This is a genomic window from Luteibacter sp. TLI7-4A (assembly GCF_056754745.1).
Genome location: NZ_JBPGWO010000001.1, coordinates 1,310,704 through 1,367,760, shown reverse-complemented (window position 1 = coordinate 1,367,760; position 57,057 = coordinate 1,310,704). Strand labels below are relative to the sequence as shown.

The following is a 57,057-nucleotide window of genomic DNA, read 5'->3' as shown; positions in this document are numbered from 1 at the left end:
CTTGTCCACCGCCGAGGTATCCACGATGCGCACGTTGCCGACGGTGCCGGCGCGCGCGATGTCGAGTTGCTGCGCCTGGTTGAGCAGGCTGGTGTAGGTGTTGCTGCTGACCTGCACGTCGCGATTGAGCTTGAGCAACTGCTGCTGCGTGTCGGGCAGGTCGCCGACCTGCTTCTGCATCTGTTCCTTCTGCGCCTGGAGCTGGCCCATCTGTTGCTGCAAGGCCTTGTACGCCGGATGGTCGTGGGTGAAACGGCGGTCGATGTCGGCTTCCTGCAGGTGCAGCTGCTGGATGTTGTTCTCCACCGCGACGATCTGGTCGAGCAGGCCCTTGGTCTGCATGCTGAGGTCGACGGAGTGCGACTGGGTCTGGAAGGCGTTCATCGCCGCCTGCGCCCGGTCGAGTTCCTGGCGCACCTTGGGCAACTGGTCCCTGACGAATTGCAGCTGGCTCGCGGCCTCGGCGGAATTGCGCTCCACGTTCTGGCGAACATAGGCGGTGGTGATGTGGTCGAGCACCTTCTGCGCGAGATCGGGATCGGCGTTGTTGTAGGTCAGGCCGATGATCCCGGAGTCCGTGCCTTGTTCCAACGCCACGACATCCGTCTGCAAGCGGCCGATGGTGGTCAGGGTCGGCTGCGTGACCACGTCGAAACGCGTCCCGGGATTGGCCGTGAGCCGCCTGATCTGCATCGTGATGCCGTTGGCGCGGACCAGCTGGCCGACGACGCCTTCGAGAAGGCGCTTGCCATCGTCGTTGTAGAGACCGAAACGGTGGTCGTCACCGGCACGCAGCTCGAGTTTCTGGCCGACCATGTTGTCAGGCAGGTCGAGCTTGAAGATGTCCACCACCTCGCCACCCCAGCCATAGCGGCTGAGGCCGAAGCGCACCGGGCCGAGCTGGCCTGGCTTGTAGCCCCGCGACAGGTAGTCGCCCAGCACGGGCATGCGCTGGGGTTGCGTCTGGATATCCAGGCGCAGGTCGTTCACCGCCTGGCCGATGACCAGGCGCGAGGTGATCAAGGCGATCTCGGTGGTGGCCTGCGATGCGGTGGTGCCCAGCGATTGGGTGAGATCGCTGAGGCCGGGAAGGCTGGGCGTCTTCTGCTCGACCTGCACGATCGCCGTGGCCTGGTAGATAGGCGTGGCGAGCAGCGAGTAGAGGACTCCCGCCACGAAAAACGTCCCGGTGATGGCGACGATCAACCATTTGTGATCAAGCAACGTGCCGAGCAACGCATTGAGATCGATGGTGTCGTCGTCGTGGGCTTGATCAATCTTCGTCGTCATGCGGCAGCGTTTTTCCTGAAAATGAATGGACGGCTAAACGTTTATAACGCACCTAGTATGAATGGGCCGAAACGCATGCCGAAGCCACTTTTGCCTTGTTTTCCGGTGTTTCGCGCAGCCGAAACCGTGCGTCTTTCGAGCACGCAAGCGCATCGCGCATCACGTGGATGCGCCACTCGGGTCATGAGGCGAGCGTCTATTCGATGGCGGGCGATGACGATGCCGCGCCGACGCCACTCGTGCCTCTGCACGATGTCCTTCGCCGGCACCGATTCCGCCCGCGCCCACTCGGGGACGGAGATCGATGGAAGGTTTGAGCATAGACGCGGCGGCCGGTGCCTCAAAGTGAAAGGCGCCAGTTTTGCGACCTGCGTCAAGTAACCGACGCGTGTATGGCGCTAAAGGGGCAGAAACGTAAGTTAATCGTTATGTGCATGGGTTGGTTCGTGCACGAATGCCTAATGAATGGTTCATCTTTCAGTTATGTTTTGCTGCGTCGCACGATATCGCCGTGGTGGGAATCGTGATGCCCGCGCCCCTCGGGTGAGCCGGGCGACGCCTCCAAGCCATGTCACAAAATCGCCATGAATCAGCGGATTCCCGATGATCGCTGCCTGACGACACATGGCGGGAACCGGCCAGCGGTCGCGGTCGCGGGTCGTGCCCATCGTGCGCCGCAACACCCGGCGACGTGGCGCCCGGCGGGCTATCATGGGCACCTCCTCGCACGGGTACCCACCATGTCGATCCAAGCCACCGCTGCCTCGCGCACGCATAGCCACGCGTTCGACGAAGGCAACCCGATGGCCGAGCGGAACACCCGGCGCGCCGTGCTGCTCACGGCCGTGATGATGGTGGTCGAGATCGCCGGTGGCTGGTACTACAACTCCATGGCCTTGCTGGCCGACGGGTGGCACATGAGTTCACACGCGCTGGCCCTGGGCCTGTCCGCGTTCGCCTATGTATGTGCGAGGCGTTATGCGCACGATCGCCGTTTTGCCTTCGGTACGTGGAAGATCGAGGTCCTGGGAGGCTATTCCAGCGCGATCCTGTTGCTGGGCGTGGCGGGGCTGATGGCCTTCCAGTCGGCCGAGCGCCTGTTCACGCCGCTGCCGATCCACTACGAGCAAGCCATCGCGATCGCCATCGTCGGCCTTCTGGTGAACCTGGTCTGCGCCTGGCTGCTGCGCGACGACCACCACCACCATGACCACGATCATCATCATCACGGTCACGCGCATGACGCGCATGCCCATCACGACCTGAACCTGCGTTCGGCGTACATGCACGTGTTGGCGGACGCGGCCACGTCCGTCCTCGCCATCGTCGCCCTGATCGCCGGCATGATCTGGGGCGCGCGCTGGATGGACCCCGTGATGGGCCTGCTGGGCGCGGTCCTGGTCACCGTGTGGGCGTGGGGTCTCCTGCGCGATAGCGGCCGGGTCCTGCTGGACGCGGAGATGGATGCGCCGGTCGTCGATGAAATCCGCGAGGTGATCGCGGAGGATCGGCACGAGGCCGTCATCGACGATATCCATGTATGGCGTGTCGGCAAGGGCAAGTTCGCCGTGGTTCTCGAGATCACCACGACCGCCGATGTCGACGGTGACTACTACCGGCGCGCGCTGGCCATCCACGACGAACTGGTCCACGTGACCGTCGAGGTGCACCGCGTTGGACCCGGCTCCAGAGTTGAGGGCGTCGCCTCGGGGGCATAAGCTGTCGGTATGAATGCCTTCTTCCATCGCTATCGCCGCCGGCGCGCCCTCTGGGTGTTCGCCTGGCTGGCCTGGGCGATGGTGAGCGCCGCGCCAGCCTGGTCGACCGATGCGCATGCCGTTCCGGGACCGGGCATGCATCGTACGCATGTTCATCATGTGTCGGCGCGAATGGCATCGGCGGACGAGGGCGGCTGCAACGACCACGATGGCAACTGCTGTCACCGCCCCGGCCAGGCCTGCCATTGCACGCCGGCCTGCACCAGCGTCGCCCTTCCGGCCAGCGCGCTCGCGCTCGGCGACACGCCGCCGACGGCCGGCACGATTTTCCCTGCCGGCGTTCGCGCCGCGCCCCAGGCCGGGTACGGGCCACCGCTGCGTCCACCCGCCGCCTGATCCTCCGCTGACGCTTTCTCCCGCGTCGGGCAGCCCGTCATCCCCTTGCGATGCCGAGAGCGCCGACCTTGCCACGTGGCCGCCGGCCGCGCACCCTGTTCGTGGAGTTCTTGCTATGAATCCCCCCGGTTCTTCCGGACCTGTCCACGCCTCGCGACGACGTTTCGTTGCCGGCCTCGCGGTCGGTGGCGTCGCCGCCGGCATCGGCTTGTTGCGTCCATCGCCGGTCTGGGCCTTGACCAACCCCGGTCATCCGACGGTGCTGAGCGGCACCGATTTTTCCCTCGACATCGCCGAGGCTCCGGTGAATATCACCGGTGCGCCGCGCACGGCCGTCACCGTGAACGGCGGCATTCCGGGTCCGATCCTTCGCTGGAAGGAAGGCACCACGGTGACGTTGCGCGTGGCCAACCGGCTACGCACGCCGACCTCGATCCATTGGCACGGCATCGTGCTGCCGTTCGACCAGGACGGAGTGCCGGGCATCAGCTTCGATGGCATCGGCCCTGGCGAGACCTTCGTCTACCGGTTCGACGTGCGCCAGGCCGGTACCTACTGGTATCACTCGCACAGCCGCTTCCAGGAGCAGACGGGCTTGTACGGTCCGCTGGTGATCGAGCCGGCAAGGCCGGACCGTTACCGCAGCGACCGGGACTACGTGGTCATGCTCAGCGACTGGACCGACATGGATCCGGAACGGATCTTCCTGCGCCTGAAGCAGCAGAGTGACTACTTCAACTATGCGCAGCCCACGGCATCGCGGTTCTTCCGCGACGTGCGCGAGAAGGGACTGGGGCAGGCGCTGGAGATGCGCAAGATGTGGAACATCATGCGCATGAACCCCTCCGACCTGAGCGATGTGTCGGGCACGGCGTATACCTATCTCATGAATGGCATGCCGGCCGCGGGCAACTGGACCGGCCAGTTCAAGCCAGGCGAAAAGATCCGCCTGCGTTTCATCAACGGCTCGTCGTCGACGATCTTCGACGTGCGCATTCCGGGCTTGAAGATGACGGTGATCTCGGCCGACGGCCAGGACGTGTTACCCGTGCCGATCGACGAGTTCCGCATTTCCACCGCGGAGACGTACGACGTGTTGGTGGAACCCGAGGAAGATATCGCGTACACGATCTTCGCCCAGTCGATCGACCGCAGCGGTTACACGCGGGGCACGCTTTCGCCGCGGCCGGGGCTGGAGGCGGCGGTACCGCCGGTCGACCCGCGCCAGTGGCTGGGCATGGGTGACATGATGGGTGCCATGGGTGCGATGGGTGGCACCGCGAAGCCGATGAAAGGCATGGACCATGCCGGCATGCCGGGCATGAACCATGGCTCCATGGCTGGGATGGATCACGACGCGATGGCCGGCATGGACCACGCCGCCATGGAAGGCATGGATCACATGAAGGAGAACGCGCCGAAAGTACGCCATGCGCGCACGGAGTACGGCCCCGGCGTAGACATGCACGTGGACATGCCACGCACCAACCTCGACGATCCGGGCATCGGCTTGCGCGATAACGGCCGCCGCGTGCTCACCTACGCGGACCTGCACACGATCGGCGGCAATCCCGATCCTCGCGAGCCCGGCCGGGAAATCGAGCTGCACCTCACCGGCAACATGGAACGTTTCATGTGGTCGTTCGATGGCGTGAAATTCTCGGACGCCGCGCCTGTGCACTTGAACAAAGGCGAGCGCGTGCGGATCGTCCTGGTCAACGACACCATGATGAACCACCCGATCCACCTGCATGGCATGTTCAGCGACCTGGAAAGCCCCGAAGGCGAATTCCAGGTGCGCAAGCACACGATCAACGTGCAGCCCGCGCAACGGATCACGTATGCCGTGACCGCGGACAATCCCGGACGCTGGGCATACCACTGCCATCTGCTCTACCACATGGAGGCGGGCATGTTCCGCGAGGTGGTGGTGTCATGAGGGCCCATGCGATGTTGTTCGCCGCGCTCGGCCTCGCCATGTCCACGGCCGCGATGGCGCAGGAGATGAAGATGGGACCGATGCAAGGCGGCGATGCACCCGCCGATGCGCGCAGTCCCGACTATTCCGATGGCGTCGGCCACGGGTCGATGAAGGGCATGGACATGAACGACAACGGCCCCTACCGCATGATCCTGATCGACCAGCTCGAGGCGTTTCATGGAAGGGATGCCAGTGGACAGTCGTGGGAGGCGCAAGGCTGGTACGGCAATGACGACGACAAGCTGTGGTTCCGCACGGAAGGCGACCGCAGCGGCGGCAAACTGGAAGAAGCGGATGTCGAGGCGCTCTGGAACCATGCGATAGCACCGTACTGGAGCACTCAACTCGGCGGCCGCCAGGATGTCGGCCCGGGACCGAACCGCACCTGGGCGGCGTTCGGCGTGCAGGGCCTGGCACCGTACTGGTTCGAAGTGGAAGCGACCGCGTATGCGAGCGCCCACGGGCGCACCGCGGCGCGCGTGCGTACCGAATACGATCTCTTCCTGACCCAGCGGCTCATCCTGCAGCCGGAACTGGAACTCAATGCCTATGGCAAGGACGACCCGCTGGCCCGCGTCGGCAGGGGCGTCTCCGATGCCTCGTTCGGCCTGCGCCTGCGTTACGAGTTCCGTCGTGAATTCGCGCCCTATATCGGCATCCGTTTCGTCGATCGCTTCGGTCGCACCGCCGACTATGTTCGCGCGGATCGTCAACCCGTCTTCGACCGCCAGGTCGTCGCCGGCCTCCGGCTATGGTTCTAGGACATCCTCGTGAAGCCAATCACCCTCGTTCTTTCCACCGTGCTGGGCGTGGCGGTCGTGGCCGCCTGCGGTGCCGGAGCCTTCATCTACTCGGGTGCCTATGACATAGGTGCCGACGCACCGCATTCCCGGCCGGTCTACGCGACACTGGAGACCTTGCGACAGCGTTCGGTCCAGGCGCGGGCCTCGGATATCACGGTGCCCGACTTGTCCGATCCGCAGTTGATCCTCAAGGGTGCCGGACAGTACGCGGCCATGTGCACCGCATGCCACCTGACACCAGGCCAGGAGGATTCCGAAATCCGCCCGGGGCTCTATCCGCGACCACCGAACCTGACGCAGGCCAGGATCGATCCGGCGCAGGCCTTCTGGACGATCAAGCACGGTATCAAGATGAGTGCGATGCCCGCGTGGGGTGGCAGCCACGACGACATGACCATCTGGAGCATGGTCGCTTTTCTGCAGAAACTGCCCGGCTTGTCGCCGGAGGCATACAAGGCCATGGTGGCCGCGGCGCCGCCCGACGACGATATGGACATGGATCACCCCAAATAACGCATTCCGACAAGCCAGGGCGCCCGAAAAGCGGTTGGATGGGGAGCGTCCATCCGGGGCGCCCTGACGGGAGAATGGACATGGGTCATCGTAACCGTGTGCGACTCGCGAGCTGCGCCGTGTTGGGAACGTCGTTCGCCGTGCTTTCGGTATCTGCCTGGGCAGCGGACCGGGTCAGCCCGGTCATCAAGATCAACGAGGCGGCGGCGACGGCCCCGATCGAAACGGTGTCCCTGCGCGACGGCGTCAGCGTGCTTCTGGGTTCGGGGGGAACATCGGCGTCGTCACGGGACGCGACGGCAAGTTCATGATCGACGCAGGCATCGCTGTTTCCCGGCCGCGTGTCGAGGCGGCGTTGAATGCGTTGGGGCCGCAACCGGTCCGCTACCTGGTGAACACGCATTACCACTGGGATCACACGGACGGGAATACATGGCTCGCGGGCAAGGGCGTTCAAGTGGCCGCGACCTCGGGAACCATCAAGCGGGTGTCCCAGAGCACGCGCGTGGACGATTGGAACTTCACCTTCAAGCCGCTGCCGACATCCGCCGTGCCGAGCACGGTGGTCGAGACGAGCAAGCACTGGACCGTCGATGGCCAGACCATCACCGCGATCAAGGTCGTCCCCTCGCATACCGACACCGACCTTTATGTGACGATCCAGCCCGCCGACATCGTCTTTCTCGGCGACCTTTTCTGGAACGGTGTCTATCCTTTCATCGACAACGAAAATGGCGGGGGCATCGACGGCATGGTGCGCGTCCTCGACCGCATCCTCCCCACGATAAGCGACAAGGCCGTCGTCGTGCCGGGGCATGGCCCCGTCGGCAACAAGGCCGATGTGAAGGACTTCCGTGACATGCTCGCGGGCATTCGCGATAACGTGGCGGCACTGAAAAAGCAGGGGAAGTCACGGGACGAAGTCATCGCGGCCAAGCCGACGACGGCCTGGGATGCGAAGTACGGGCACTTCGTCATCGATCCCGACTTCTTCGCCCGTATCGCTTATGACGGGATGCGCTGATCCGTCACAGATCCAGTTCGAGGTCCGTCAACGGCGTGGCGCAACAGATCAGTACCGCGCCGTCGGCGGGAGGCTGGAGGGGGTCCGGGGAGTAGCGTGTACGCCCGCCGATCAGGCCGCTTTCGCAGCTGTGGCAGACACCGGAACGGCACGACCAGCGCACGGGCACGTCGCTTGCCTCGGCGAGCTCCAGCAAACTCTGGAAGCGGTCGTCCCAGCGCACCGAAAGGCCACTGCGTACGAACGTTACCGATGGGCCGGTGCCGGCCTGGCCGGCCGGTGCGTGTGGCGGAACGACGACCGTGTTCACGACGCCGGGAGCCATCGATTCGTTCGACCCGAAGAATTCGGAGCGTATCGAATCGGCCGGATAGCCCAACGCGCGCAGGCCTTCACGCGCTTCCTGCATGAAGGAGGGCGGACCGCAAAGCAGGAAGCGGGCATCGGCTGGAATGCCGAGTGATGCGAGGTCCGCGGCACGCAGGCGGCCGGTCACGTCGAAGTCCGTGCCAAGGCGATCCCCTGGGCGTGGATGACTGAAGGCGACCAGCGAGGTCACGCCGTCGAGTCGACCGAGCAACTCACGTGCTTCCTGCGCGAACAGGTGTTCGCTGCCATCGCGCGTTCCGTATATCCAATAGGTTTTGCGCGGGCAGCGGCCGCGCTGGGCGACGATGTCGTGGAGCATCGCGAGCAACGGTGTCACGCCGATGCCGACACCCCACAAGACCAGCGGGCGTTCGTCGTCGGGCAGGACGAACGTGCCGCGTGGCGCGCTGATCGAAACGATGGAGCCGGCTTCGACGTGGTCGTGCAGGTACGCGCTGCCCATGCCCTCCGCACGCTTCACGCTGATGCGGTAGCTGCCCGGATGCGAGGCGTCGGAGATGGAGTAGCTGCGGAGCAGGGCCGCGCCATCGTCGTGACGGTCGATCTTCAGCACGAGGAACTGTCCGGCACGCGGGGCGGGCAGGGGAGCGCCGTCCACCGGACCGAACACGAACGATCGCACGTGGGGACTTTCCTCGTGCACGGACAGGACGCGCACGTCGCGGAACCCCACCCAGGCCGGCGGTGCTTCGGGCACGTTGGCCAGCCCCGCGTTTCCATTGCGCTCGGGTCCGGCCTTCAACAAGGCTTCGAAGGAACCGCGCCAGCCTTCGCTCAGGCCTCGCAAGCCCGCCGCATGGCGCAGTTTTTCCTCGGGGCGTTCCGGCAGGTAGAGCAGGGCGTCGACCTCGGCCACGCTCATGCCGTCGCCACGCGTTTCCAGGACGATGGTGTCGCCCTCGTTTACCACGCCCTCCTCGATCACCCTGCAATAGAATCCGGGCCGCCGATGCGCCACGAGCAATGACGGCATGCGCGGTTCGGAGAGACGGATTCCCACGCGGTAACAGGTGACCCTGGGCTGGGTCACCTCGAAAAGCGCACCGCCGATCCGGTATCGATCGCCTATCCAGACCTCATCATCGGCAAGGCCGTCGACGGTGAGGTTCTCGCCGAACTGGCCATGGCCGCTCAACGTGCGTCCGAGGGCCGCCTCCCAGTATCGGTACGATTGCACCTGGTAGACCATGACCGCGCGGTGTTCGCCACCGTGGCCCGCGAGGTCTCCCTGGCCATCGCCGTCCAGGTTCAGGCGTCGCGCCATCACCGGGCCCTTGACCGGTTGCTTGAAGACAGCCGTTCGCACGGTTCGCCCTTGCCACTCGATGTCCTGTGGCAGTCCCACGTTGACGGATACCAGCACAGGCATGGCTCATCTCCTGGATGCGCGCGGTCCTCGAAGCATAGTCCTGTTCCACGCCGATCAGCCGCGGTAGCGCAGCGCATCCACGAGCAGCGTGAGCGCGGGCGATCCCTGGCGCCGGTTCGGGTAGTAGAGGTGATAACCCGGAAAGGCGTCGCACCAGCTTTCCAGCACGCGAATGAGTCGACCCTCGCCGATGTCGTCCAGAACGACATCTTCCGGTAGCCATGCGAGTCCCATTCCGGCCAGTGCCGCACGCCGGATCTGGCTGAGGGTGTTGAGGACGATCTGTCCTTCCACGCGCACTTTCACCTCGCGCCCGTTCTTCTCGAACTCCCATGGGTAGAGCCCGCCGTACGTGGGCAGCCGCAGGTTGATGCAGTTGTGTCCCGTGAGGTCCTGGGGTGTCTTGGGGCGCTTGCGGTTCGCGAAATAGGACGGCGTGCCGACCACGGCCATGCGCATCTCCGGGCCGATCCGCACGGCGATCATGTCCTTGGCCAGGTGTTCGCCCAGGCGGATGCCGATGTCGTAACGCTCCGCCACGATATCCACCAGGCCGTAGTCGACGGTGATCTCGACGTTGATGTCCGGGTACTTCGGCAGGAAGGTTTCCAGCACCGGCCAGATGATGGTGTCGGCGGCATGTTCGGCCGTGGTGATGCGGATGGTTCCCGCCGGCCGTTCACGCAGTTCGCCCAACGCCTCGATCTCCGCTTCGATTTCCTCGAAACGGGGGCCCACCGTATTGATGAGTCGCTCGCCGGCTTCGGTGGGCGAGACGCTGCGCGTGGTCCGCGTGAGCAGGCGAACGCCCAGGCGCGCCTCGAGTGCGCGCATGGTGTGGCTGAGCGCCGATTGCGAGGTGCCCAGCTTCGCCGCGGCCCGCGTGAAACTCTTTTCCCGGGCCACCGCGAGGAAGGCCATCATGTCGTAGATGTCTTTGCGCATAAGTCATGAACGCCCCGCATGAGTCCCTGTCGATCGTACCAGCGGGGCGCCCGCCTCAGCGGCCGATGGTGGCCATGAGATGGGGTGGATAGCGCTCGCCCTGGATGGCGATGGCCGTGGCCGCGTTTTCGATCCGCTCCAGGTCGGCGGAAGTGAGTTCGAGGTCCGCCGCCGCCAGGTTCTCCTCCAGGCGATGCAACTTGGTGGTACCGGGAATGGGGACGATCCACGGCTTCTTCGCCAGCAGCCAGGCAAGGGCGATCTGTGCAGGCGTGGCGTTCCTGTCGTCGGCCAGCGCCTTGAGCAGATCCACCAGGGCCTCGTTGGCGGCCATCGCTTCCGGGGAGAACCGGGGGAGGTTCTTGCGGAAGTCGTCGTCGCCGAACCGCGTGTCCTTGCTCATGGCGCCGGTGAGAAATCCCCTGCCCAGCGGGCTGTATGCCACCAGCCCGATGCCGAGTTCCTCGCAGGCATCGAGGATGCCATTCGTCTCCAGGCTACGGGTCCACAGCGAATACTCATTCTGCACGACCGCCACCGCCTGCACGGCATGTGCCCGGCGGACAGTCTGCACGCCCGCTTCGGACAGGCCGAAATGGCGGACCTTTCCTTCCTGGATGAGATCCTTCACGGCACCCGCGACGTCCTCGATGGGGACGTTCGGGTCGACGCGGTGCTGGTAGAGCAGGTCGATCGTTTCGATGCCCAGGCGCTTGAGCGAGGCCTCGGCGACCTCGCGAATGTGTCCGGGCCGGCTGTCCAGCCCGATCGGCTTGCGGCTCTCGCGATCGATGGCGAAGCCGAACTTCGTGGCGATCACCACCCGGTCGCGTACCGGTGCGAGCGCCTTGCCCACGATCTCCTCGTTCGTGAAGGGACCGTACACTTCGGCCGTGTCGAAGAAGGTGACGCCGCGATCGACGGCATCGCGGACCAGCCGGATCGATTCCTCGTCGCCGAGGGCGTGGCCGTAGCTGGAGTTGAGGCCCATGCAGCCGAAGCCGATGGCCGATACGTCGAGACCGCTTTTACCGAGGCTGCGCTTTTTCATCGAGGGGTCCTGCGGGGGGCTGAGTCGATCATGCTACGGCCTCGCCGTCGTCCGATGAACCCCAATAAAGTGCTTGCACTTGTCCTTTCCATTCATGAATGGGCTTGCTTGCCCGGCCCGTTGTCCATGTCATATGTTCATGCCTTCCGGAACCAGCGGGCGCGCATGCCGATCTTCGAGATGATTCTTGGGTTGCTTCTCGGCGCGTCGCTCCTGTCGATGCTCGCGGAGCGGATCAACGTGCCTTATCCGACCCTGCTTGCCGTGGGTGGAGCATTGGTCGCCTTCTTGCCGGGGATGCCGCGCCTGGATCTCCCGCCCGAACTGATCCTCGCGCTCTTCGTCGCCCCCGTGTTGCTCGATGCGGCCCACGACGCGTCGCTGCGCGACCTGCGCGAGAACTGGGCGTCGATCCTCTCGTTGGTGATGGTCGCGGTCGGCTTGACGACCCTTGCCGTCGCCTTCGCGGCACGCTTCTTCATTCCCGAGATGCCCTGGGCCGCCGCGATCGCGCTGGGCGCGCTGTTGGCGCCTCCCGACGCGGTGGCGGCCCTGGCCGTGCTGCGCCAGGTGGAACCGCCCCACCGCATCCACAACATCCTCGAAGGCGAGAGCCTGCTCAACGACGCGTCGTCGCTGCTGATCTACAAGCTTGCGGTGGGTGCCGTGGCGGCGGGTGGTTTCAGCGTGGGGAAGGCGATTCCCGCCTTCGGCCTGGTCGTGGTCGGTAGCGTCGTCGCCGGATGGGTGCTGGCGAAACTGACGGGCGTCCTCACCGTCCGGATGACGGATGCTCCCGCCTCGATCATCGTGCAGTTCGTCACGACCTTCGGCGTATGGCTGCTTGCCGAACACCTTGGCCTGTCCGGCGTGGCGACGATCGTCGTGTTCGCCATCACGGCCGCGCGCCGCTCCACGGAAGCCATGCCTCCCTCCATTCGCATCCCGTCGTTCGCCACATGGGAGTCGATCACCTTCGTGCTCAACGTGATGGCCTTCACGCTGATCGGACTTCATGTGTTGCCGATCATCGAGGGACTCCGTGGTCATGACCAGCAGGGCCAGTTCGTCGCCGCGCTCGCGATCCTGGCGGTGGTCGTGGTCGTGCGCCTGGCATGGGTATTGCTCTACGGATTCGCGCGACGGCAGACCCAACGTGCGGGCCAGGGTGACGATCCCGTCGAAAGCCGTGCGCAGACGTTCAAGAGCGGTCTCATGGTGGGTTGGTCGGGCATGCGCGGCATCGTTACCCTGGCCGCGGCGCTGGCGATTCCCAAGGACTTTCCACAGCGCGATTTCATCCTGTTGACTGCGTTCACCGTGGTGCTGGGAACGCTCCTGGTGCAGGGCCTGACCTTACGGCCGTTGCTCCTGCTGTTGCGCTTGCCCAAGGATGGCAAGGTGGCTCGCGAGATCGCCCTCGCACGCGTCGCGACACTCAAGGCGGCCATCGCGTATCTCGACAACGATCCCAGCGATGCCGCGCGGCGGCTGGGCCACGAATACCGGGCGGCGCTGGAAGCGGTGGAGAAGGGCAAGGATCCGCGCCACTCCCGGGAGAATGTCCTGCGCCAGGAACTGATGCCATGTACGAGGAAAGCACTCGATGAACTGCGCGATGGCGGACGCATCGGCGACGAGGCTTATCGTGCCGTCGAACAGGAACTCGACTGGTTGGAACTGAGTTCGCGTCCGGTCTAGCCGCCGGGTACACTTCGTGTATTCGTCTCTCCGGACTCCCCCTCCATGGCTTCCCGTTTCTTCAAGGCGGCGCTCGTCCTTGGCCTTTTGTCGGCCATCGGGCCGTTCGCCATCGATATGTACCTTCCGGCGCTACCGTCGATCGGCAAGAGCCTGAATGCCGACATCGGCACCGTGCAGCTCAGCCTGATGGTCTTCTTCATGTCCATGGGCGTGGGCCAACTCGTCTACGGACCGCTGTCTGACATGTTCGGCCGCAAGCGGCCGATCTACGTCGGCCTGTCCATCTTCGCGCTCGGCAGCATCGGCTGCGCGCTCGCACCGGATATCCATACGCTGATCGTGTGCCGCTTCATCCAGGGCCTCGGCGCCTGCGCCGGCATGGTGATCCCGCGGGCCATCGTGCGCGACATGCATACCGGCAACGACGCCGCGCGGCTGATGTCGTTGCTGATGCTCATCTTCAGCGTCTCGCCGATCCTGGCGCCGCTGACCGGCAGCCTGGTGATCGAACTGGCCAGCTGGCGTGGCGTGTTCTGGGTCGTCACCGGCGCGGCCGTGCTCGGCCTGATCATGGTCGCCACGGTGCTCAAGGAGACGCGGCCGGCCCACCTGCGCCTGGAAAGCACGGTCGGTTCCGCATTGAGGGGATACGCCACGCTGCTGCGTGATCGTCATTTCCTCGGCGTCGTCCTCATCGGCTCGTTCGGCGTGTCGAGTTTCTTCGCGTATCTCGCCAACTCGTCCTTCGTGTTGATCAACCACTACGGCCTGACCCCGACCCAGTACAGCCTGGCGTTCTCCGTGAACGCCGTATCGTTCATCGGTGCCTCGCAGTTCACGGGCCGCCTGGGCAGTCGCTATGGGCTGAAGCGGGTGGTGAAGACCGCGGTGGTCGGTTACGCCGCGACGATGGTCCTGCTGGCCGCGATCACCGCGGCAGGGGTGGACAACCTCGCCGTGCTGATGACGATGCTGGTCGTCGGCTATGGCTTTCTCGGCCTGGTCATTCCCAGCTCGGCGGTCATCGCACTGGAAGAACATGGCGCCATCGCCGGTACCGCATCGGCGTTGATGGGCACCTTGCAGTTCGGCACGGGCTCATTGGTGATCGCCCTGCTGGGACGCTTCATCGACGGCACGGCACTGCCGATGGTCGTCGGCATCGCCGCCTGCGCGGTGATCTCGTTCACGTTCGCGCGGGTGACGCTGCGACACAGGGTGGCCGCGCCGGCGGCATGCCCGGCGGAATGAACAGGGGCTGGCCGCTAGCTAGCGACATACCGTACGGCTAATCTGTAGCCATGCGCGCCAAGCCCAACGCCCAGCCCAACCAGAGCCTGATCGACGGCATACTCACATTGCAGGCGCTCGCTTCGGCGCCCGAGCCGGTGGGTTGCCGTGAACTCGCCCGGCAACTCGGCGCCGATACCACCCGGGTGAACCGGCTGCTGAAGACGCTCGCTTATATGGGCATCGTGCGGCAGACCTCGAATCGCAAGTACGCCCCCGGCCCGGGCATGCATGTGCTGGCCGCGCAAAGCCTGTTCGCCTCCGGGCTCATCCGCCGCGCCTTGCCGGAACTGGAAAGGCTACGCCGCTTCGGCCATACCGTGGCGATGGGCGTGCTCTGGAACGATAGCGTCAGCTATCTGTTCCATGCGCCACCGGGTATCGAAGCCGCGCGTGGCCTCGGGCGCATCGGGGTACTTCCGGCGACCACCAGTGGCATCGGCATCGTGCTCTTGTCACAGTTGCCCGATGAGGAAGTCCGTGAGTTGTATGCGGATCGGACGATTCCGATGTTCCCGGAGGGTATCGACAGTTTGCTGGCCACGCTGGCGGTGACGCGGGCACAGGGGTATGCGCGCGTGCATGTCGCGGACGATCGCGATCACCACATCGTCGCCGTGGCGACCGGCGCACCGGTGGTCGCGGGCCTGGCGATGTCCGGCTGGATTCCCGAATCCGCCACGGCCGAACTGGTCGAAGCGTTGCGTGCCGCCGCGTTGGAAATCGCCTGATCGTTCGCTGCGATGCAGATTGACCTGTTGCTATTTTAGTAATACGTTCGCCCGGTCGTCGTAGGGGGTGCAGGCATGGCAGGGAACGAGGGAAGCGCGCGGCCGGGGCGGTTGCGCTGGGCACTGCTCGCACTCCTCTTCGTTTCGACGGTCATCAACTACCTCGATCGACAGGCCCTCTCGATCCTGGCCACCACCATCCAGGTGGACCTGGGCGTTACCGACGCGGCCTATGCGCACATCGTGCAGGCCTTCCTGCTCGCCTATACCGTCGCCTATCTCCTTGCCGGACGGATCACCGACTGGCTCGGCTCCCGCATGGCGCTTGCGCTCTTCGTGGCATGGTGGTCGGTGGCCAACCTCATGACCGGCATGGCGCGCAGCGCTTTCGAACTGGGCGCCGCGCGTTTCGCGCTGGGACTCGGCGAACCCGGCAACTACACCGTGGGTTCCAAGGTGGTGTCGGAGCGCTTTCCACCGGCGGAACGCGGGCTCGCGTTCGGTATCTACACGGCGGGGGCGATGGTGGGCGCGACGCTGGCCCCGCCGTTGATCGGCGGTGTCGCCATGATCTATGGCTGGCGTGCCGCGTTCATCGTGACAGGCCTGGCGGGGCTGCTCTGGCTGGTCGCGTGGCTATGGATCCACCCACGCGACGCGCGTGGCGTGACGGTGCCGGGCGTGGCGGCCGAGGGCGTCCTGTGGGGACGGCTGTTGCGCGACCGCACGCTGTGGTTGCTGGTGCTTTCGCGCGCCGTCGCCGATCCGGTCTGGTACTTCTATCTCTTCTGGTTCCCCAAATACCTCAACGACGTGCGCGGCATGTCGCTTGCCGCCGTAGCCTCGATGGCCTGGGTGGTCTACCTCGCGGCGGATATCGGCAGCGTGGGCGGTGGCGCAATGTCCAGTGCCCTGGTCAAGCGGGGCATCGCACCGGCACGTAGCCGCCTGATCGCCATGGCGGGAGCCGCGTCGCTCGCCCCCGTGGGGATTTTCGCCACCTTCCATCCCGCGTTGCCCATCCTGTTCGCCATCGGCTCGGCGGTGGCCTTCGCCCACCTCGTGTTCCAGATCAACATCAGCACCTTGGTCGTGGATCTCTATGGCAGCCGCAACATCGCCACGGTATTCGGCATCATCGGCGCCGGTAGCGCCCTGGGTGGGATGCTGTCCGCGCAAGTCGTGGGCAGCCTGGTCTCGAGTGGACGGTTCGATGTGAGCTTCGTGCTCATGTCGGCCCTGCATCCGCTGGCTTTCGGCGTCGCATGGTTGGGCGTGAAGCTGGCGCCGCGCTCGCGGATGATCGCGGACGCGGCGTCGTCTCAGGAAACGCGTTCGGCGTAATCCCAGAAACGCTTGCCTGGACGGGCTCCGAGTCCCGCCCCGGTCGGCAGGCGGTAGCTGCCGTCGACATAGCCCATGTCGGTGTCGAGCAATTCCAGCGATCGCGAGAACACCGAATGTTGCCATTCGTGCCGCCACAGGCCCGGCAGCGTCACCGACGCATGCAGGCTGGCGGCGAGGAACAGGCCCGCGCCGATCGTGGCATGGGGCGCCGTGGCGACACCGCTGGCCTCGGCCAGCCTGTTGATGCGAAGGAACTGCGTGATGCCGGTATGGCCCATCTCGGGCTGGATGAAGGCGACCGCATGGCGGTCCAGGCGCAGGCGCGCCTCGTACTCGGTGTACCACTCCTCGCCCGCGGCGACCGGCGTGGGCGAGCGCTCGGCGAGCCATGCAAGGCCATCCACGTCTTCGGGTTTTATCGGCGCCTCGATGAAGTAGGGCCGATGCACGGCCATGCGCTGGACGAGCGCGAGCGCTTCCTCCGGCGAGAACTTCCAGTGCAGGTCGACCATGAGCAGCGCGCCGTCGCCCAGGGCCTCGCGTAGCGCGGCGACTTCCTCGGCGATGCCTTCGCTGCTCACCACCGCATGGATCTTGAATGCATCGTGGCCTTGCGCCTGGAAGTGGCGGGCCATCTCCACGCGGCCTTCCAGCGTGGCGGCGGGAAGACCGGAGAGGTACCCGGGCACGTGCTCCCGCTGCCGGTCGCCGAGCATGCGCCACAGCGGTACGCCATGGCGGCGGGCGCGCAGGTCCCACAACGCGATGTCCAGCGCGGTGATCGCATCGACGTGGAAACCGGACGTGCAACCGCGGACACGCATAAGGCCGTAGAGATCGTCCCAGATACGCTCGACGTCTTCCGGATCGCGCCCCAGCAGTTCCGGCACGAGCAGGTCCTCGATGATCTCCGCGGTGGCCCGTGGCGCGCAGATGCCGTAGGTCTCGCCCCAGCCTTCGCTGCCATCGGAGCAGGTGACACGAACGGCGAGGGATCGGTCGACCGAGGGGTAGATCGTTCCGTTGCCCTTGCGTACCACGTACCCGCGCGCGTTGACCCGCTCGCCCGGCCCTAGAGGCCCCAGGTACGGCGTATCGCGCGGCACGGTGACGATGAAGGTTTCGACCCTGGCGACGGTGGCGGTCATGGGGACATTCTCGCGCGGTCGCCGGGGGTGAGGTCCAGTGGCAACAGGTCGGAAATGCGGGCGAGCAGGGCATCGAGTTCCCGCCGGTCCCATGCATCGAGTGCGGGTCCGGGGGCACGGACGTGGTCGCTGCCGATCAAACCCCGGCGCAGCAATACGGCCTTCGTCAATCGCCAGCGAAACACCGCCTGCATGCTCAGCAAGGGCAGCGTACGTTCGAAGAGGTCGCGCGCGCCGTCGACGTCGCCACGAGCATGACGGGCGAGCATCTCGACATGGACCTCCGTCACCTCGCAGGCCGGCATGGTGCCGGTGGCGCCTCGCTGCAATTCGTCGATGACGTAGCGTGCGCCGGCTCCGCCGAAGACGGCATCCACGCTGGTGCCTGCTTCGAGGGCGAGCGCCGTGATGCGATGTCCCGAGGGCTGGGTTTCCTCCTTGACGTAACGGATGCCTTCGACGGTGCGGGCGAGTGCCGCGACCTGTGCGACGGCAAGGCCGATTCCCATCGGCGCGGGCGCGTTCTGCAACATGATGGGAATCCCCGATGCGGCATGGATGGCGTTGAAATAACGCGTCATGGCCTCGGCATCGCCGGCATGCTCGTGTGGCGTGAGGATCATCGAAGCCACGGCGCCGGCCTCCGCGCCGGCGATGGCGAGGCGTGCGGCGATGTTCGCATCGGGGTGGCTCGCGCCGACGACGAACGGCATGCGACCGCCGATCCATTCGCCCAGGCTCGCGGTGACCTCGAGCCGCTCGTCCACCGACAGCATGTCGTACTCGCTGGCAAGCCCTGGAAAGACGACACCGGCGGCGCCCGCCGCGAGGATGTACTCGAGCACGTTGCGCGTGCCGTGGAGGTCGACGTCGCCCGTCGCGGTGAAGATCGTCGGGAGTATCGGAAAGACACCGGCCAGGTTCGTCATTGCGTGGATTCCTTTGGGACATGGAGTAGCGAATGGCCGTTGCGCCAAGACCGGAACATGTTGCTTTGCAGCAGCTTTTTCCTTGTGCGGCTGCCCTTGCAACGCCATCTATATTGCTATAATAGTTACAACATGCCAAGCGTAGACGCGACGGCAGACGGCGGTAACCGGCACCATTCGTGAGAGCCTCGGGGGAGGAAACACCATGCATCTTGCTCGCCGCACCATCCTGTCGACCTTGATCGCACAGGCGCTTCTCGCTTCCGTTTCCGCCGTTGCGCAAACGAGTACCGCAACCGGCACGCAGCAGGCCCCGATACCGCAGGACCAGGGCGCCGTCACGCTCGAAGGCGTCACGGTTTCCGGTATCCGCCAGAGCCTGGAGAAATCGCGCGACCTCAAGCGCGACTCCGCCCAGATCGTCGATGCGATCGTGGCCGACGACATCGGCAAGCTTCCCGACACGAACGTCGCCGAATCGCTGGGCCGCGTGGCGGGCGTCCAACTTGAGCGCGGCATGGGCGAGGGCAGCAGCATCCTCGTGCGTGGCCTCAGCCAGAACGTGTACCTGTACAACGGCCGCGAGATCTTCGACGCGACCGGCCGCGGCGGCAATGGCCTCGACCAGCTCGGCAGTTCCACCTACGGCCTGCTGACGCTGGTACCGTCCGAACTCATTTCGCGGCTCTCCGTGACCAAGCTGGCCAGCGCGGACCAGGTGGCCGGCGCGCTCGGCGGCATCATCGACGTCGAAACCCGCATGCCGCTGAACGCGGATGGCGACCAGAACGTCGTCAGCGTGTCGGGTACCTACAGCAAGTTGGCCAAGAAGGGCGGTGGCGAGGGCTTCGCCTTGCTTTCGGGCCGTACGAAAGACGAGCGGCTGGGCGCCATGATCGCGGCGACGTACAGCAAGAAGACGGTCGTGCAGCAGGGCCTGGATACTTTCTCCGGCTACGCGTCGTTCAAGGATAATTCGGTGACGCCGGCGACTACGCGCTACGGCAGTACCGACATGCGCGCGCAGAACATCAGCGACGACCGCACCAAGAAGGGTGTCAGCGCGATCCTGCAATGGCGCCCGGCACCGGGCGTGGAGATCGTCGCGGACACGTTCTATTCGAAACAGACCGCCGATCGCGACCGCTACTGGCTGGCCTTCAATCCCAGCGCGGGCCTCAGCAATGCCGTGTACTCGCGGAACGACATCCTGGTGGCCGGTCGTTCCACCAGCCCTGTCCAGGCCAATACCGAGATAGCCGACATCGATGCGGATGTCTGGTCCACGGCGCTGCGCGGCAGCTTCCACGCAAGCGACAGTCTCGACGGTTCGGCGGAGGTCTCCTTCAACCGCTCGAAGGCGGAGTACCACCAGAACTACATGCGGCTCCAACCCATGGCCGGTATCAATTCGGTCATCGACTACGACCTGCGTTCCGGCGATTTCGGCAGCTTCAACGTGGGCGGGGTGAACCTGACCGATCCTTCGCAGATGCGCATGTCGATCCTGTTCGACAACGACTACAGGGCGAAGACCGACACACCCGCCGCGCGTACCGACTGGACCTGGAATTTCGATTCGGACCACTGGCGCTCGCTGGCCTTCGGCGCCCGCTTCACGAAGATCAAGAGCGAGCAAGATCCGTTGCGTGCGGATATCCGTCCCACCAACGGCATACCGGCGAGCGCGCTGGGCGACTTCCTTCGCGTCTACAGCAACGACGATTTCATGAAGGGCGAGTTCGACGGCTTGCCGCGCAGCTTCCTCGGCAGCTATCGGGGCGTGTTCACCGGTTGCTCGGCATTCACGGCCTTTCCCGCGATCAGCCAGAACGCGCAATGCCTGGACGGCCGCAACAATTCGCTGGCGTATGCCGGCACCTTCAGCATCGACGAGAAGTTCACCGAGGCCTACTCGAAGGTGGATTGGGGCTTCGATGCCGGCAACATGCCGGTCTCGGGCAACGTCGGCATACGCTACGTGCAGCGCGAACTCGATTCGAGGGGCAACCTGCTGTCCGGCGCGGGTGCTCCCATTCCCACCGACTATCGCAGCACGGAGCGCGAATGGTTGCCTTCGGCGGTGGCCAAGTGGGAGATCACGGACAAGCTGGTGTTGCGCGGCGGCGCGGCACGCGTGGTGGCCTTTCCCAACACCGAAGACCTCAACAATGGCGTCTCGCTCAACAACAATGCGGTGTTCGACAACGGCGTGCAGATCACGCCCGGCACGGGCAGCGGTGGCGCGCCTGCGTTGAAGCCGTTCAAGGCCGACCAGTACGACCTGTCCCTGGAGTACTACTACAACGATACCGGGCTGCTTTCCGCCGGCGTGTTCTACAAGGATATCTCGACCTTCATCGTGCAGCAGCAGAGCGCGGAGAATTACGGTGGCGTGAATTTCTTCATCAACCGCAAGGTCAATGGCGACCAGGCCACGGTGAAGGGCGCGGAAGTGCTGGCCCAGGTGCCGTTCACCTTCCTGCCCAAGCCACTCGACGGATTCGGCATGGTGGCCACCTATACCTATATCGATTCCACCACGCCGATCAAGGACGTGACTGGCGCCTCGATGACTTTCCCGGGCCTGTCGAAGAACAACGCCAACCTCATCCTGTATTACGAAACGGGCCCCTTCAGCGCCCGCGTGGCCTACAACTGGCGCGACGAGTACCTCGTCGGCCTGTCCGCCGCGGCGACCGGCATCTACAACGATCGTTACAAGGACCTGGCGGCGTCGGTGAGCTATGACTTCACCGACTCGTTGTCGATGCAGGTGCAGGCCACCAATCTCCTCGACAGCAAGCAACGCACCTATGACGGGAGCCGTGAAGGACTCCGCACCAACGTGGTATACGGCCGTAACTACATGGCCACGCTGACCTGGCGCTTCTGACGCCACGGGCACGCGCAACAGGGGGAGAGGGCGGTTGAACGGCAAGTCATTGGCTGGGCGGGCGGCGATCGTGACAGGGGCGGCGAGCGGGATCGGCGCGGCGGTGGCGCGCCGGTTGGGCGATGAAGGCGCGGTGGTGACGGGCATGGACCTGGGACCGTCGCTCGACGTGGCGCTGTCGTTGAGCGTCGACCTGCGTGACGACGGCGCCGTGTCCGAAGCGGTAGCCACCGCCGCCTCGGCGCATGGGCCGGCGACTGTCCTTGTCCATTGCGCGGGGATCAGTCCGCCAGGGTCGATCCTCGAATCGGACGATGCCCTCTATCTCGACACCTACGACGTGAACGTGTTGTCGGCAGTGCGCCTTCTTCGCCACTGCGTGCCCGGCATGCGTTCGGCCGGCGGCGGAGCGGTGGTGCTCACATCGTCGATCAATGCGCGCTTCGCCACGCCGACCCTCGCCGCCTACGCAGCCAGCAAGGCGGCGCTGGAGTCGCTGGTACGCACGGCAGCGCTGGAGTTCGCTCCATGGCAGGTACGAGTCAACGCCGTCGCTCCCGCGTCGATCGATACCCCCATGTTGCAGGCCTCGTTCGCTCGCGAAACCGATCCGGCCGCCGCGCGCCTGCGCAACATCGATCGCCATCCGCTGGGCCGGCTGGGGACATCGGACGACGTGGCGGACCTCGTCCTGTTCCTGGCGGGTGACGGTGGCACCTGGCTTACAGGCGGCGTCTTTCCGATCGACGGTGGCGCGTCCGTGACGCGTCGCTGAGGGGAACGGATGGAAAACGACTTCATAGCGATCAATTGGGGCAGCTCGAACTTCAGGGCTTATCTTCTCGACCACGCTGGTGACGTACGGGATGCCTTCGCCGAGCCGGCAGGCATCGCCTCACTCGATCGCCCGGGCATGGTCGCGCAGGTGGAACGCCTGGTGCAGCGCTGGCCCGATGCGCATCGGATATATGCCTGCGGCATGGTCGGTTCGAACGTGGGCTGGGCCGATGCGGGCTATGTCGAATGCCCGATCGGATGGGACGGCCTGGCGACAAACCTGCACGCGACCGCGATCGCTGGACGCACGATGCACATCGTGCCGGGGCTGTCCTGTCGCAGGGCGAGCGATGGCGCGCCGGACATCATGCGCGGCGAAGAGACGGAACTGTTCGGTCTTCTCCGCGCAGGCAGGTTGCCGCACGACGGCATCGTGGCGCTACCGGGTACGCACGGCAAGTGGGTACGCATCGCCGGCGGCCGCGTCATGGAATTCATGACGGCGATGTCCGGGGAAATGTTCGACCGGCTCACGGCGGCAGGCATGCTCGCCTCGGTGGTCGCGGCACCTGCCGCGATCGGCAGCGCATTCGCCGCGGGGGCCAGGGCCGGTGCGGACCGTGCGCTAGGCCTCGGTACGCAGCTCTTCGGCGTCAGGGCGAAAGTCATCCGGCAGGACCTTGCTCGTGACGATGCGGCGTCGTATTTGCGTGGCGTGTTGATCGGATCGGAAATCGCCGATGCCCTCTCGCTTTATCCGGCGATCGCCGACGAAGTCGTCACCCTGGTGGGTGCGGCACCGGTCTGCGCCTTGTATGCGGAAGCGCTGCGAGATCGGGAAATACGTTCGGTCACCGTCGACGCCGCCGATGCGACGGCACACGGCTTCGCTGCCTTGCACGCGGCGAGCCGGGGGACGCCGGTATGAGCAAGGTTCGTCTCGTGGCGCAACCCGGAGCGCTTGTCGGCGAGTCCGTGCGGATGGACGGGGACGATGTACTCATGCTCGATCCACCCAACCGTCGCCTCCTGCGCTGGTCCACGGTGGACGGAAGCCTTCACGACACCCTGCTCTCGAAATCGATATGGTCGCTGGGCATGCTGCCCGACGGGTCATGGGCAGGCGCGGGCGAAGATGGCTTCTGCCTGATCGACGTCCGTACCGGTGCCATCGCAGCCGGTCCACCCGCGCCGCTTGGCCCCGGCTGCCGGTTCAACGACATGACCGTGGATGCGCATGGTGGCCTATGGGTCGGCTCGATGCATCGCGGATTGCTGTCGGGCAAGGGTGGGCTCTATTACGCACCTCATCCGGACGCGCCCGTGAAGCAGGTGGCCGATGGCCTGGGCGTGGCCAACGGCATGGCCTTCGCCGATGGTGGTGCGACGTTGCTGGTGATCGACACGCTGAGCCGCACGTTGCTCGCCTATGCGCGATCCGGAAATGCCGCGGCGCTTCACGAACCCGTTGTCGTGACGGATTTCCTCGGTGTGCCGGGAAAGCCCGACGGCATGACGATCGCGCCGGATGGCGCGGTATGGGTGGCCATGTGGGGTGGTGGCTGTATCGTCCGGCTTGCCGGGAATGGCTCCGTGGAGCAGATGGTGTCGATACCTGCGCCACACGTCGGCAGCCTCGCGTTCGGGCCCGACGGCCATGCGTACATAGCGTCGTCGAGGGCGAGGTTGTCCGAGGACATGTTGCAGGCGAACCCGGATTCGGGCGGGTTGTTCCGCGTCAGCCCGTGACACTCGCCATCGGGCGGCATCGGCATCACCCCCAAGTCAGAGGGTCCAATCGCAGATAGAAGGCAAGGCGTCCGCGATCGGGGACTTCGATCCACAACACATTGAACAGGATGGCGAAGGCGCCCTCTGCTTCTTCGGGCGTTGTCCAATTCTCTTCGGCATTAGCGACCATGAGTGCCAGATCGGCATGGCGGTCTGCCGTTCCGAGCCGTCCGAAGTCGATCAGGCCCGTACATTGAAGCGTCTTAGGGTCCACCATGAAGTTCGGCATGCAAGGATCGCCATGGCAAACAACCATGTCGGTCCTCTCCTGGTCGAGTCGCATCGACAGCTCGGGGCTGTTCACCGCCTGCCGGTGGCGCAATGTCCGTTCGAGCGCAGATTGTCGCGAATGTTCGGGCGCGCCATCGACGTGGTGTCTCGCAATGCGGTCGATCCCGGCTTCTTGCCCGACGAGGACCAGGATACGCCGCAACGCGACCTGCTGGCTCGTGTCGAGCGGGAGCTGTCGTGCCATCGACGGCCACGCCTTGAGCAGGTCGGCTCCCGACAGATCAGCCGCCGGCACTCCGGGAATGGCGGTCATCATCAGGCACGAGCCTTCCTCTTCCTCCTGCCAGTGGATCACCTCTGGGCATGCCACACCCCGACCGTTGAGCCAAATGAGGCGGTCGCGCTCCCCAGCGAGCTCGACGCGGCGGTCTGCGGGCGCGATTTTCGCATAGGCTTGCCCGTCATTACGCTGAAAAACAAGGTCGCCGGATTCGCCATTGCCGACAGGCGACCAATCCGAATGCGCTTTACCAAAAAAAGTGGAAGTGAGGTTCAACGATGTTCCTTCCGTTTGGCATGAGACGCGAGGCGGCTCAACTGGGAAAGACATGAGTTACCACGCTCTCAGCGTCGCTTCGCCGTTGCTCGTCGGCCTGCCGGAGCGGGGACGCACGTGGCGCCGCTGCCCGCACAGCAGTTCTGGGTCAGGTAATCGACCAGTTCGTCGATCGCGGATATCACCGGCGCGTAGTAGATGAAACGGCCGCTCTGGCGACTCGTGACGAGGCCCGCGTGCAGCAGTTCCTTCAGATGAAACGACAACGTCGCATTGGGCAGGCCCAGGCGCTCACCGATCGCGCCCACCGGCAGGCCTTCCGGACCTTGCTCCACGAGCAAGCGGAAAATCGCCAGTCGAGACTCCTGGGCGAGGGCGGAAAGCACCTTGATGGTGTCGGCGGTTTTCATGGTGGGCGAGTGTAACAAAGGGGTTCCTGGCGTCACGTCACGGACAGCCGTAAGGCGACGACGTCGGCGAAGCACGAGGGCCATGCGGGTCTTTACTTGGTTTCTATATTTCTAGAATGATAGAATTATTATCGTCGCGCAACCCGTGGAGCTGCCGTGCACCCTGTCGATCTTCCCCACCTGACCGGCGACCTGCCGCATCCCGAATGGGAACGACTGACCGTCGATGGCGATAGCGGTCATCCGCCGCGGATATTGCTTCTCTATGGTTCGTTGCGGCCGCAGTCCTTCAGCCGCAAGCTCGCGCTCGAAGCCGAGCGCATCCTTCGCCACCTCGGCGCCGAGACCCGCGTCTTCGATCCCGCGGAACTTCCCATCCTCGACAGCGTGCCGGCCACGCATCCGAAAGTGCAGGAGTTGAGGGCCTTGTCGCTGTGGTCGGAAGGGCAGGTATGGGTCAGTCCCGAACGGCACGGCACGATGACCGGCGTCTTCAAGAACCAGATCGACTGGCTGCCGCTGGAAGACGGCAGCGTGCGTCCTACGCAGGGCCGTACCCTGGCGGTCATGCAGGTCTGCGGAGGATCGCAGTCGTTCAACGTGGTCAACGCGCTGCGCGTGCTTGGCCGCTGGATGCGGATGGTCACCATCCCGAACCAGTCCTCGGTCGCCAAGGCCTGGAGCGAATTCGACGATGCGGGAAGGATGAAACCGTCGCCGTTCTACGACCGCGTGGTCGACGTGATGGAGGAGCTGATGAAATTCACCCTCCTGGTCCGTGGCCGTAGCGAGTATCTTGTCGACCGTTACAGCGAGCGCAAGGGCGCCGCCGCGGCAGCGCAAGCCATCGTCTCCAGGATCTGATCATGCATGCCACCATCTATCACAATCCCGCCTGTGGCACGTCGCGCAACACGCTGGCGATCTTGCGCCATGCCGGCATCGAACCGACCGTCATCGAGTACCTGAAGCATCCGCCGGACAAGGCCACGCTGTTGCGCCTGTTCGCCGATGTCGGGCTCACGGCGCGACAGGCGGCAAGGCAGAAGGGCACCCCGTTCGAGGAGCTCGGCCTGGGCGATCCCGCCGTGGGCGACGAGGCCATCGTCGACGCCATGCTCGTCCACCCGATCCTGATCAACCGGCCCTTCGTGGTGACGGAGCGCGGCACGCGCTTGTGCCGCCCGTCGGAGGTGGTGCTGGAGATCATTCCGCCGCTGGCAACGCCGTTCACGAAGGAGGATGGCGAGGTTATCGGCGTGTAGCTGCACATGCTGGCGTCGGCGCGGCGAAGTCTTACCGGATGAGACTGGTCTATGACCTGATGGGCCTGCCGATCGGCTGTCTATGATCGGCGCTTGCTCATTCACCGAGCAATGGATTTGTTTATGCCGGAACTTTCGAAGGATGTCGTAACGCTTCTCCAGTACCTCGTACCTGGGTTTCTCGTCGCCTGGGTATATTTTGGCGTGACGTCACACGTGAAGCCGTCACAATTTGAGCGCGTTGTACAGGCGCTGATCTACACAGTCGTAGTGCAATGCCTGCTGGCGGTAGAGCGCGCAAGTGCACTCGGGCTTGGAGATGCCTTCACTTTAGGATCATGGGGGCCCTACGCTGAGAAGGGCCATTTCTTCATTACGTCGGCAACGCGTACAGTCGAAGGACAGGAACAGGACCTAGCGCATTTGGAAGGTCTATTGATCAGCGTCGGCGATGTATCATTTGCCGAGTTTTCGAAACCGCCAGAGGGTTCAACATGACCAAGCGACAGATCAACCCGCCTCCGCGCATACCGCCCTCTAGCGTGTCTCAAAGACACGCAAACACCAATCCGCCACCCCAGTATTCCCGCCCGGCGACTCCGCCACCACCTCCTTCCAAGGCTAAATGACCGGGAACCTCTGTTACCGAACGGCATCGAAGGCCTGCGCGTTCTCAGCTGGTTACATGTGAAGCAGACCGGCGGAGCGCGTCCAGCACCTTGTCGAGGTCGCAATGCGAGGGAGAAGCGCGACACGCGAACGGAACGAGGGATCGCTGCGCTGGCGGCTTGTCCTTCGTCAGTGGCGTCAGGTAGCGCAACTGGTCCGGCGTCTGTGCCTGGTACACCACACGGACGGTGCGATGCCCATCGCCACGCGAACGCCACACCGTGATGCCTAGCGCGCCGCCCACCGGCGGATCGTCCTTTCCATAGCCAGGCATCTCGAAATGCATGCCCAGCACGCTTGCCAGTGCGACGATGTTGTTGTCGCTACCGACGAACACGTTCAAGCGTGGCGCGTGCGGGTCGTCGAGGATGGCGAGGATGCGGCCAGCCAGGACGGCCGCGACACGATCGGCCACGTACGATGGCCGGGCATGCACATCGAACAGCAGCGAGTGCAACTGCGACAGGAAGCGAAAGGTCGCCGCGTCGACGCGTCCCCAGCCGACCTCGGCCATCGATTTCCCTTCGAGGTAAGCCATGATGATGGCTTCCGACGTACCGGAGGTGTCGGCGATGGGGCCACCCAGCGCGATGCCCTTGCCGTCCGAGCCCAACGCGAGCGTGCCGCGCCATGTCGCTGGAGCGCAGGCGGGTTGCGAGTCGCCGGGGACGCAACCCATGACACGGCCGAAGGCCGACATCGCATCACGATGCCCGGCGGTGAGGGCATCGGGCCCTTGCGTCTCACGCTGTATCGCGGCAAGGGCCGCTTGGCCGTCCCAATCGACCGCGTTCGCGGCCACGGGATTGAACACCGGGTCGGCGGCACCTTCAGGCAGGTGCCCGACGGTCAGGCCGCAGCCCGGCGCGAACGCGTCCGCGAGTGCCTGGGCGCTGGCGATGGTGCGCTGGTCGGTATTGGCCCAGATGCCGACGCCGCGGCCCGCGGGACAACCCTGGGGCGGAAACAGGCCGGCGCCGGACAACCATTGGCGGTCGAATCGCCCCATGGCCATCACGCCCTCCCGGCCATGCGGCGTGAGGATCGAAGGCTGCACGGGCCACGCAGGCCATGCCCGGCCGTGCACCTCGTCGACCTGGATCTCGCCGGGGAGTGGCGAACGGACGCCATGCCGGTAGACCAGGATGACCCGCTCCAGTTGCAGGTCGTCGGTGGCGGAAGCCGGCATCGACATGGCAACGAACGCCATGACCGCCACGAGATGGCGAAGTCCACGGAGAACCATCAGAACGTATAGCTCAGGTTGACCATGTACACGCGACCCGTCTCGACATACGCCCCATCGGCACCCGGATCGTACGCCAGATAGCGCTTGGACTTGCCCGAGGTCTCGTGGAACGTGGCGTGATCGAGCAGGTTCTTCACCGAGATGCCGACGCCGATGCCATGGGGCAGGTCGTAGGTGGCCGAGAAGTCGAGCGTCTTCATCGGTTGCAGGTAGTAATCCAGGCCGTTGCCATTCAAGCCGATCAGCTGCAGGCCCGTGTAGTTGTAGATCAGGTCGGCATGCACCCGGTCGTCGTGGTAGAACAGGTCGGCGTTATACATGCGCTCCGGCGCGCGGGGTAACCAGGTGCTGCCCGGATGATCCTCGCGCCCGCTATGCGCGGAACTGTGCTGGACGGTCAAGTTGCCGGCGACACCGAAATGGCTCCAGATGCCGGGCAGGGTGACGAATTGCTTGCGCAGCGCCATTTCCAGGCCATAGATCTTCGCGTCGCCACCGTTCTCCGGCATGCTCACGGGTACGCCTCCCGTCACCACCGTGCCGGTCGGCACGTTGCCGCCCAGCGTGCTGTCGTTGCCGGTGGACGATTGCGAGGTATAGATGAAATCGCTCAGCCGCTTGTAGTACGCCGAGGCCGTGAGCAAGCCGCCGCTCCTGTCGTAGAACTCGGCGGACAGGTCCAGGTTGTCGGCCGTGGTGGGCCGCAGGTCCGGATTGGGCTTGGAAATTCCGACCACCTGCCCACTGATGTCGTCGATGGAGTAGGTCGTCTGGCCCGAAATGAGCCCGAACGCCGGACGGCTGAAGCTCCGCCGTAGCGAGGCACGATAGACGGTCAACTCGTCGGGCCGGTAGTTGAGGTTGATCCCGGGCAGGAGCTCCCCATAGCGCCTTCCCTGACCGACGAACGCTCCCGTCGCGTCGTCGCCGTTGGAACGCCACGCCCTCGACGAGTAATCGGTCAGTTCGTAACGGACGCCCGGCGTCACGGTGAGGTCTTGCACCCGGAACGTCGCCATCAGGTAACCGGCGAAGATGTTTTCGCGACTGGACGTGGTGTTGGCGTTGTAATCGTTAGCCGTGTAATTGCCGGCGCCATTCGGATCGTCCAGGTACTTGTACGGCACGGCCTGGTCGAGCACCCATTGCCGGTCGATCAGCTTGAAGGGGCCTGCATAACGCCCACCGAAAGGACGGGTGACGAGACGGCCGGGCAAGTCGGCGAGTGAGGGGCCGCCAGGTGCGGACGACGGATAATTCGGGCCGCCAAAGAACGGTCCTCCATAAACGAAGTTGTTGTCGTCATGGGTGAACGGGTGGTCGTAGGCGTTTCGCTTGGAGGTATCCGCGGACAGGCCGAACTTCAGGTTCTCGATCGCCGCGTCGGGGAACGCATACGTGCCATCGACGTGGACATTGATGCGCGTGTCCTTGCTGCCGGCATCGCCGCCCTGGGTTTTCCAGAAGCTGTCCGTCGCCAGGTTGTAGACATAGTTGCGTAGCGTGGCGGGTGTTCCGGCGAGGCTGGGAAACGTGGGGTTGCCCAGGTCGAACTGAAACTGACCGGGGCTTTGCGCACCGTAGAGGCTCGCCTCCACGTGGTCCGGGACATTGCGAAAACCGACACCATACGACGTACCGTAATCCAGCGTGAGCGCATCCACGGCGCTGCTACCGCCCAGCTGGAGGGTCGCGGTTTTTTCCTTGATGTCGCGCGTATTGAAGTATCCACCGCGCAGTACCTGTGTCGTTCCCTGGTTGCGTGCCGACATCTGGTTCTGCTCACCCTGCACGTCGTAGGCGCCATAGAGCGCGCGTGCGAAGAGCGAGGTGGTTTCGCCGTTCCAGTCGAGCGAGACGTTGCCACCGTATCGCTTGATGCGATTGGTGTACACGCTGTACTTGTACTGCGAACTCTGCAACGGTCCGGCCTGCGACAGGTCGGTCGCCTTGGCCTGCCTCGGGTCGATCGGCGTGTACTGTGAATTGGGTGCCACCGCTTCGGCCGCGTTGTCGTACTTGCCATAATAGCCGGCGGCATAGATGCCGAATTGCTTCGACGCGCCGAACCGGTGCGCGACTTCCTGCTGGAACACGCCGCCCTTGTCGGGAAGGCCACGATGCTCGGCCAGGTCGTTCATCCTGCCCTGGACGGTCGATTTGGCGTAGGTGTCGCCGGCGAAGTCGAAAGCCGTGGGCGTGCGCATGTCGATCGCGCCGCCGATGGAATCTCCCGGCATGTCCGGCGTGGGCGTCTTCGACACCTTGACCGATTGGATTCCGAACGGGGCGAGCATGTTGAGGGAGATGGCGCGCGTCGACGAATCGGTTTCGGGCAAGGCGAAGCCGTTGAGAGTGTATGCGTTGTAGCTCGAGTCCAGGCCACGAATGGTGACGTACTCGCTTTCGCCCGTGGCGGCCTGGCCGAGGTGCATGTCGCTGTATGCGGAGAGACCGGGCAAATGCGCCAGTACGTCGGCGATATTCGCCGTGGGTACGGCATCGATCTCCTGCTTGCTCATGACCGTGGTCACCCCGGCGGAAAGCCGTTGTTCGTCCACGGTGCCGGCCGCGGGCACCTGGGCATCGACGTTCATGCCGCTCAGCGCCGTGACTTTCTTGTCGGTCGCCGCCTCGATGTCGTTCGCGTGCGCCGCCGTCGTATGGCAGAGCGCCAGGGCGATGGAAAGTGAGAGCAGGGCGTGCGGGAAGGGCTTGCGCATGGGAACCTTGGGGGAGTGCAAGAGGGAGGCGGGCCATCGCGGTGGCCCGGTCGCGGGTCAGGGCGTCAGGTCTGCCCGGGTACAGGTGTCGCGGGGGCGCTGTGGGTTGCAGCGAGCGGTCGTGCCACCGGGAAAAGCGACGACATAGCCGTTGGAAGCGGGTTCGTGCGCGGGAAAGTCGGTGCTGAGCAGCTGCGCGCCACTGGCGAACATCGCGTCCCGGCGTTGCACGTCGTTTTGCAAGGCTTCCTTCAGGTTGGCATCGGTACGTGTGCGGACGAGATAGCCTTCGCGCACGCGCCGGGCGATTTCGTCCGGCGGACCATCGTTGAATTCGAGGAACGCGGCGTCGTCCTCGCCGGGCGTGGCATGGGTGAACATCACGCGGCCACGCAAGGACGGATGGCCGGCCAGGTAAGCCTTGCTGACCGAATGCTGGTCGAGCAGGAAGACGAATCGACCCCGTGCCGAGTCCAGCGAAGGCCACCCGTCGTGGCGCACGGCATCGTTGAGGGACGCGTGATTGCCGCGGACATCGTCTGGGGCGATGTACGCCGAACGAGGGAAGACGTTCCGGATCTCCGCATCCAACCGGTCCATGGCGTCGGTATCGAACGGCTCCGGCACCACGGTGGGAAAAGACAGGTGAAGCGGCGTCTCCTCCGTTTCGAGCAGGACGAATATCGGAAGGTGCCGCGGATGCGCACGGGACCATGCGAGCAGTTCACGAAGGCAGGCTTGCAGCGGCTGGCACGTGCTGCGCTGGTCGAGGTCCTGGATGTGCATGACCTTGAACCCCGGCGCGGCCATCACGGTGGGATCGGCGAAAGGGGCGTCCGCCACGAGGCCAGCCGCGGCGACCTGCGCTATCACCGCCGGCTTCGCATAACGGCCGCCGTGCGCATCTCCGTATACGTCCAGTTCGAACTGCCGTACGCCATCGTCGAGTTGCCGGCCCAGCGCTGGATGGGAGTAGGCCAGGATGGCGTAGGTCGCCGGATCGACGCGACGCCAGACCTCCGCCTCGCCCGTGGCGAGGCCGGCGTGGTAGCTGTTGTGGCTGCCGATGTACTGGACATCGTTGATGCGTGTCACCGACGCCGCGAAGGACACGCAGGGCAGGAGTGCGGCGGCAAGGCATGCCATTCTCAAGACGGTGCTCCCCATCGATTCAATCGATCTAAACCATGGATTGCACGTTATCGGCGTAGTCTTACCGTTCGATGAATCGGCCGAGACACTATGACCGCCAGGTCCATCCGCCCCCGGTGACCGGGAGCGGATGGATCGCCCGGCTATTCGGCGATGTTCGCCTTGACGTGGTAAACGCGGCCGCCCCATCCATCATGGGGGAACGAGTCCGATACCCGGAGGTATACGGGCTTGGAGCCATCGGCTGCCGTGGCCAGGTACGGTGTCAGGTCGATGCTGCGATCGGCCTTGTTCGATCCGTCGGTGATCGGGCGGTCTTCTTGCAACACCGTCGTCCAGTGTTCGTTGTCACTGCTGACCTGCACCAGGAACTCGGCGTCGATGGTGAGGATCACCTGGGCCGAGGTGGTGTCGGCGGGGAAGGGGAAGCGATAGGTGAAGTGTGCATTCCCGTCGGCGAAGCGGTTCTGCACGCCATTGCTTTGCGAGCCAGCGGCGTCGAACAACCACGGGTTTTCGTCGACCGTCCCCGTGTCGAAGTCGATGGCGTGAGCGATCAGCACGTCGGCCTGGGTGCTGAAACGCAGGCCGGCCGCCATGACGTTGGCGGTAACCCTGTGATGACCATCGGGTGTCGAGCCCGGTACCGTGATCCGCAGCGCGCGGCTGGCTTCGACCGGGGTCGCGTTGCCGTGCGGCTGCAGTCGTACGAGGGTGCCCGATGGTGAAGCGCTCCATCCGGCAGGCGTATCCACGGAGACACGGGTCGTGAGCGGGAAGAATCCGGTGGCCGACACGCCGAGATCGATGGGCAACGTGGTGGTACCCGAGGCGGCCGGCATGACAACCGGCTGCGCCGGTGAAAGGGTCGCCGCCAGCGATGCCGAGGGCGTCGGAATCGGTATGACCCCGATCAAGGCGCTTAGCGCGCTGGCCTGGGTGCGCCAATCGAATACGTTTGGATGGTCGTCGCTGGTGATGCCGGACCAACGGGTGCCGAGGCGATCGGCGGCATCGCGGTCGTTGCTCCAGATGCCCTCGGCTTGCTGGTCGGCGAACGCCGCGTAACGGGCATCGCGGGTGGTGTCGACGAGGTCGGTCCAGTAGCGCATGAAGATGCCCTTGAACTGCTTGCCGTTGTCGTCGCAGGTCTGGTCGGCGGCGTCGCAGCGTTCCGTCAGGATGCCATCGGTAACCAGTGCATTCGGACCGATGGCGGCGTCCGCCAGGCGACGAACTGTCGTCAGGATCCGCGGGTCCTTGGTGGCCCGCCACAGCTCCAGCCCCGCACCGATCGCCAGGCCCTGGTTGTAGCTCCACACGGTCTGGCCGTTGTTGGTGCAGGCGTTGGTGAGGCCGTCGTTGACCAGGCCGTCGGCGTTGACCATGCCGCTGCTCTGGAACCACGTCCAGGCGGTACGCGACCGTGCCAGCCACGCCGTGTCGCCGGGGATGCGGTTGTGCAGTTCGGCGGTGAGACGGATCCACAAGCCATTGGTGACGGCGTTCTTATAGGTGCGCTCGCCATCCCACCAGACGCCGCCGCCACACGTGCTCGTGTCCCAATAGCCTTCGACGTAGTGGGCGATGGTGACCGCCATGTCCAGGTACTTCGGGTCGCCGGTAAGGTCGTAGGCCTGCAGCCAGGTCAGGCCCCACCACTCGGAGTCGTCGATGGCGCGGCTGGTGAAGTTGCCCAGCAAGGGGTCACCCGACAATACGCCGGCCGGGAACACGCCTTTGTCTTTCTCGAAGGTGTTGTCCAACTGCCCGATATAGCGACGGTCGCCCGTGCGCTGCATGTAGTCGCCGATGGTCTGCAAGGCCACCGCCGAGTTCCACCAGCTGGCCGGGAACCATGCCTTTCCCGGGTCGTACGAGCCCATCAGCACGTCCGCGGCCACCCGCGCCCGCGCTACCGCCGTGGAACCGTCGGCCCGCGCATTCGCGGGTGCCGCCGTCTCGGCCGCGGAGGTAGAAGCGGCCATGGCCGTAAAGGCGGCTGTGGCCAGCAAGGTCCGAATGTGTATGCGTACGAAGTCGATCACCGATCTCATGGTCAGAAGCGCTCCTCGTGGTTACCCCTGACCGGAGTGTTGCAGAGCCGTCCCTTCGAAATTGATAACCAGGTCAAGCGAAATGCGTCATGACCAGGCGCGGAGACAGGAGATCGTAACGAACCTGGAGACAGGTGCCGGAAGGCAATGCCGGTGCGAGCGTGGTCCTGATCATGAGCCGGACGGTACGCGCGGCGGTGTCGACGTACTGGACGATGGCGGTGTCGAAGTCGAAGAAGGTCCCGACGCGCGGGAACAGCGCCTTGTAGAGGGATTCCTTCGCCGAGAAGGCGATCGTCAGGCCGAGCAGGGGATCGTCGGCGAACAAGGTGTCGAGCACGGCCTGCTCGTTCGCATCGACGACCGGGCCTCGTAATGCGGCCGCGGCATCGGCGTTGACGACGTGTTCGATGTCCAGTCCGATGCCGGGTACCGCTCCGGAGGGTGCGACCACGGCACCCGCGATACCGGCGGTGTGCGAGATGCTGCCGATGACCGCGGTCGGCCACAGCGGTTCGCGCTGGTCGCCTATCCCGATGGGTGCGTCGCCTTCGATACCCATGGTTCGCAAGGCGAGCCTGGCGGCCAGCCGGCCATGGAAGAAGTCGGCTTGCCGTTTAAGGACACTGCGTGCGACGGAGTCGGGCACGGCGATGCCCTGCTCGGCGAAAAGGCCCGGGTGGAAGGTTGCCGCATCGAAGCGCAGCAGGACGCCGTGACCCAGGCCGCCCGAAGGCAGGGGCAGGGTGAAGTGCTCGCCGGAGCACGCGGTGGCGTGGGCGATGGAGGAGGAAAGCGCGGGGTCGAGGGGCGTCAGCGGCAGCATGGCGTTCCTGTGTTCCGGGACATTAGCACGAGGATCTCATCAAGGCATGTCTGCGGCATGTGTCCGGAAGGGGCTCAGGTCACATGCCCGTAACCTCCGGTGTGCCAAACATCCATGTTTGGAGAAATACCCGCCATGCGCGCATTGAATCACCCGTACGCGCCCCAGGATGCCACCCAGGTGGACGTGTCCTTTCCCGGGGACATCCGTTTCTGGACACGAAACCTGGGGGTTTCCGAAGATCGTTTGCGCGCGGCGGTCATGCAGGTCGGCATCCTGTCGAGCGACGTGCGTGCCGAACTCCGGCGAAAACGCCTGGCCAACGAGACACTTAAGACCCTGCGGGTATTCGTCTTCTACCCGTCGATCAATCATCGCGACTGGTGGGTCCTGTTGCCTGGGGCGGTTCAGCAGACGTTTGCGTCGGAGGGGGCGGCGGTGCAATTCGCGCTCGAACGAGCACGGGATCTCCGCGGATCCGGCCGCGCCGTCGAAGTTCTCCAGGAAAAGATCACGGGAACCTGGATGCGGGTCGTCGGTTGAAGTGATGCACTGGTTCGTACAACCGGGGGCTTCAATGCGACGACACGTACGTTGATGGCACCCGTGCCGCTGGCATCGCGAAGCTCCGCTTCATCCGCTCCACTTCCTCGACGGGCGGCCTTCCGAACAGCCGCTTGAACTCGCGGCTGAACTGCGAGGCGCTTTCATAGCCCACGGCGGTGGCCGCCGCGGCCGCCGTGGCGTGCTCGCGAAGCATCAACAGGCGTGCCTGGTGCAAACGCGTGGACTGCACGTAGCGCATGGGCGATGTGCCGGTCATGGCGCGGAAGTGCGCGTGGAACGTGGGTGCGCTCATCGCCGCTTCGCTGGCGAGTTCATCGACGGCGAGCGCCTCGGCATAGCGGCGGTGAATGGTGCGGATGGCGCGGGCCACCATGCCGAACTTGCCCTGCTGGGCGAGCGCGGCACGTAGCGATCCGCCTTGCGCACCGGAGAGGATGCGGTAGTAGATCTCGCGCAGGAGCGCCGATCCGAGCACGGAGTCGTCGGGGGGATGCGCCAACGCTTCGAGAAGGCGCAGGACGGACACCGCGAGGGACTCTTCCATGGGCGAGGAATACAGGCCCTTCGGCGCGGCCGACGATGCACCATGCCATTCGTCGAGCCGCATGCAGACCTCGGCGGCCATGGCGTGGTCCAGGCGGAAGTAGATCGCGAGCAATGGTTCGTCGGCCGAGGCATCCGTCTCCATCGTGAAGGGCACGGGCACCGATACGACGAGATAGTGCTGGTCGTCGTAGACGAAAACCTCGTCTCCCAGGAAACCGCGCTTGCGTCCCTGCACGACGACCACGATGCCCGGTTCGTAGAGCACGGGGGTACGGCTCAATGGCCGGTCGGAACGCAGGAGGCGCACGTCGGGCAGCGTGGTCAGCGTGTAGCCCTCGTCCGGAGCCAGGTCGCGGAGCAGGGCGATCATGCGGTGGCGTAGCGGCGTATCCATGCCTTCACTCTCCGGCTTGGCGGGCCTCGCCGCAAGTGTTGCTCATAGGATCAGGCAATGACCCCATACGCCATGACATGGGAGACAGCGCATCGGATGCCTACCATGGGTCCGGTTCCTGACCTGGAGATCATCATGACAAGCAAGACCTTCTTCATCACCGGCGTCAGCAGCGGCTTCGGCCTGGCCCTTGCCCGCGAAGCGCTGGCCGCCGGCCATGCGGTGATCGGTACCGTTCGCAACGAGGACGCGCGCCGCGCCTTCGAAGCCCAGGACGATGGCCGTGCCCATGCCGTCCTCCTGGACGTGACCGATATCGATGCGATACCCGGCGTCGTGGCCGACGCGGAAGCGCGCTTCGGCCCGGTCGGTGTACTCGTGAACAATGCGGGCTACGGTCATGAAGGCATCTTCGAGGAATCGCCACTCCCCGAGATGCGCCGCCAGTTCGAGGTGAACGTATTCGGTGCCGTAGCGGTCACCCACGCTTTCGTACCGCGTTTCCGCGAGCGCCGCGGGGGACACATCGTCAACATCACCTCCATGGGCGGTTTCATCACCATGCCGGGCATCGCGTACTACTGCGGAAGCAAGTTCGCCCTCGAAGGGATAAGCGAAGTGCTGGGCAAGGAACTGCGTCCCTTCGGCGTGCATGTGACCGCGGTGGCGCCGGGTAGCTTCAGGACGGACTGGGCCGGTCGCTCCATGCAACGTTCGCCGCGCCGCATTCCGGACTACGACGCGCTGTTCGATCCGATCCGCCAGGCCCGCCAGGAAAAGAGCGGCCGGCAACTCGGCGACCCCGCCAAGGCGGCAAAGGCCATCCTGGCATTGACCCGCCTGCCAGAGCCTCCCGCGCACCTCTTGCTCGGCAGCGATGCGCTGTCCCTCGTACGCGAAAAACTGGCCGCCATGACAGCGGACATCGATCGGTGGGAGAGCCTGACGCGGTCAACGGACGGGTGACCTAGAAGCCGGAAAATCCGGTTTTCGCGCAAGAACTTACGAGATTTACGTAACTCGCATGTAACCGTTGTGTAAACGTTTACTCGATGCTAGAAGTTGGGACGTCGGCCCCTCCCGGGCCGGGCGTTCCCATCCACTCGCATTCCCGGTCCATGGGAGGTTCCCGTGTGCCTGGCCGTGCCGCATCTCGAGTCTTTCTCATGTCGACACTGCATTCTTCCCGGCGTCTTCCTCTTCGTGCGCTGTGCGTAGCCCTGGCGGTAGCGTGTGCCCCGGCGGCTTTCGCACAATCGACCACCGGCAGCCTGTTCGGCGAGGTGCCGGTGGCCACCGGAACGACGGTCCGGGTGGAGAACCAGAGTGGCGTCAGCCGCGACCTTCCCGTGGATGCCAGCGGCCACTATCGGTCGCCCGCGCTACCCATCGGTGATTACACGGTGACGTTGTTGCAGAATGGCTCGGTGGTCGAGACGCGGCGGAACGTCGCCGTTCGCGTCGGCAACGCGAGCGAGGTCTCGTTTTCCACCGCCACGCCGCAGGCCACGAAGCTGGATGGCGTCCAGGTGTCGGCCAACACCACGCCCCCGATCGACGTGGCCAGTGTCGATTCACGCACGGTGATCGATGCGCAGCAGTTGGCCAAGTTGCCGCTGGGCCGCACCGCCGAGCAGATCGCCCAGCTCGCTCCCGGCGTGGTGCCGAACAACGGCGGCTTCACCAGCGACACCGGCAAGTCGCTGGTGAGTTTCGGTGGCTCGTCCGCGAACGCCAACGCCTATTACATCAACGGCTTCAACACGACCGATCCCTTGCAGGCATTGGGCGGCATCACGTTGCCGTACGGCGCGATCGACCAGGAAGAGGTCTACACCGGTGGATACAGTGCACAGTACGGCCGCTCCGACGGCGGCGTGATCAACGCGGTGGGCAAGCGCGGCACCAATACCTGGCACTACGGCGTGCAGTTCCTGTGGGAGCCGCAGTTCGCCCGTGCCAAGGGTGCCAACGACTACTACGCCAGCGGCGTGCCGCAGTCCGCCAAGGCCGGCAACCTGTATGCCTACAACCGCGGCAATCGCGACACGGGAAGCACGGCATCGGTGTATGCGGGCGGCCCGCTGATCAAGGACAAGCTGTACGTCTTCGTCGCGGCGGAGGTCGAGCGTCACGATACGCAGACGATCGCCAACGAAGAGGCCAGCAACTCGTTCGAGAAATCGCGCAGCACCATGCCGCGCTGGTATACCAAGCTCGACTGGAACATCACCGACAGCAATATCCTCGAGCTGACCGGCGCCTCCGACAAGACCGAGACCAATGGCACGTACTACGACTACGACTATGTCGCGAAGCAGCGTGGCGGCTTCGTCAACGACGCCGACCGGCAGAAGAACGGCGGCGACCTGTGGAGCGGCAAGTTCACCAGCTACATCACCGACGCGCTGACGCTCACCGCCGAGTACGGCAAGATGCATACGCGGTCCTACCAGGCGCCGGCGAATTACGACGGCAGCCTTACGTACATCGACGGTGACGTGAACCAGAACCCCGCGCTGAACGGTGGCGTGCCCATCGGCAACGCGCAGACCACCGACGGCCTGAGCGACCCCAACCGAGGCAACTTCACCACCAACACACGGCTGGATCTCGCCTACGCCATCGGTTCGCACACGATCAGCGTGGGCATCGACAACCTGACGGCCAAGGCCTCCGACCAGGGCAGCGAGTCCTCGGGACCGGGTTATACGTGGTCGTATAGCCAGTCGTTGCCGGACGTGCCCATCAATTCCGACCTCGGCGTGGGTGCCACGGGCGACTTTCCGAATGGCGCGGAAGGCTATTTCGTCCAGAAGAACACCTATAGCCAGATCGCCACCGTCCGTTCGACGCAGCGTGCGCAATACATCGAAGACAAGTGGCAGGTGAACGATCGCCTGCTGTTGCAGCTGGGCCTGCGCAACGACCAGTTCACCAACTACGACTCGGCCAGCCAGGCCTATATCACGCAGACCAAGCCGCAATGGGCGCCTCGCCTGGGCTTCAGCTGGGACGTGCTCGGCGACGCCAGCTTCAAGGTCTATGGCAACGCCGGCCGTTATTACCTCGGCCTGCCGCTGAATCCGGCGCTCAACTCGGCCGCGGCGACGACCAACACCGTCCAGTACTACACGTACAGCGGCATCGCCAGCGACGGCACGCCCACCGGCCTGACCGCGATGTCCGGTCCCGTGTCGGGCCTGAACCTCTACGGCCAGCAGCCCGACCCGAAGATGACCACGGCCAAGGGGCTCACGGCCGAGAAGCAGGACGAGTACATCCTCGGCTTCACGAAAACGGCGGGTCCGTCGTGGGTCTATGGCGCGAAGCTGATGTACCGCAGCCTGCGCAACGCCATCGACGATTACTGCGACCGCGACGCGGTGCTGGCCAAGGCCGCTTCGCTCGGCTACGACGCCTCCACCAGCAACAGCTGCTTCCTGATCAATCCCGGCCGCGCGAACACCTTCACGCTGGTGGACGCGAGCGGGAACTACGTGGAAGTACCGATGAGCAATGCGGATCTCGGCTTCCCGAAGCTCAAGCGACAGTACTACAGCCTGGAAACGCTGCTAGAGCATCCGTTCGACGGTCGCTGGTACGCCAAGTTCGACTATGTGTTCTCGCGGAGCTACGGCAATACCGAGGGTCAGCTACGTTCGGATGTGAGCCAGGCGAACGCATCCACCAGCTACGATTGGGACGGCGCGTCGATCATGCAGTTCGCCAACGGGCCGCAGAACAACGATCACACGCACCAGATCAAGCTCTACGGTTATTACCAGATCGATCCGGAGTGGCTGGTGTCGGCGAACCTGGCGATCATCTCCGGCAGCCCGAAGCATTGCCTGGGCTTCTACGGTGCCGAGGGGACCGATCCGCTGTCGTACGGAAGCCTCTACCACTTCTGCAACGGCGAGCCGTCGGCACCGGGCAAGCAGGGCAGGCTACCGTGGACGCGGCAACTGGACATCGGCGCGACGTACAGTCCGGCCTTCGCCGATCACAAGCTCAGCTTCAGCGCGAACATCTTCAACCTGACCAACGAGCAGCGCCCCTTGCAGCTTTCGCCGTACAGCGAGCTCAGCCCGCAGTTGATCAATCCGCTGTATCGCACGGTGACGATCCGCCAGCAGCCGCGTTATGCGCGGTTGTCGGTCAGTTACGACTTCTGACCAGCGATCAGGCCTGCACGGTTTGCGACGGCGTCCGCAGATTCGACGTCATGTGTCTTCGCGGAAGGTTCCTGGCACGAACCTGTCATATTCCGCCGCGACACTCGTCCGCCCAGGGGCAACGCAATAGTGGAGGGCGGGGAATGCAAGGCATGTCCCCGCTTCCGCGCAAAGGGCAAACATGACGTCTCAGGATCGGCGGCACTTCCTCAAGCTTTCACTTGGCGCGGCCGGCGCCGCTTTCACCGCGGGGGTGCTACCGCCGTCGATCGCGAAGGCGCTGGCGATACCGGCATCGCGGCGCACGGGTACGCTCGCCGATGTCGAGCACGTGGTGATCCTCATGCAGGAAAACCGCTCGTTCGACCATTATTTCGGTTCGCTTCGCGGCGTGCGCGGCTTCGGTGACCCGCGGCCCTTCATGCTGGCGAGCGGGAGGTCGGTCTGGCAGCAGCCTTATGCGGCGTCGACCGATGACTATCTGCTGCCGTTCCGTCCCGTCGCTGAGGATCTCGGCCTGCAGTTTCTCGAAGACCTGCCGCACGGCTGGAACGACACGCACGCCGCAGCCAATGGCGGGCGCTACGACGGCTGGGTGCAGGCCAAGGGCACGACCACGATGGCGTACCTGACGCGGGAAGACATTCCGTTCCACTATGCGCTGGCCGACGCGTTCACCATCTGCGATGCGTATCACTGCAGCATGTTGTCTTCCACGGACCCGAACCGCTACTACATGTGGAGCGGTTACGTGGGCAATGACGGCAAGGGCGACGGCCCGGTGCTGGACAATGCGGAAAAGGGTTACGACTGGACCACGTATCCCGAGCGCCTGGAGCAGGCGGGCGTGTCCTGGAAGATCTACCAGGACATTGGCACGGGCCTGGATGCCGCCGGCGGTTGGGGGTGGACGTCGAATCCGTATATCGGTAACTACGGCGACAATTCGTTGCTGTACTTCGACAAGTACCGTAACGCCCAGCCGGGCGATGCGCTGTACGAGAAGGCGCGTACCGGTACCGAGATAGCCAAGGGCCAGTCGCCGTTCGCCATCCTGCGCGAAGACGTGCTCGCGGACCGCCTGCCGCAAGTCTCGTGGATCGCGGCACCGGAGGCGTATACCGAGCATCCGAGCTGGCCCGCCAACTATGGCGCCTGGTATCTCGACGGCGTGCTCGACGCGTTGACCGCGAATCCCGAGGTCTGGAGCAAGACCGCGCTTTTCATCACCTACGACGAGAACGACGGCTTCTTCGACCACGTGGTGCCGCCCTATGTGCCGGCCTCGCGAGAGCAGGGATTGTCGACCGTGACCACGGAGGGCGAGCTTTATCCCGGCGGTAACGGGTTCGTCGCCGGCGTGTATGGGCTAGGTGTTCGCGTGCCGATGCTGGTGGTTTCGCCCTGGAGCAAGGGCGGGTGGGTCTGCTCGGAAACCTACGACCACACCTCGATCATCCGCTTCCTGGAGCAACGTTTCGGCGTGCACGAGCCGAACATCTCCGCGTGGCGCCGTGCGGTATGCGGCGATCTCACTCGCGCCTTCGACTTCTCGCGGCACGATGCCGACGCACCGAGCCTGCCCGGCACGAGCGGTTACGAGCCGGACCAGAAAGCTCATCAGGAACTGCGTCCGACGCCGCCGTCCGACCAGCGCATGCCGCGACAGGAACCGGGACAGCGACCCGCCCGTGCCTTGCCATACGCGTTGGACGTACAGGGGAGGGTGGACGTCGCCGCAGGGCGCTACCGGCTGGAGTTCATCAACCAGGGAAGGAGCGGAGCCTTCTTCCATGTGTTCTCCCCGGCAAGGACCGATGGTCCGTGGGCGTACACGGTGGAGGCCGGCAAGTCGCTCGCCGACAGTTGGACCAGCCTGTACAGCGGCAATGCCTATGACCTCTCCGTCACGGGTCCGAATGGATTCCTCCGCCAGTTCGCGGGCAGCCAGCCTGCGGCGGGCGATCGTGGCCGTCATGCCCAGCCCGAGGTGCGTCTGGCGACAGGTGGACTCGACGGGCTTCTGCGCCTGGTCATCACCAACGAAGGCAACGCCACATGCGTCGTGACGGTCACGCCCAGCGACGACTACACCCATCAGCCGCCGCGTCGCCACCTCCTGCTACCCGGCGGCCGTGTCGAGAGCCTCTGGGAGATCGTATCGAGCGACCATTGGTTCGACTTCAGCGTGACCAGCGACCACGACCCGCGATTCCTGCGGCGTCTGGCGGGGCACAGGGAAACGGGGCGGGCGTCGCGGACGGACCCGGCGCTGGGTTCGGTGGCGAACGCGTCGACGACGGGATCGGACACGGTGCTACAGCCGTAACGCCCCTGGGGATCAAGGCGTTGATGAGAAAAATTGATAAGCCCTAGAAGGATTCACGGGCTAATCATCGAAGTGGCGTCAAGTCAGAATGGCGCCACCATGCATTCCTCTTCGATTACCGCATCTTCCCCGTTCGAGACGGACAGCCGTCCCGCTCATTGGAGCGGCGTGTTCGCCATGACGCTGTGCGTGTTCGCGCTGATCGCCTCGGAATTCATGCCGGTCAGCCTGTTGACGCCCATGGCGACGGATCTTCGGGTCAGCGAGGGACTGACCGGCTACGGGATCGCCATCTCCGGCGCATTCGCGGTACTGACGAGCCTGTCGATTTCCCGGCTTGCCGGCGCCATGAACCGCAAGAGCCTGCTGCTGGCACTGACCACGTTGATGGCCGTGTCCGGGGCGGTGGTCGCGCTCGCACCGAACTACCCGGTTTACATGTTCGGACGCGCCCTGATCGGCGTGGTGATCGGCGGCTTCTGGTCGATGTCGGCAGCCACGGCGATGCGCCTGGTGCCGGCCGAACATGTGCCGCGGGCCCTGGCCATCTTCAATGGCGGCAACGCGTTGGCGACGGTCGTCGCGGCGCCGCTGGGCAGTTACCTTGGCGCGGTGATCGGATGGCGGGGCGCGTTCCTTTGCCTGCTGCCGGTGGCCGCGATCGCACTGGGCTGGCAGTGGATCAGCCTGCCCAACATGTCCGCCGAACGCGTCGCACCCCACGTCAACGTGTTCGCCCTGTTCAAGCGCCGCGCGGTCGCGCTGGGCATGGCGGCCTGCGGCGTGTTCTTCATGGGCCAGTTCGCCTTGTTCACCTACGTGCGCCCGTTCCTGGAGACGGTCGCGCACGTCGATGCTCCGGCGCTGGCCTTGGTCCTGCTGGGAATAGGCGTGGCAGGCTTCGTCGGCACGGTGCTCATCGGTGCCTTCCTCAAGCGTGGGCTCTATCGCAGCCTGACCGCCATTCCCGTACTCATGGCGGTCATCGCACTCGCCCTGGTCTTCTTCGGTGCGAGACTGTGGCCGGTGGCTGCGCTGCTAGCCCTGTGGGGACTGTTCGCCACCGCGGCACCCGTCGGATGGTGGAGCTGGCTCGCGCAGACCTTCGCCGACGACGACGCGGAAGCAGGCGGTGGCTTGATGGTTGCCGTCGTCCAGTGTTCCATCGCGTGGGGTTCCACGGTGGGTGGCCTGCTGTTCGACAGCCACGGTTACCGGAGTACCTTCATGGCCAGCGCAGCCATGCTGCTGATGGCTGCGCTAATGGCTCACCTGACCGCAAGACGGCGTAGCTGCCACTAAATCGTTCCGCACCTCGGACGGTAGTCCGCACCCAGGATTAACTGTCCACGCCTTCGATCATGAAAATCCGATAGTCGGCGCCCTTGAAGCGGTGCTCGCGTGCTTCGCGATAGGCCGGGCTGTTGTACCAGGCCAGCGCATCCGCCTTCGACGGAAAGCTGAGAATGACCGCGCCTTCCACCTGGCTGCCTTCCAGTGTCTCGATGTCGCCGTAAAAGGCGAGGCGCGTTATCGGATGTCCTTGGCCTGCCGGACCGGCTTTCTCGCCATAGATCTTCAGTTCCGCCGGATCGGTCGTTCGCTCGCGGGTAAACACGACGTAGGTCGTCATGGGTTCGATTCCTGTACGTATGGGTCGAGATCGGGCCGCTCCCATGAGCGGCCCGTGATGGATTACCAGGGAAGCGTCTTGCCAAGATAGGTGAAGCTTCCTGTCGGGCCATCGGCACCGATCAGTGCCATGCCGACGCTGCTCTTCGCACCCGTCGGCACGTCGATCTCGCCCTGGCCGCCGTTCATGTCCGTCTGCACGTAGCCAGGATGGACGGCATTGACCTTGATCGGCGTGTCGCGCAGTTCGTAGGCGAGATGGACGGTCCACGAGTTGAGTGCGCTCTTGGACGCGTCATACGCGGGGACCTTGAAGTTGTAGATCGGCGAGGTCGGATCGACGTGCAGCGTCAGCGAGCCCAGCTGGCTCGACACATTGACGATGCGAGCCGCGGGCGCCGCCTTGAGTAGCGGGAGAAACGCCTTGGTCACTTCGACGACCGCGAAGAGGTTGGTATCGAACGTCTCACGCCATGCATCCAGGGTCTGTTCGGACGGCGCCTTGCCGAAGTCATCGACGACGATGCCGGCGTTGTTGACCAGGATGTCGAGCTTGCCGAACCGCGCCTTCACCTCGGCAACGGCCTTCTGGATGGTATCGGCGTTGGTAACGTCCAGCACGATCGGCTCGACCGGCAGGCCTTCGGCCTTGAGCTTGTCCGCGGCGGCCTGGGTGCGTGCCGGGTCGCGGCCGGCGAGCAGGGTGGTGACGCCGGCCTCGGCGAGCTGGCGGACGGTTTCCTGGCCGATGCCGCGGGTGGCGCCGGTGACGAGGGCAACTTTCTGCGTGGCGTTCATTTCATATCCTTGACGGGCGGGTTAGCGATAGCGCTGGGATCGACATGTGGATGGCATGGCGAATTTAAAGCCCCGTCGGTTCAGATATTCAATCCGGGGTAGCCGTCACTGGGGTGGGCTAGAGTGGGGCGATAGGAGGTCCGGCAAGACAGCAAGATCGGTCGAGCACGACCCGGACCTCTGCGGGAAACTGTTCCCCGGCACGCAGGAACGAGTGATGACGACGACGCTGGAAAACTACCATCTCAGGATGCAACGGGTGCTGGATTACATCGACGGACATCTGGACGACGATCTGGGCCTCGACACGCTGAGCGGCGTGGCCGCTTTCTCGAAGTTTCATTTCCACCGGCAATTCAAAGCCAGTTTCGGGCTCCCGGTGCATCGTTACGTGCAGCTTGCCCGGATGCGTCGTGCCTCGTTCCAGCTTGCTCATTCGGGCGCCCAGAGCGTCACGGATATCGCCATCGAAGCCGGATACGACGCACCGGACGCCTTCGCCCGCGCCTTTCGACAGCGGCTCGGGCAATCGCCTTCGTCATTCCGGAAATCCCCTGATTGGGCCCCGTGGCTTACCACCTTCGGTCCTCTCGACCACGCAAGGAACACACTCATGAAAATAACGTATGAACCCGGCGATGTAACGATTCGCGAGGTCCTTCCGACGCCGGTTGCGATCTTCGAGCATCGCGGCGACCGGGAGCGACTACCGGAGACCATCGAGCGGTTCATCGCCTGGCGCAAAGCGGCTGGTTTATCGCCCTCGACGAGCCCGACCTTCAACATCTTCCGTTCCGAGCGCATGCCCGCGAACCCAGCCGACTACAGCATGGACCTGTGCGTGGGGACCGATCGACTCATCGATGTGGACGACACGGACGTGAAGCCAGGTGTCATTCCCGGCGGACGTTGCGCAGTGCTGCGCGTCGTCCAGAATACGAACAACCTCGAACCCGCGGCGCTCTACCTTTATCGCGACTGGCTGCCGAACAGTGGCGAGGAAGCACGGGATTTTCCGATCTACTGCCAGCGTCATTTCTCGCTGCCTCCGCATGCGCCGGTACCCGAGATGGTCTGTGATCTTTACCTTCCGCTGAAATAGGTCGTCAATGCCTTCCAGGCACACGGGTTGCTGCGCCACATTGCGCGCCGTATCGAACGCATCCGGCGCTTCTACCGCTGTATAGGACACACATCGCAGGGGGATTCGAGCAGCAGGTAATCCTGAGCGCCATCGTTGCCTTCGCCTACCCGTGCGAACTGGTTAGCGTGGTAAAACGCGAGAGCCGTCGTATTGAGTCGCACACATTTGAGCTGATAGCGTGTGGTTGACCAGCCCGGCAAGGCCCGCAGGAGCGCCTGACCGATGCCGCGGCGGGCAAACTGCGGGTGGACGTGCAGGTGGTGGATGAAGTGGGTAGGTTCCCAAACGGAAATGAAACCCACGGGCCGGCCGCCTTCGAGCGCGACCAGCTGCCATTCACCAGCGGTCTGGTTGTCGAAGTCGCTTAGTGCCAACGACGAGGACAGTTCCCAGCTGAATGTCGCCGACCGAGACCGCAGAAAGAGCTCACGGAGGGCTGGCAAGTCTCCGGGGACGGCGGGGCGAATAATCATGACTTGGTCTGCTCTGCGTTTCGAATTGACGGCGTCACCCATCCGCTCGATGAGGGCGATGACATATATGACCAAGCGTACGCGACTGAAGAAATGCTTTCATCTACGCCATGTTCTCGGCTCCCCACGTGCACAGCGGGGCGGCCCTGATACTTGGCGCCTCAAGGCTGCCGGGTTTGCTTCTACCTCGCTGCTGCAAAATCAGTATTCGCAAGGGCAATCATGTCCCCCCGTCACGGAGGGCTGATAGCCTTCGCAACGGGGGTCTTGTTCTTCTCAAAGCTTGTTGACGTCCGGATCTCCACACTTGTCGCCATCATTGGCGATCGTCGGCAGATCGCCGAATTCGCCAATCTTCCGGTCACTTGCTGAGCAAGTCGGCGGATAGAGAATGCTGCAACAGGAGACAGGGGTGGAACCACATCAGGGCAGGGAAGAGGGGATGCCGGCACGGCGTCGGGAGTTCACTCCAAGCGGGGAGATCCCTATCCATATACCGTTCTCAGGGTGCGTTTCCGTCCAGTGGATACGAACACCGCGCACTTGGCCCAACATGAGTTTGTAGGGCATCCCCTACAACCAGACAGGACGCCGCCTACATACTCGGTCGATTCCCTTCCATGATGATCCCCGGGCCAATCTTGGCAAAAAATCTGGGGTCCGCCATGAAAAAAAATATCCGCCGAGCAGCCATATCCGCGTGTCTCGTCATTGCTGCTGCATTCGCTAGCGGCGCGAACGCCGTAACGGGATTCGATGCACCTGTCAGCGGTTGGCTTGTTCAGGACTACCCCGCACCTCAGGGTGTCGTCCTTTGGTACACGCCATCCACCTGTGGAAACGGCCAACTCATGTTCAACGCAAGCGAATCCCAGGATCGACAGAACCGACTTGTCGCCATGGTCCTCGCCGCGAAAGCCATGGGCGGGAAGATGCATATTGAATACGACGTGGTAAATGGCGGCTGCATGATCAGCAATTTCGGCGTCATTCCTTCGTAACGCATGCGTCGATCCCAAGGACTCAGCATTGTGAAAATCAATCGACTTGTCACGCTACTGGCAGGGCTGACGCTAAGCTTGGCCGCTACGGCGGGGACTGCGACTCAGAAATACTTCGGATACTTTGCTGGCGACACCGTGAATACGTTGACGTCACCGCCTTCCGATATCGGCTTCAACGAAATGAAGGGCCATAGCAACCTATATGCGATCATGGCGTGGCCGGGTGACACCTCGCCCTCGGGGAGGGCGGTAACGCAGTCGCAGGTGCTCGAAAAGCTTGCGGCGGCAAAAGCAGCTCATGTGCACGCGATCGTTCCGGCTTATCCATTTGTGTTCCAGGCCGTGAGGGCCAGCAATGGCGATATCAGCTGCTGGAACAACGATCCGGGAGCAGCGGCATCCTGGGCGTCGCTATCGCAGGCGATGGTTGATCAAGGCTATTTGATTCCGGGTGACCCAGTACACAGCACGGTCATTGCCGTGTATATCGTGGACGAACCGAACGGCCCAAGCACCTGCTTGAACGATGTGAATGGCCAGGCGAATCCGAGCTTCGTTAACGGTATGAATGCCGTTCGCCAGGACAGCCATACCGCCAGCCTACCCATTGCCTCGATTCTCTCGGGCGAAGGGTTTGACCGGTTCTTCGCTGGCATGAAGATGCTTGACTGGGTCGGATTCGATGAATACGGCGACGACGACGGCAAGTGGTCGCGAACCTTCGCCGCACTCAAGCAGTACGCGCCCGGCAAGAAGTATATTGTCGTCCCCGGCGCCATGCAGGGTTGCGACTTGGTTGACCTTGACCCGACCCAGAGGTTCTTTACCGCCATCGAGAACGATCCCGACGTGACGTGGCTCGCACCCTTTGCCTGGTTCTCGGGTCTTGGCGGAGACGCGAGCTGCAAAGGTGTTCGAGACATTCCCGCCACGCGTGCCGCCTATACGGCCGAGGGCCTGAAAATCCGTTCTCTGCAGTGCAATAGCTCCCCCGGTGACGCCGCATTCTGTAGTGGTTCGGCGAATGTGACATCCGCCATTAATCTGCTTCTCAACTAATTGATCAAGTATAGATGGGGAATCCTATGAACCGTTCTCGCTCGGCCGCAAGTTCGACGAAATCGACGGTATCTAAGATGGTTATGGGCTGCGGAGTACATGAGGGTGATCTAACTATCCAATAAAATGTCGAACGTCCGCTTTCGACTCAAGGCGGACATTTCGATGAAGGCGTCCGCGCATGCGATTTGGGCAGGTTATAGGGGTAGGGCAGTGCTGCTCAAGGCCCCAAGGCTGCCATTTATTTTGCCGATAGCCGTCATCCCTATTTGAAATCATTCGGAATAAGGGCATTCTTCGATCCATCTGTACGATGCCGCGCTCCAAATCCACAGGGGAAGTGATGAACGACGTGAAGCGCTGGGTAAGACGCTGTTCTCTCGCCGCGATGATATTTATCGCTTCAAGTTATAGTGGCTATACGTTGGGAACCAATTGCACAGCGGCCACCTCCAACATCGACAAAGCCGTTTGTTCGGAATTGCCGAGCCAGGACGCCAAACTCAACGAAGATTACGGTGAAGCCATGAATCGGCTTTCGCCTGAAGGCCAATCCGCGCTACGCGCCGACCAGCGGGCCTGGTTGCGCTACAGGGCGACGGCCTGCGGTTTTGCTGATGAGGACTACTCTCCAGGGAATGTGCGGTGCCTGAGCGCACTGATCCGTAGGCGTGACGATCGGTTGTTATGGCTGGTTGCACATCAAGACAAACCCTCTCTTTTTACGTATTTCGTCAGAAGTTCCTACGAGACCACCCCGGATCCAGCGGGTGGCTTGCCGTTCTGGTCGGAATCGTCGATTCCGCAGATCGATTCCAAATCGCTTTCGCCAAACCTTGCCTGGTCGGACGTGCAGGCCTGGAATGCCCTGCTTGCAAAGCTCATCGGTGGCCCGGCAAAGGCTTCCGTTTGTCAGGGCGGAAAGGGGGACATTTATCGGGAGCCACATGTCTCCGTCGCCAGTATCTTGCTGATAACGGTGTCGGAGGACCGCGATGACACCTGCCGTGGCCTCAGGCCGAACCTGGTCATCTCGTACGGGCAGGGGCCTTTCAATGATTTGCCGCAGGATCACTTCATGTCCGAGACTCAGTACAACGTCGTGATGATGCGCGGCGATGTGCATCTGCTGCGGGCCTCGGATCTGTTTTCTGCAGGGGACGACTGGAAGCGGTTGTTGACCGAACGCGTCGAGCAGGAGGTGCTAAAACAGGCGCTGAGTCACCGTGAAAATTGGCATCCATCGCCGAATGCGATCGAGCGTGTCGCGACGGACCCTTCCAACTGGCTCCCCGGCAACCCGTTTTCCATTCGGGTAAACCAGTCGGCCTTGTCCGCGGACGAAATAATCGGCGGATTTACGGTCCGGATTCCATGGAGCGACCTGCAAAGCGTTTTGAGTTTCAAGGGCAAGCGGATATTGACCGCGCCAAATTGGTAAGGGGGAGGTCTTGAGCCATGATTTCGCTTTGAACCGACGCGGCGGCTGGCGTCGCCGCGTGGCGGCTTTTGCGCTGGCCATCGGTTGCGCGGGAGGCGCCGCGGCCGCGGACGATCCGTCCCTTCCGGACGGTTTTCTTGCGTATCGGCCATACAATGGATTTGTCTTCGAAGCTGTGCATTTGCTTCCCGCGCGGGATGATCATCTGCACGTCGTTGAAGTCGACGACTACGCGTTGTCACGTGGCATGGACGCGATCCGGCTCTCCGCGGCGGGATCCTTCGACGACGAAATGAAGCAAAACAAACAGCGTGACGAAGGCCGGGAACAGCAGGTCAAGCTCATCGCGGTACCCGATCAGTACGCCGCTGAATTCAAGGCGATGCAGTCGGCGCCCAGCGGAGATGCCGCCTATGCCCTCGGCACGGACCTGCCCGATGCGATTCGGCTCTACGCGGCCGCCGCCGTGGATTTTCATGCCGCGCATCCTGCCGTGATCGAGCGGAAGCCCGATGCGAGCTGGCCCAAGCCACCAACGGCCGGGCCGATGGATAGGGAACAGCGCGCGGCGCTTGAGAGGGCCATTCCCCGTTTCCAGGCGGTAGTCGAACTGCCGGATGCGTCAAAGGCGCCGCGCGGCGTGACTGCTGCGTACATGCTCGGTCGCAGCTATGCATTGCGCATGAATCCTGGCGATGCCGCACTCGCCGAAAAGGCATTCGTGCTTACGCGTACGCTGGCGCGAGCCGGCGTGCCTGATCCAGATGGTCTGGCTGTGGCAAGTTTCGGCGATCAGGCCCGCTTGCGGCGCGCGGCCGGCGACCTGAGTTCGACCATAGGCTTGTATGCGGAGCAGGCGACGCGTGGTTCGGTCGAAGGCGTGGAGTCGCTCAAGTGGGTGGCTCAGGCGCTCTACCAGGATCCAGATGGCATGGCGAAAGTGGAGAACATTCCGCTAGGGCAACGCCTGTTGATCGCCTATGCCCTTGAATACAATGATGACGGTCGCGTGCGTGAATACGTCTACGTGCCTGGTGGCCACCTCTATGGCAACATGGACAACGGCACGATGGATCTTATCGTGCGCACGGCAAAGCAATGGCCCAAAGATAGAATAGCGTGGCCGGACCGCCTTGCCGCGCTGGCCTATCGCACGGGTGACATGGATTTCGTACACGCGCTTGTCGATGGGCAGGACACTGCGCTCGCCTGGTGGCTTAAAGCCAAGATGCTGGTCGCCGATGGCAGGCTGGCGGAGGCCGAGGCTGCATACAGGAAGGTGCTGGCAAAGTCCCCGGCCACGCCCGATCCCGATGGCCTATCGCCCTTCAACGAATCTGCGGCGTGTGCGGAAATGACGCAGCTTGAGCGGGTGCGGGGCGAGTTTATCCCCGCCTTGCGTGACCTCGTTGCCTGCAACAGAACGTACCGGGTGGAGCAGTCCTACGATCTAACCTTCTATCTTGGGGAGCGCGTGCTGACCACGGCGGAACTGCAAAGCGTCGTGGCGACGCTACCACCAGATCATTCGAGCTCCACCGGCCCGATCACGGATTTCCAAAGTGCCGAATTACGCTCCGTACTCGCCAAGCGGCTAGTGAGGGAAGGGCGCTATCAAGATGCTCTAGCCTATGCGGATGCGGCGATGGTCACCCCCATCAATAAGTATGACGCATCCTTCGACACGGGCCTGAGCAAAAACCTCAAGACCCAGCACGATTTGATTCAGGCCTATGCAACTGCCCACGAGCAGACGCAAAACGGCGGCTCTGACGTGGCAAAGGCTGCCGCGTGGTACCAGCTTGCGTTGCTGACGCGCGTCGAGCACGGCGAAATCCTTGATCATGATTCCGCGCTCTATAAAGACAAGGCAACACCCGACTTCCCTGGCGTGTCATCCAGCGAACTGGCACGCCTGAAGGCGAATTACACGGTACCCGATCAGGACAACCTGCGCTGGTACATCGCTTACGACGATGCCTTGAAAGCCGCGCAGCTCGTACCGTCCCATTCGCAGGCCTATGCCGCCATTTTGTGCCACGCGGCGCACTGGATGAACGAGGCGCCACCCCAAGCGATCGACGGCCGCGATCCCATCGCCAATCTTCGGCAGGCGTGGCAGCTTTATGTCAAGCATGGCGCTTACGTGCAGTGGGCAGGTGACTTCGGCCATCAGTGTCCCGATCCGAATTTCGATGCCGCCGCGCGGCCGCTTTGGTGGCAATGGTTCACCAAGCGGATGGGGCGACTCCATGTGCATCCGCTCACTTTGATTGCAGCGGGATCAGCGTTGCTGGTACTCATGCTGGTGCTCGCTGGTTGGCTGATCCTAAGAAAACGCAGAGGTGCTCCAACCCCCAGCCAATAATGGGGTATCGAGGTAGGACGCCCCCTCGATGGGATGCTCATCACTTCGCATAATGTATATTATGTAAAATTGTGGAAGAGGCTCAGGCACGCTATTTGCCTACTTCTCGGCCCACGTCAAGGAGTCGACCGAGCCCACGCGCGCATGGCTATCCGCCCCGCCTTTCGCCCCGGCCGTCGATTCCCCTGCAATCGGCTCCGGCACGGGAACCGCGCCACGCCGTATCGCCTCGATCTGCGCGTTGCTGATCCGGTCAGGCTGATCGATGGGCCACGAGGTAACTACCAGAACCCGGTCCTTAGCGGTCAACTTCACCCCATACGGGGTCTTGTCGACACCCACACCCATCGCGCGAAGCTCAGCCAGCGACAGGCGATCTAGGATGCGATCCTTATCAGCGACCCACTCGACGTAACCGTTAACGCGACCACCCGTCTCGATCAGCGCAGACAGCCGCACCGTACCCGACTAATGCAGGACGGGGTCGACTTCTCCTCGCGCGAACGATCGAGGCAAGCTACCGGCCTGACGGACGCATTCCACGCCATCGCAGAACGACTACACGAGGGTTCCACCGCCGTCCACGACCACAGCTTGACCAGTCGTGTAGCCCCCTCGCATGAACGAAAGGTAGGCCTCAGCGAGATCGTTAGGTATCCCAACTCGCTTCACGAGCAGCTTCGCAGCAGTTTCGCGGAAAATGTGTTCGCGCGTCTCGGTCGGAATTCCGGACCAGAGATCGGTGACGACCATTCCGGGCACGACCGCGTTGACCCGGATGGGGGCGAGTTCGATGGCAAGGGCCCGCGTTAGCGACTCGATAGCCCCGCAAATGCTCGCCGCAAAGGCAAAGCCCGCTGGCGGGCGCCGTGCCGAAGTCCCGCCAGTCAAGACAATCGAGCCGCCGGATCGCATATGGGGACTTGCCGCCTGCACCGCAGCGAGCACGCCCCAATAACGCAACTCGAAGAATTCGCGAGCGGCCGCCAGGTCGGTGTCCATGACGCGTGAACCAAACGGAAGCGGCTCACCCGCGGTATAGGCCAGGTGGTCGAACTCACCCAGTTCTGCGAAGAGCTGTCTCGTGGCATTCGCCGATTTCAAATCCACGGCCCGGCCTGTGGCGGAACCTTTTGGGAGTCGATCCACCGCATCGGCGACGCTTTTGGGCTGACTGGCGACGATGACGATACTGGCTCCTTCGAGCGCGGCCTGCTCGGCCACGGCGAAGCCGATGCCGCGAGACCCGCCAAGAACGACGACACGTTTTTCTTTCAGCATGACTTGAATCCACGGAGAGTGTCGATGAACAGGTCCGATACGGCGGGCCCGCTGATTGCCCAGTCATCGTAGACTGCGGTATAAGTACGGTCGATAGCTAAATATGCGTAAAACTTTTTCTCTCGTCCAAATATGGATCCTTTCCTCGATCTGATCGGCCTGCTTCGACCGCGTGCCACCCTGTGGGGTGGCATCGAGGGGCGTGGAGCATGGGCGGTATCGTTTCGGAAGCGGGACGATCTCCTGTTCTGCTGGCTGTCACGCGGAGAGTGCCAGCTGGTTCGTCCGCGCGTGCCGCCCTTGCGTTTGCGCGCCAACGACTTTGTTCTCGTTCGAACTGATGCACCCTTCGTGCTCAACTCGGACCTCTCGATCGAACCGATCGAGAGCGAGGTGGCAGTCGCCCGGACGAAAAAGACGACACTGCGAGTCGGCAGCGGTGCGAAGTCGCCGGTCACCCTTCGCGGTGGCCGATTTCTGTTCGATACGGCAAACGAGACCCTGTTGACGGGCTTGCTCCCTTCGCTGGTTCACATCCCCGGAAACGACACGTCCTCGCCGCACATTCGCGCCCTGATGAACATGAACGAAGCAGAGTCCTCGCACCCAGGGCCCGGCAGCGAATTCGTCGTCGCACGTCTAATGGAATTGATCTTGGTGGAAATTCTGCGCGGTGCCCGACTTTCTGCGCAGCCGCAGCACTCGGGGCTGATCGCGGGTCTAAAAGACCCGATAGTGGCGCGTGCGCTCTCAGCGGTCCACCGTGACGTGCAGAAGGACTGGACCGTAGCCGACCTGGCTCGGCTTTGCGGCGTCTCACGTTCCGCTTTTGCCGTTCGTTTTCGTACAACCGTCGGGATGGCGCCCGTCGAATACTTGCAGCATTGGCGTATGGCGCTGGCAAAGGACGCACTGCGACTCGGTACGAGCGGTATTGGTGAAATCGGGCTGTCTGTCGGATTTCAATCACCAAGCGCGTTCAGCACCGCTTTCACCCGAGTTGTCGGAATTTCACCGAAGCGGTTCGCGGCCTCGATTCGACAGCGATAAAGCGTGCGCTCCTTCGCGAGTCAAAAAAGAAAGAGTCCCGCAGAACCGAAGTTCTGCGGGACTGATGCCTTCTGCTCGCGTGGGGCAAGCCCTTTTGCACCGCGAGCAATCTGGCGGCCTAGCCGATCGCGTTCGGCACACTGGTCGCGTAGCTCAGGGACGGCCGTATCGTGACGCACAATGGTGGTGGCGTCACACCGATGAATTATCAGCCGCGTTGGCGTATGACCTTGGCCGCAGCCAGGCTGAAGCACTTGCGCATCAAGTGCACTCTCCGCCAGTTGGCCGCCACCGCCCTCATACGCATCATGTCACGGCGGGCGCATACGCATCGAAGCACATCGCGATATTCCGCATCAAGATGCCTGACCGAGGGGAGGAGCTCCATCGCCGCTAGCCGTTTGCCTCGTAAAGTCATTCTGTGATTCGATTGACGGCATACAGAAGCGTCGGCATTTGCCGGCGCTTCTGTAACTCCGCTATCGACTTAAGCCCGTTTGAACAGGCGTAAGATAAACAGCAGTATCACCGCACCAAGCGTCGCGGTAGCGATAGAACTGAGCAGGCCGCCGCCAAGGCTGATGCCAAGAACACCGGCCAGCCAGCCGCCGATAAACGCACCGACGATACCGACGATGATGTCGACAATCAGGCCGAAGCCGCCGCCTTTGACCAACAATCCGGCAAGCCAACCGGCTACTGCGCCGATGATCAGCCATACGATAATACCGTGTGATGCCATTGTCGGAGACTCCGTGAAGATACCTGTGGACGAAACAACCGTCGGCTGAAAACGCTGGGCCAGTTTAGGCCTGGAAGGCAACTTTACGTTGGATGCTTCAGCGCCACCACAGCCCGACGAAACAGATCGCGCATTTTCGGGTCCACCGCAACCAGGCGGTCCACCGAACGCAGCATGACGAGCGAGGCATAATCTCCCAGGGCCGCGTCGCCCCACTCCGCCAATAGAATCCTGCGCAACATGGGTAGACGAACTTCGGCGAGCGAAACAGCGTCTTCGGGGTCGACCGTGCTCACCAGTTCGTGGAGGTCACGTCTCATCGCAACCTCCCTGGCGCCGAGCGTGGATGAAGCACTGAGATGGAGGTGGCTTTCAATGCGACACAGCACGTCTAGCAATGAGCTGCGCTGAAGCGCCAATCCCTCATGTACAGGGGGAGGCATAAGTGGCCTTATCGGCAACTGGACTGGACCAGGATGACTGGGTATTGCGACGGCGTCAGCCGTGCGCAAGAAGTGTTGCGGCATCTCGTATGCTCTACCCCTCTCTGGTTACAACTAAATCCCAGCAGCCAAGCCCTATCGGGGGCAAATGCGGACTCGACTGCCGTCGACGTAATCGTCGACACATACACGTCCCTGGTATGCGGAAAACCGTGGTGTGACGTGCATGAGTTCCTGGTTCAGCCATGGGGCACGATGCCGTCACATCTCGTGGTTCGTAATGTGAGCGACTGGCCTCGCGATTGGAATCAGAAAAGTCCTAGACGGGCTGAAAAGTGCCTCTTCACGCATCTTTTCGCAGAGGTGCCGCCCACGCC

At 63.7% G+C, this 57,057-nt stretch carries 50 protein-coding genes (1 of these 50 only partly in view); 29 read left to right on the top strand and 21 right to left on the bottom strand.

The genetic code is table 11. From position 1 onward, the window contains the following. Positions 1-1,290 carry the 5' portion of a polysaccharide biosynthesis tyrosine autokinase gene (locus ACR9Y6_RS06015; RefSeq protein WP_481280472.1) on the bottom strand. 909 nt of this gene lie to the left of the window's left edge, so only the first 1,290 of its 2,199 coding nucleotides appear in the window; the start codon lies at positions 1,288-1,290; its stop codon lies off the left edge, out of view. A gap of 740 nt (positions 1,291-2,030) precedes the next feature. Between ACR9Y6_RS06015 and dmeF the strand changes: the two genes are divergently transcribed. The 7 genes from dmeF to ACR9Y6_RS05980 all read left to right on the top strand — a co-directional run bounded on the left by dmeF (position 2,031) and on the right by ACR9Y6_RS05980 (position 7,725). After that, positions 2,031-3,008, top strand: coding sequence for a CDF family Co(II)/Ni(II) efflux transporter DmeF (gene dmeF / locus ACR9Y6_RS06010; RefSeq protein WP_481280471.1), 978 nt, complete (start codon positions 2,031-2,033; stop codon positions 3,006-3,008). Positions 3,009-3,017: 9 nt separating this feature from the next. Further along, positions 3,018-3,404 carry a hypothetical protein gene (locus ACR9Y6_RS06005; protein WP_481280470.1) on the top strand — a complete coding sequence of 129 codons (387 nt, stop codon included), beginning with the start codon at positions 3,018-3,020 and terminating at the stop codon, positions 3,402-3,404. Between the two features lie 115 nt (positions 3,405-3,519). Continuing rightward, positions 3,520-5,343: a copper resistance system multicopper oxidase gene (locus tag ACR9Y6_RS06000; protein ID WP_481280469.1), complete on the top strand. Its 1,824-nt coding sequence runs from the start codon at positions 3,520-3,522 to the stop codon at positions 5,341-5,343. Then, positions 5,340-6,146, top strand: a complete 807-nt coding sequence (locus ACR9Y6_RS05995) for a copper resistance protein B (protein ID WP_481280468.1) — start codon at positions 5,340-5,342, stop codon at positions 6,144-6,146. Before ACR9Y6_RS06000 ends, ACR9Y6_RS05995 begins: the two co-directional genes overlap by 4 nt. Positions 6,147-6,155: 9 nt before the next feature. After that, positions 6,156-6,701 (top strand): c-type cytochrome, encoded by a 546-nt coding sequence (locus tag ACR9Y6_RS05990; protein ID WP_481280467.1) that lies wholly within the window; start codon positions 6,156-6,158, stop codon positions 6,699-6,701. A gap of 80 nt (positions 6,702-6,781) precedes the next feature. After that, positions 6,782-7,012, top strand: a complete 231-nt coding sequence (locus tag ACR9Y6_RS05985) for a hypothetical protein (RefSeq protein WP_481280466.1) — start codon at positions 6,782-6,784, stop codon at positions 7,010-7,012. Beyond that, a complete protein-coding gene (locus tag ACR9Y6_RS05980; protein WP_481280465.1) occupies positions 7,009-7,725 on the top strand; it encodes an MBL fold metallo-hydrolase in 717 nt (238 codons plus the stop codon). Before ACR9Y6_RS05985 ends, ACR9Y6_RS05980 begins: the two co-directional genes overlap by 4 nt. A gap of 4 nt (positions 7,726-7,729) precedes the next feature. On the opposite strand, the gene ACR9Y6_RS05975 is transcribed toward ACR9Y6_RS05980, so the two are convergent. The 3 genes from ACR9Y6_RS05975 to ACR9Y6_RS05965 are packed head-to-tail and all read right to left on the bottom strand — an operon-like array spanning position 7,730 to position 11,480. Further along, positions 7,730-9,484 (bottom strand): MOSC domain-containing protein, encoded by a 1,755-nt coding sequence (locus ACR9Y6_RS05975; protein WP_481280464.1) that lies wholly within the window; start codon positions 9,482-9,484, stop codon positions 7,730-7,732. A gap of 54 nt (positions 9,485-9,538) precedes the next feature. Further along, positions 9,539-10,429, bottom strand: coding sequence for a LysR family transcriptional regulator (locus ACR9Y6_RS05970; protein WP_481280463.1), 891 nt, complete (start codon positions 10,427-10,429; stop codon positions 9,539-9,541). 55 nt (positions 10,430-10,484) lie between these two features. Beyond that, positions 10,485-11,480, bottom strand: coding sequence for an aldo/keto reductase (locus ACR9Y6_RS05965; protein ID WP_481280462.1), 996 nt, complete (start codon positions 11,478-11,480; stop codon positions 10,485-10,487). Between the two features lie 30 nt (positions 11,481-11,510). Between ACR9Y6_RS05965 and ACR9Y6_RS05960 the strand changes: the two genes are divergently transcribed. From ACR9Y6_RS05960 to ACR9Y6_RS05945, 4 genes are all read left to right on the top strand, one after another. Continuing rightward, a complete protein-coding gene (locus tag ACR9Y6_RS05960) occupies positions 11,511-13,181 on the top strand; it encodes a cation:proton antiporter (RefSeq protein ID WP_481280461.1) in 1,671 nt (556 codons plus the stop codon). A gap of 45 nt (positions 13,182-13,226) precedes the next feature. Further along, positions 13,227-14,435: a multidrug effflux MFS transporter gene (locus ACR9Y6_RS05955; RefSeq protein WP_481280460.1), complete on the top strand. Its 1,209-nt coding sequence runs from the start codon at positions 13,227-13,229 to the stop codon at positions 14,433-14,435. A gap of 50 nt (positions 14,436-14,485) precedes the next feature. After that, positions 14,486-15,205, top strand: coding sequence for an IclR family transcriptional regulator (locus ACR9Y6_RS05950; protein WP_481280459.1), 720 nt, complete (start codon positions 14,486-14,488; stop codon positions 15,203-15,205). 75 nt (positions 15,206-15,280) lie between these two features. After that, positions 15,281-16,549, top strand: coding sequence for an MFS transporter (locus ACR9Y6_RS05945; protein ID WP_481280458.1), 1,269 nt, complete (start codon positions 15,281-15,283; stop codon positions 16,547-16,549). Here ACR9Y6_RS05945 and ACR9Y6_RS05940 read toward each other — a convergent pair. Next, positions 16,528-17,700 carry a mandelate racemase/muconate lactonizing enzyme family protein gene (locus ACR9Y6_RS05940; RefSeq protein WP_481280457.1) on the bottom strand — a complete coding sequence of 391 codons (1,173 nt, stop codon included), beginning with the start codon at positions 17,698-17,700 and terminating at the stop codon, positions 16,528-16,530. The two genes, ACR9Y6_RS05945 and ACR9Y6_RS05940, sit on opposite strands and share 22 nt — an antisense overlap. Then, on the bottom strand, positions 17,697-18,629 hold the full coding sequence (locus tag ACR9Y6_RS05935; RefSeq protein WP_481280456.1) for a dihydrodipicolinate synthase family protein: 933 nt from the start codon (positions 18,627-18,629) through the stop codon (positions 17,697-17,699). The genes ACR9Y6_RS05940 and ACR9Y6_RS05935 overlap by 4 nt, the downstream gene beginning before the upstream one ends. A 205-nt stretch (positions 18,630-18,834) precedes the next feature. On the opposite strand from ACR9Y6_RS05935, the gene ACR9Y6_RS05930 reads away from it, so the two are divergent. From ACR9Y6_RS05930 to ACR9Y6_RS05915, 4 genes are read left to right on the top strand one after another with little or no spacing between them, the layout of a single operon-like run. After that, positions 18,835-21,525, top strand: coding sequence for a TonB-dependent receptor (locus ACR9Y6_RS05930; protein ID WP_481280455.1), 2,691 nt, complete (start codon positions 18,835-18,837; stop codon positions 21,523-21,525). A 34-nt stretch (positions 21,526-21,559) separates the two neighbouring features. Then, positions 21,560-22,300: an SDR family NAD(P)-dependent oxidoreductase gene (locus ACR9Y6_RS05925; protein ID WP_481280454.1), complete on the top strand. Its 741-nt coding sequence runs from the start codon at positions 21,560-21,562 to the stop codon at positions 22,298-22,300. A 9-nt stretch (positions 22,301-22,309) separates the two neighbouring features. Beyond that, on the top strand, positions 22,310-23,230 hold the full coding sequence (locus ACR9Y6_RS05920) for a 2-dehydro-3-deoxygalactonokinase (RefSeq protein ID WP_481280453.1): 921 nt from the start codon (positions 22,310-22,312) through the stop codon (positions 23,228-23,230). After that, positions 23,227-24,051: an SMP-30/gluconolactonase/LRE family protein gene (locus ACR9Y6_RS05915; protein WP_481280452.1), complete on the top strand. Its 825-nt coding sequence runs from the start codon at positions 23,227-23,229 to the stop codon at positions 24,049-24,051. The genes ACR9Y6_RS05920 and ACR9Y6_RS05915 overlap by 4 nt, the downstream gene beginning before the upstream one ends. 25 nt (positions 24,052-24,076) lie before the next feature. Here the strand turns inward: ACR9Y6_RS05915 and ACR9Y6_RS05910 are convergent, their stop codons facing one another. Both ACR9Y6_RS05910 and ACR9Y6_RS05905 read right to left on the bottom strand, forming a co-directional pair. After that, the gene (locus ACR9Y6_RS05910; protein WP_481280451.1) at positions 24,077-24,880 is read right to left on the bottom strand and encodes a phosphotransferase; all 804 of its coding nucleotides are present in this window, start codon (positions 24,878-24,880) and stop codon (positions 24,077-24,079) included. 68 nt (positions 24,881-24,948) lie between these two features. Next, complete coding sequence (locus ACR9Y6_RS05905; protein WP_481280450.1) at positions 24,949-25,290, bottom strand: ArsR/SmtB family transcription factor; 342 nt, start codon at positions 25,288-25,290, stop codon at positions 24,949-24,951. Between the two features lie 180 nt (positions 25,291-25,470). On the opposite strand from ACR9Y6_RS05905, the gene arsH reads away from it, so the two are divergent. The 3 genes from arsH to ACR9Y6_RS05890 all read left to right on the top strand — a co-directional run bounded on the left by arsH (position 25,471) and on the right by ACR9Y6_RS05890 (position 27,053). Further along, positions 25,471-26,154 carry an arsenical resistance protein ArsH gene (gene arsH / locus ACR9Y6_RS05900; RefSeq protein ID WP_481282699.1) on the top strand — a complete coding sequence of 228 codons (684 nt, stop codon included), beginning with the start codon at positions 25,471-25,473 and terminating at the stop codon, positions 26,152-26,154. Positions 26,155-26,156: 2 nt separating this feature from the next. Further along, the gene (gene arsC, locus ACR9Y6_RS05895; protein WP_481280449.1) at positions 26,157-26,555 is read left to right on the top strand and encodes an arsenate reductase (glutaredoxin); all 399 of its coding nucleotides are present in this window, start codon (positions 26,157-26,159) and stop codon (positions 26,553-26,555) included. Positions 26,556-26,678: 123 nt separating this feature from the next. Then, positions 26,679-27,053, top strand: a complete 375-nt coding sequence (locus ACR9Y6_RS05890; RefSeq protein WP_481280448.1) for a hypothetical protein — start codon at positions 26,679-26,681, stop codon at positions 27,051-27,053. 175 nt (positions 27,054-27,228) lie between these two features. Here the strand turns inward: ACR9Y6_RS05890 and ACR9Y6_RS05885 are convergent, their stop codons facing one another. The 5 genes from ACR9Y6_RS05885 to ACR9Y6_RS05865 all read right to left on the bottom strand — a co-directional run bounded on the left by ACR9Y6_RS05885 (position 27,229) and on the right by ACR9Y6_RS05865 (position 35,231). Next, positions 27,229-28,434, bottom strand: coding sequence for a histidine-type phosphatase (locus ACR9Y6_RS05885; RefSeq protein ID WP_481280447.1), 1,206 nt, complete (start codon positions 28,432-28,434; stop codon positions 27,229-27,231). Positions 28,435-28,469: 35 nt separating this feature from the next. Next, the gene (locus ACR9Y6_RS05880) at positions 28,470-31,196 is read right to left on the bottom strand and encodes a TonB-dependent receptor (protein WP_481280446.1); all 2,727 of its coding nucleotides are present in this window, start codon (positions 31,194-31,196) and stop codon (positions 28,470-28,472) included. A gap of 57 nt (positions 31,197-31,253) precedes the next feature. After that, the gene (locus tag ACR9Y6_RS05875) at positions 31,254-32,363 is read right to left on the bottom strand and encodes a phosphatidylinositol-specific phospholipase C1-like protein (RefSeq protein WP_481280445.1); all 1,110 of its coding nucleotides are present in this window, start codon (positions 32,361-32,363) and stop codon (positions 31,254-31,256) included. Between the two features lie 128 nt (positions 32,364-32,491). Beyond that, positions 32,492-34,336, bottom strand: coding sequence for a glycoside hydrolase family 76 protein (locus ACR9Y6_RS05870; RefSeq protein WP_481280444.1), 1,845 nt, complete (start codon positions 34,334-34,336; stop codon positions 32,492-32,494). 142 nt (positions 34,337-34,478) lie between these two features. Beyond that, on the bottom strand, positions 34,479-35,231 hold the full coding sequence (locus ACR9Y6_RS05865) for a 4'-phosphopantetheinyl transferase family protein (protein ID WP_481280443.1): 753 nt from the start codon (positions 35,229-35,231) through the stop codon (positions 34,479-34,481). Positions 35,232-35,366: 135 nt separating this feature from the next. Between ACR9Y6_RS05865 and ACR9Y6_RS05860 the strand changes: the two genes are divergently transcribed. Continuing rightward, positions 35,367-35,774, top strand: coding sequence for a DUF3606 domain-containing protein (locus tag ACR9Y6_RS05860; protein ID WP_481280442.1), 408 nt, complete (start codon positions 35,367-35,369; stop codon positions 35,772-35,774). Positions 35,775-35,805: 31 nt separating this feature from the next. Here the strand turns inward: ACR9Y6_RS05860 and ACR9Y6_RS05855 are convergent, their stop codons facing one another. Next, on the bottom strand, positions 35,806-36,738 hold the full coding sequence (locus ACR9Y6_RS05855) for an AraC family transcriptional regulator (protein ID WP_481280441.1): 933 nt from the start codon (positions 36,736-36,738) through the stop codon (positions 35,806-35,808). Positions 36,739-36,873: 135 nt separating this feature from the next. Between ACR9Y6_RS05855 and ACR9Y6_RS05850 the strand changes: the two genes are divergently transcribed. The 4 genes from ACR9Y6_RS05850 (at position 36,874) to ACR9Y6_RS05835 (ending at position 44,547) form a co-directional block, all read left to right on the top strand. Further along, a complete protein-coding gene (locus ACR9Y6_RS05850; protein WP_481280440.1) occupies positions 36,874-37,704 on the top strand; it encodes an oxidoreductase in 831 nt (276 codons plus the stop codon). A 200-nt stretch (positions 37,705-37,904) separates the two neighbouring features. After that, positions 37,905-40,916 carry a TonB-dependent receptor gene (locus tag ACR9Y6_RS05845; RefSeq protein WP_481280439.1) on the top strand — a complete coding sequence of 1,004 codons (3,012 nt, stop codon included), beginning with the start codon at positions 37,905-37,907 and terminating at the stop codon, positions 40,914-40,916. 181 nt (positions 40,917-41,097) lie between these two features. After that, the gene (locus tag ACR9Y6_RS05840) at positions 41,098-43,245 is read left to right on the top strand and encodes a phosphocholine-specific phospholipase C (protein WP_481280438.1); all 2,148 of its coding nucleotides are present in this window, start codon (positions 41,098-41,100) and stop codon (positions 43,243-43,245) included. A 99-nt stretch (positions 43,246-43,344) separates the two neighbouring features. Next, entirely contained in the window at positions 43,345-44,547 is a 1,203-nt protein-coding gene (locus ACR9Y6_RS05835) for an MFS transporter (RefSeq protein WP_481280437.1), read from the top strand. 37 nt (positions 44,548-44,584) lie between these two features. On the opposite strand, the gene ACR9Y6_RS05830 is transcribed toward ACR9Y6_RS05835, so the two are convergent. Together ACR9Y6_RS05830 and ACR9Y6_RS05825 are read right to left on the bottom strand one after the other, a co-directional pair. Then, on the bottom strand, positions 44,585-44,878 hold the full coding sequence (locus ACR9Y6_RS05830; protein ID WP_481280436.1) for a DUF1330 domain-containing protein: 294 nt from the start codon (positions 44,876-44,878) through the stop codon (positions 44,585-44,587). Between the two features lie 62 nt (positions 44,879-44,940). Beyond that, complete coding sequence (locus ACR9Y6_RS05825; RefSeq protein WP_481280435.1) at positions 44,941-45,675, bottom strand: SDR family oxidoreductase; 735 nt, start codon at positions 45,673-45,675, stop codon at positions 44,941-44,943. A 217-nt stretch (positions 45,676-45,892) separates the two neighbouring features. Between ACR9Y6_RS05825 and ACR9Y6_RS05820 the strand changes: the two genes are divergently transcribed. Further along, the gene (locus ACR9Y6_RS05820) at positions 45,893-46,777 is read left to right on the top strand and encodes an AraC family transcriptional regulator (protein ID WP_481280434.1); all 885 of its coding nucleotides are present in this window, start codon (positions 45,893-45,895) and stop codon (positions 46,775-46,777) included. A gap of 71 nt (positions 46,778-46,848) precedes the next feature. On the opposite strand, the gene ACR9Y6_RS05815 is transcribed toward ACR9Y6_RS05820, so the two are convergent. Then, positions 46,849-47,292, bottom strand: coding sequence for an N-acetyltransferase family protein (locus ACR9Y6_RS05815; protein ID WP_481280433.1), 444 nt, complete (start codon positions 47,290-47,292; stop codon positions 46,849-46,851). Between the two features lie 665 nt (positions 47,293-47,957). On the opposite strand from ACR9Y6_RS05815, the gene ACR9Y6_RS05810 reads away from it, so the two are divergent. The 4 genes from ACR9Y6_RS05810 to ACR9Y6_RS05795 all read left to right on the top strand — a co-directional run bounded on the left by ACR9Y6_RS05810 (position 47,958) and on the right by ACR9Y6_RS05795 (position 53,164). Beyond that, positions 47,958-48,293 (top strand): hypothetical protein, encoded by a 336-nt coding sequence (locus tag ACR9Y6_RS05810; RefSeq protein WP_481280432.1) that lies wholly within the window; start codon positions 47,958-47,960, stop codon positions 48,291-48,293. Positions 48,294-48,323: 30 nt separating this feature from the next. Next, positions 48,324-49,355, top strand: a complete 1,032-nt coding sequence (locus ACR9Y6_RS05805) for a hypothetical protein (protein WP_481280431.1) — start codon at positions 48,324-48,326, stop codon at positions 49,353-49,355. Positions 49,356-49,698: 343 nt separating this feature from the next. After that, a complete protein-coding gene (locus ACR9Y6_RS05800) occupies positions 49,699-50,796 on the top strand; it encodes a lysozyme inhibitor LprI family protein (protein ID WP_481280430.1) in 1,098 nt (365 codons plus the stop codon). Positions 50,797-50,806: 10 nt separating this feature from the next. Next, positions 50,807-53,164, top strand: coding sequence for a hypothetical protein (locus tag ACR9Y6_RS05795; protein WP_481280429.1), 2,358 nt, complete (start codon positions 50,807-50,809; stop codon positions 53,162-53,164). A gap of 99 nt (positions 53,165-53,263) precedes the next feature. Here ACR9Y6_RS05795 and ACR9Y6_RS05790 read toward each other — a convergent pair whose 3' ends face one another. Both ACR9Y6_RS05790 and ACR9Y6_RS05785 read right to left on the bottom strand, forming a co-directional pair. Then, the gene (locus ACR9Y6_RS05790; RefSeq protein ID WP_481280428.1) at positions 53,264-53,623 is read right to left on the bottom strand and encodes a hypothetical protein; all 360 of its coding nucleotides are present in this window, start codon (positions 53,621-53,623) and stop codon (positions 53,264-53,266) included. 99 nt (positions 53,624-53,722) lie between these two features. Further along, a complete protein-coding gene (locus tag ACR9Y6_RS05785) occupies positions 53,723-54,445 on the bottom strand; it encodes an SDR family oxidoreductase (protein ID WP_481280427.1) in 723 nt (240 codons plus the stop codon). A gap of 132 nt (positions 54,446-54,577) precedes the next feature. Here ACR9Y6_RS05785 and ACR9Y6_RS05780 point away from each other — a divergent pair, with 132 nt between their 5' ends. Then, positions 54,578-55,495, top strand: a complete 918-nt coding sequence (locus ACR9Y6_RS05780) for an AraC family transcriptional regulator (protein ID WP_481280426.1) — start codon at positions 54,578-54,580, stop codon at positions 55,493-55,495. Between the two features lie 487 nt (positions 55,496-55,982). Here ACR9Y6_RS05780 and ACR9Y6_RS05775 read toward each other — a convergent pair whose 3' ends face one another. Together ACR9Y6_RS05775 and ACR9Y6_RS05770 are read right to left on the bottom strand one after the other, a co-directional pair. Further along, on the bottom strand, positions 55,983-56,237 hold the full coding sequence (locus ACR9Y6_RS05775; protein ID WP_481280425.1) for a GlsB/YeaQ/YmgE family stress response membrane protein: 255 nt from the start codon (positions 56,235-56,237) through the stop codon (positions 55,983-55,985). Positions 56,238-56,320: 83 nt separating this feature from the next. After that, positions 56,321-56,557: a hypothetical protein gene (locus tag ACR9Y6_RS05770; protein WP_306846904.1), complete on the bottom strand. Its 237-nt coding sequence runs from the start codon at positions 56,555-56,557 to the stop codon at positions 56,321-56,323. Positions 56,558-57,057: the final 500 nt, after the last annotated feature.

What these genes read in the sequence shown, in the direction of transcription:
- ACR9Y6_RS05835 (WP_481280437.1), top strand. Translation starts at nt 43,345, where the DNA reads ATGCATTCCTCTTCGATTACCGCATCTTCCCCGTTCGAGACGGACAGC.
- ACR9Y6_RS05880 (WP_481280446.1), bottom strand. Translation starts at nt 31,196, where the DNA reads ATGCGCAAGCCCTTCCCGCACGCCCTGCTCTCACTTTCCATCGCCCTG.
- ACR9Y6_RS05915 (WP_481280452.1), top strand. Translation starts at nt 23,227, where the DNA reads ATGAGCAAGGTTCGTCTCGTGGCGCAACCCGGAGCGCTTGTCGGCGAG.
- ACR9Y6_RS05995 (WP_481280468.1), top strand. Translation starts at nt 5,340, where the DNA reads ATGAGGGCCCATGCGATGTTGTTCGCCGCGCTCGGCCTCGCCATGTCC.
- ACR9Y6_RS05950 (WP_481280459.1), top strand. Translation starts at nt 14,486, where the DNA reads ATGCGCGCCAAGCCCAACGCCCAGCCCAACCAGAGCCTGATCGACGGC.
- ACR9Y6_RS05780 (WP_481280426.1), top strand. Translation starts at nt 54,578, where the DNA reads ATGGATCCTTTCCTCGATCTGATCGGCCTGCTTCGACCGCGTGCCACC.
- ACR9Y6_RS05855 (WP_481280441.1), bottom strand. Translation starts at nt 36,738, where the DNA reads ATGGATACGCCGCTACGCCACCGCATGATCGCCCTGCTCCGCGACCTG.
- ACR9Y6_RS06000 (WP_481280469.1), top strand. Translation starts at nt 3,520, where the DNA reads ATGAATCCCCCCGGTTCTTCCGGACCTGTCCACGCCTCGCGACGACGT.
- ACR9Y6_RS05920 (WP_481280453.1), top strand. Translation starts at nt 22,310, where the DNA reads ATGGAAAACGACTTCATAGCGATCAATTGGGGCAGCTCGAACTTCAGG.
- ACR9Y6_RS05945 (WP_481280458.1), top strand. Translation starts at nt 15,281, where the DNA reads ATGGCAGGGAACGAGGGAAGCGCGCGGCCGGGGCGGTTGCGCTGGGCA.
- ACR9Y6_RS05865 (WP_481280443.1), bottom strand. Translation starts at nt 35,231, where the DNA reads ATGCTGCCGCTGACGCCCCTCGACCCCGCGCTTTCCTCCTCCATCGCC.
- ACR9Y6_RS05840 (WP_481280438.1), top strand. Translation starts at nt 41,098, where the DNA reads ATGACGTCTCAGGATCGGCGGCACTTCCTCAAGCTTTCACTTGGCGCG.
- ACR9Y6_RS05940 (WP_481280457.1), bottom strand. Translation starts at nt 17,700, where the DNA reads ATGACCGCCACCGTCGCCAGGGTCGAAACCTTCATCGTCACCGTGCCG.
- ACR9Y6_RS05860 (WP_481280442.1), top strand. Translation starts at nt 35,367, where the DNA reads ATGCGCGCATTGAATCACCCGTACGCGCCCCAGGATGCCACCCAGGTG.
- ACR9Y6_RS05815 (WP_481280433.1), bottom strand. Translation starts at nt 47,292, where the DNA reads ATGATTATTCGCCCCGCCGTCCCCGGAGACTTGCCAGCCCTCCGTGAG.
- ACR9Y6_RS05870 (WP_481280444.1), bottom strand. Translation starts at nt 34,336, where the DNA reads ATGGCCGCTTCTACCTCCGCGGCCGAGACGGCGGCACCCGCGAATGCG.
- ACR9Y6_RS05975 (WP_481280464.1), bottom strand. Translation starts at nt 9,484, where the DNA reads ATGCCTGTGCTGGTATCCGTCAACGTGGGACTGCCACAGGACATCGAG.
- ACR9Y6_RS05960 (WP_481280461.1), top strand. Translation starts at nt 11,511, where the DNA reads ATGCTACGGCCTCGCCGTCGTCCGATGAACCCCAATAAAGTGCTTGCA.
- ACR9Y6_RS05885 (WP_481280447.1), bottom strand. Translation starts at nt 28,434, where the DNA reads ATGGCGTTCGTTGCCATGTCGATGCCGGCTTCCGCCACCGACGACCTG.
- ACR9Y6_RS05850 (WP_481280440.1), top strand. Translation starts at nt 36,874, where the DNA reads ATGACAAGCAAGACCTTCTTCATCACCGGCGTCAGCAGCGGCTTCGGC.
- ACR9Y6_RS05905 (WP_481280450.1), bottom strand. Translation starts at nt 25,290, where the DNA reads ATGAAAACCGCCGACACCATCAAGGTGCTTTCCGCCCTCGCCCAGGAG.
- ACR9Y6_RS05770 (WP_306846904.1), bottom strand. Translation starts at nt 56,557, where the DNA reads ATGAGACGTGACCTCCACGAACTGGTGAGCACGGTCGACCCCGAAGAC.
- ACR9Y6_RS05965 (WP_481280462.1), bottom strand. Translation starts at nt 11,480, where the DNA reads ATGAAAAAGCGCAGCCTCGGTAAAAGCGGTCTCGACGTATCGGCCATC.
- ACR9Y6_RS05875 (WP_481280445.1), bottom strand. Translation starts at nt 32,363, where the DNA reads ATGGGGAGCACCGTCTTGAGAATGGCATGCCTTGCCGCCGCACTCCTG.
- ACR9Y6_RS05785 (WP_481280427.1), bottom strand. Translation starts at nt 54,445, where the DNA reads ATGCTGAAAGAAAAACGTGTCGTCGTTCTTGGCGGGTCTCGCGGCATC.
- ACR9Y6_RS05845 (WP_481280439.1), top strand. Translation starts at nt 37,905, where the DNA reads ATGTCGACACTGCATTCTTCCCGGCGTCTTCCTCTTCGTGCGCTGTGC.
- dmeF (WP_481280471.1), top strand. Translation starts at nt 2,031, where the DNA reads ATGTCGATCCAAGCCACCGCTGCCTCGCGCACGCATAGCCACGCGTTC.
- ACR9Y6_RS05980 (WP_481280465.1), top strand. Translation starts at nt 7,009, where the DNA reads ATGATCGACGCAGGCATCGCTGTTTCCCGGCCGCGTGTCGAGGCGGCG.
- ACR9Y6_RS05935 (WP_481280456.1), bottom strand. Translation starts at nt 18,629, where the DNA reads ATGACGAACCTGGCCGGTGTCTTTCCGATACTCCCGACGATCTTCACC.
- ACR9Y6_RS06005 (WP_481280470.1), top strand. Translation starts at nt 3,018, where the DNA reads ATGAATGCCTTCTTCCATCGCTATCGCCGCCGGCGCGCCCTCTGGGTG.
- ACR9Y6_RS05955 (WP_481280460.1), top strand. Translation starts at nt 13,227, where the DNA reads ATGGCTTCCCGTTTCTTCAAGGCGGCGCTCGTCCTTGGCCTTTTGTCG.
- ACR9Y6_RS05890 (WP_481280448.1), top strand. Translation starts at nt 26,679, where the DNA reads ATGCCGGAACTTTCGAAGGATGTCGTAACGCTTCTCCAGTACCTCGTA.
- ACR9Y6_RS05930 (WP_481280455.1), top strand. Translation starts at nt 18,835, where the DNA reads ATGCATCTTGCTCGCCGCACCATCCTGTCGACCTTGATCGCACAGGCG.
- ACR9Y6_RS05985 (WP_481280466.1), top strand. Translation starts at nt 6,782, where the DNA reads ATGGGTCATCGTAACCGTGTGCGACTCGCGAGCTGCGCCGTGTTGGGA.
- ACR9Y6_RS05830 (WP_481280436.1), bottom strand. Translation starts at nt 44,878, where the DNA reads ATGACGACCTACGTCGTGTTTACCCGCGAGCGAACGACCGATCCGGCG.
- ACR9Y6_RS05970 (WP_481280463.1), bottom strand. Translation starts at nt 10,429, where the DNA reads ATGCGCAAAGACATCTACGACATGATGGCCTTCCTCGCGGTGGCCCGG.
- ACR9Y6_RS05775 (WP_481280425.1), bottom strand. Translation starts at nt 56,237, where the DNA reads ATGGCATCACACGGTATTATCGTATGGCTGATCATCGGCGCAGTAGCC.
- ACR9Y6_RS05810 (WP_481280432.1), top strand. Translation starts at nt 47,958, where the DNA reads ATGAAAAAAAATATCCGCCGAGCAGCCATATCCGCGTGTCTCGTCATT.
- ACR9Y6_RS05820 (WP_481280434.1), top strand. Translation starts at nt 45,893, where the DNA reads ATGACGACGACGCTGGAAAACTACCATCTCAGGATGCAACGGGTGCTG.
- ACR9Y6_RS05825 (WP_481280435.1), bottom strand. Translation starts at nt 45,675, where the DNA reads ATGAACGCCACGCAGAAAGTTGCCCTCGTCACCGGCGCCACCCGCGGC.
- ACR9Y6_RS05800 (WP_481280430.1), top strand. Translation starts at nt 49,699, where the DNA reads ATGAACGACGTGAAGCGCTGGGTAAGACGCTGTTCTCTCGCCGCGATG.
- arsC (WP_481280449.1), top strand. Translation starts at nt 26,157, where the DNA reads ATGCATGCCACCATCTATCACAATCCCGCCTGTGGCACGTCGCGCAAC.